The following is a 49,427-nucleotide window of genomic DNA, read 5'->3' as shown; positions in this document are numbered from 1 at the left end:
CATATACAGCGACTGACACACCGCTTTCGCGAGCAAGCCCGCTCCCACACAAGCACCACATTGAGCGACTAGCCGCGTTCGCGGGGAATCAGGCTCTGCAACTGCAACGCCAGGAAGTTGGCATCGAAGCCGAACGTATCCGGGTCTTTCAAACCGTTGGTTTTCTTCCACAGCCAGTCGTTTTTCCCCGGCAGCAATACCAGGGAAATGCTGCCGTAGCGGGCGGCGGTCAAGCCCATCACCGACAGCGAAATCAAACCGCCGGCGCCCATCACATCCGGCACGAACTCCACCGGTTTGCCGGCGATATGGATGGTCAGTTTCTCGGTCTTGAAGGTGGAGGTCTCCACCGGCACGCTGGGGCCGGAAGCCACGTACGCCTCGCGCTGCACTTCCAGCAAACCGACCGTCTTCACAGGCGCAAGCCACTGCTCGATCTGGCCGAACAACTCGCCGATCTTCTGCGCCCAATGGGCCGACTGCACTTCGAACTGCTGTTTCTTGTGGGCTTCGCTGTCGGCGTAATGACGCAGCATCTCGCCCAGTTGTTGTACATCGTCCATTGCCGTGTTCCTTGGGTGACCCATGTTGCGAGCCTTGATCATGGCAGATGCCGCACACCGGCGTATGACTAAAGCGCAGCGCGCGGGTAATGTGGTGCCCTCGCCCGTCCAATTCAGGAGCATCGCATGCGCACCATCGGCCTTATCGGCGGCATGAGCTGGGAGTCCAGCGCCGAGTATTACCGCATCATCAACCAGAACGTGCGCGACCAGCTCGGGCCGCTGCGCTCGGCACAACTGTTGATGTACAGCGTCGACTTCGGCCCGGTGGAGCAGGCCCAGCACGCCGGGCGCTGGGACGATGCGGCGCTGATCCTCGAAGACGCCGCCCGCCGCCTGCAAGCCGGGGGCGCCGAGTGCATCGTGCTGTGTACCAACACCATGCACCTGGTAGCGCCGCGGATTGAAGCGGCGGTGTCGATACCGTTTCTGCATATTGCAGACGCTGCCGGCGCGGCGGCCGTGGAAGCTGGCACCCTGAGCGTTGGCCTGCTGGGTACCGCGTTTACCATGGAGCAGGAGTTTCTCAAGTCACGCCTGGCGGCGCAGGGGCTGACCGTGCTGGTGCCGGACGCTGAAGAGCGCCAGGCCGTGCACCGGATCATTTACGAAGAGTTGTGCGTCGGGGTGATCAGCGACGCATCGCGCGAGGTGTACCAGCGGGTGATCGAGTCTTTGGCCGCCCGTGGCGCCCAGGCCATCATCCTCGGCTGTACGGAAATCAGCCTGTTGATCAAGCCGCAGCACAGCGACCTGCCCTTGCTGGACACCACCGAGCTGCATGCGCAGGCTGCGGTGGCGTTTGCGTTGCAGGACGACTAGGCCGGCTTGCGGATGCGCGCCATGGTCAGCGTGTCGACGAATGCGCCGTCACGCACGGCGTAGTCGCGCAGCAGGCCTTCGGTCTCGAAGCCGAACTTGTGGTACAGCCGGTGGGCGGCTTCGTTGTCGGCGTACACCGTGAGTTCCACCCGGTGCAGGTTCATCCAGTTATCCGCCACCTCCAGCGCCGCGCTCAGCAGCCGGGAGCCCACGCCCTTGCCCTGCCAGGCGGTGGCGACGCCCATGCCGAATGAACCGACGTGGCTTTGGCGCACGCGCAAATACTGTTCCAAACCCAGCTGGCCGATCACTTCACCGGCATGCAGCGCCACCAGCTGTAGCCGCCGCTCGTTGTCCTGCACCAGGCGTTTGCGCCAGGCCTCGACTGACTGGAAAGGCATTTGCAGCACCTGACGGCAGACAGCCGGGTCGTTGTAGAGCGCAGCGACGCCTTCAAGGTGGGCCTCGGTGAAGCGCGTGATAACGATCTTGGGTTCAGGTGTGTGCATGGTGTTTCGTCCTTTGAAAAACACGTGGCCGACCAGTGTAGGCGGCAAAGCCTCAGAATGGCGAGCCCTGCACTGCACTCATCGGGAATGCGAAGCCACCAATTTCCAGACCCGCGCGATGTCCGAGGCGCGCTCGCGCAACAGGCGCGGTGCCTCGCTGCAGGCCTGCTCCAGGGTAGTCGGGCCGGACGGCAAGGCGAACGCGGCATCCACGCCGTGGGCGTACATTTGCTCGTAGCCATCCCCCAATGTGCCGGCGATCACGATCACCGGCACGTTGTGCTGCCTGGCGATTCGCGCCACGCCAAACGGGGTCTTGCCGCGCAGGGTCTGGGCGTCGAACCTGCCTTCGCCGGTGATCACCAGGTCGGCGCCACGCACGGCTTGCTCAAGCCCAACAAGCTCTGCGACCACTTCAACACCCGCGCGAAACTGCGCGCCAAGGAACGCCTTGGCGGCGAAACCCAAGCCACCGGCGGCGCCGCTGCCGGGTTCGTCACGTACATCCTTGGGCAATACCTTGGCGCAGTGATCGGCGAAATGGCCGAGGGCCGCATCCAGTTGTTCGACTTGCTGGGGATTGGCGCCCTTTTGCGGGCCGAAAATCGCCGAGGCCCCGTGAGGACCGCATAAAGGGTTGTTCACGTCGGCGGCGATTTCGAAGCGCACTTCGTTCAGGCGGGGGTCCAGTTGTTCAAGGCTGATGCGCGACAGCTTGCCCAGCGCCAGGCCGCCAAGGGGCAGCGCTGCTCCCTCGGCATCAAACAACTGCACACCCAGGGCTAGCATCGCCCCGGCGCCGCCGTCGTTGGTGGCGCTGCCGCCAATGGCCAGGATGATGCGCTGGGCGCCGGCATCCAGGGCGGCGCGGATCAGTTCGCCGGTGCCGAAGGTGCTGCTGGAACACGCATCTCGCTGACCCGGTGGCACGAGTTGCAGGCCGCTGGCTTCGGCCATTTCGATGATTGCGGTGTGGCTCTCGGCCAACCAGCCCCAATGCGCGTCGACACTGCCGCCCAATGGCCCTTGCACACGGCTGGTGCGCAGCTCGCCCTGGCAGGCGGCGAGTACCGATTCCACCGTGCCCTCACCACCGTCCGCCATTGGGCACTTGATCAGCTCGGCGTCGGGCCACACGCTGGCCAACCCCTCGGCAATGGCATTCGCCACGCCCTCAGCACTCAGGCTGTCCTTGAACGAGTCGGGGGCGATGATGATTTTCATGGGCTTTCTCCGGTTTTTATAACGCCCATGCTGCCAGTTGGCACCGGCAATAACGCCGGTCCATTGCACAAGAGTGGCTGGGGTTTGTTGTTCATTTGGACAAAGCTTGCGGCAATAGCTGCACGCCCAGGTACAACGCGAGCATGCCGTCGAGGGTCAGCGGGTCGACGCCGCTCAGCTCGGCGATGCGTTCCATGCGGTAGCGCAGGCTGTTGCGGTGGATCCCCAGGGCATCGGCGCACGCCTGGCTTTGGCCGTCGTGGTCGCACCAACTGCGCAGGGTCGCCAGCAACTGGCCGTTGCTGTCCTTGGCCAGTACCTTGCGCAGCGGGTTGAGCAGTTCGTCGAGGGCGTCGTCGTTGCGGTGGCGCCAGAGCATGACCGGCAGGCGGTAGCGATTGAGGGTCAGCAACCGCGATTCGGGCAGCACATCACGGCCATAGGCGAGCAGGTCGCCGACCCGCCGGTAACAACGGCGCAGGCCGGCCAGCCCGTCCGCTTGCCCGCCGACGGCGACCCGCAGGATGTTCCAGCCCAGGCCGTCGAGCTTTTCCAGCAGGCGCGGGTTATCGACTTGCACCGACGCAGGCCGGCACCACAGCAGGGAAAACTGCGCGGAGCTGACGCACCAGCTGTCGGGGTAGCGCGAGGTCAGCCAGGCGCTCAAGGCCTCGGCCGACTGGCCGCTGCCCAGCTCGAACAGGTACGGCGTGCGCGCCAGCTGCGGCTTGAGGCCCAGTTGCTGGGCTTCATCCACCAGGCGCGGTGAATCACCGGTCTCGGCCAGCAGCAGTGCCAGCAGATCATCGCAGCGCTGGCGCCGCCATTGCTGCTCGGCTTGCTGGTGACGCTGGCTGACCAGCATTTCGGCGGTCATGCGCACCAGTTCGGCATAGGTGCGCAGCAATTCCGGCTCACCGGTAATGCCCAGCACGCCGATCAGGCGCTGGTCGTGCAGCAGCGGCAGGTTGATCCCGGGTTGCACGCCCTTGAGGTGCTTGGCGGTCTGGCCGTCGATCTCCACCACCCGCCCGTTGGCCAGCACCAACTGCGCGCCTTCGTGGCGGGTGTTGATCCGCTCGGGTTCGCCGCTGCCCAGTATCAGGCCCTGGCTGTCCATGACGTTGACGTTATAGGGCAGGATCGCCATCGTGCGATTGACGATATCCTGCGCCAGGTCATGATCCAGCTCGAACATGGGGCTAAATTCCTGAAAAAAACCGGTTGTTCATAGGCACAGCGCAAACCATGCTTCACTGTGCGCGAGCACAAAGACAGCACCCCTTGAGGTGGCCGAGACTCGTTGGGCGATCAACGTTACCCTCGCATCGCGAAAAATCATAATAAAGAGAGACTGCCATGTCACAGAGCGCCGCTGTTACCCAGGCCACCGATGACGATAAAAACGCCGTATACAAGCGCATCACCCTGCGCCTGATCCCCTTCATTTTCATCTGCTACCTGTTCAACTACCTCGACCGCGTCAACGTCGGCTTTGCCAAGTTGCAGATGCTCGACGACCTGAAATTCAGCGAGACCGTGTACGGCCTCGGTGCCGGGATCTTCTTTATCGGCTACGTGCTGTGCGGCGTGCCGAGCAACCTGGCGTTGACCAAATTCGGTCCACGGCTCTGGATTGCGCTGATGATGATCGTCTGGGGCGCCCTGTCCACCTGCCTGTTGTTCGTTACCACACCGACGCACTTCTACGGCTTGCGCCTGCTGACCGGCGCCGCTGAAGCCGGGTTCTTCCCGGGCGTGGTGCTGTACCTCTCGCAGTGGTTCCCGACCTTCCGCCGTGGGCGGATCATGGCGCTGTTCATGTCGGCGATTCCGGTATCCGGCCTGCTCGGCAGCCCGTTCTCCGGCTGGATCCTCAACCACTTCGCCGCCGGCCAGGGCGGGCTTGCGGGCTGGCAGTGGATGTTCCTGCTGCAAGGCGTGCCGACGGTGATCCTCGGCGCCCTCGCCTACTTCCTGCTCAGCGACAGCTTTGCCAACGCCAAGTGGCTCACGCCCCATGAGCGCGCGGTGCTGGAAGCCGACCAGGCGACCGACCTGGCCAACAAGCCGAAGACCACCAGCGACTCGCTGCTGGAAGTGTTCAAGAACCCGGCGATCTGGGCGTTCGGCCTGATCTACTTCTGCATCCAGAGCGGTGTGTACGCCATCAACTTCTGGCTGCCATCGATCATCAAGAACATGGGCTTCAGCGATAACCTGGTGATTGGCTGGTTGAGTGCGATCCCGTACCTGCTGGCGGCGGTGTTCATGCTGCTGGTGGGCCGCTCTGCCGACTTGCGCAAGGAGCGTCGCTGGCACCTGGTGGTGCCGATGCTGATGGGCGCGATCGGGCTGGTGATTGCGGTGAACTTTGCAACCACGCCGGCCATTGCGATCCTCGGCCTGACCATCGCCACCATGGGTGCCCTCACCGGCCTGCCGATGTTCTGGCCGGTGCCAACCGCGATGCTCAGCGCAGGTGCGGCAGCGGGTGGTCTGGCGTTGATCAACTCCATGGGCCAGATGGCGGGGTTCCTCAGCCCGTATATCGTCGGGTTTGTGAAAGATGCCACCGGGTCTACGGACCTGGCGCTGTACCTGCTGGCGGCGGTGATCGTCGCGGGCAGTGTGTTGGCGTTGCGCATGACGCGCACACTCAAGGCTTGAATCAGCGCTGACCGGTGCCGCGATATCGAGGGCGGCGCCGGTCATCTATCTGCTCATATAAAGGCGTGTTTTTATAGGCAAACAACTGCCTGACAGCCGTATTAACCTCTACGCCCATTCCAGGTAACAAATAGGCTACAACCTTTACCCAGCCTTTACTTTCGTACTCCATCATCCCGTCCGAAACCGCTGTCTGAAGCATATGCCCGGGGATATTATCAAGACCGGTTCGGTGCATACGTAGAGGACTTATCATGATCAGTCGACTCTCAAAAATGAAAGTAGCCATGTTGCTCATTGCCACCCTCGCCATCGCAGGGCAAGCAGAAGCCCGTGGAGGATATGGCTATGGCTGGGGTCACGGTTATGGGTACGGGCATGGCGGTGGTTGGGGCTGGGGTGGCCCGGCTTTACTGGGTGCGGTTGTCGGCGGTCTCGTAGTGGGTTCGGTGGTCGCCAACTCCCAGCCTCCGGTCTATGTGCAGCAGCAACCGGTTTACGTGCAACCGCAGCCGGTGTACATCCAACAGCCGCCACCGGTCTATTACCAGGCGCCGCCTCCAGGCTATTACTACCCGCCACAACCGGTTCCGGTGCCACGTTATTAAGCACGGCCCTATTACTGATAATGCAGGTCCCGCCTGAAAGCGGGACCTTTTTTATTCAGCTGCCTTTAGAGTAATCCGCCGCCGTCGACATCAATCACGCTACCGGTGATAAACCCGTTCTCCATCGCCAACACATACCCGGCAGCCACTTCTTCGGCCTGCCCCACGCGCCCCACCGGCAACGCCCCGCCCGCCTTGGCAAACATTGCCAGTCGCTGCTCATCGGACAACCCGGCATACGCCTCGGTGTCGATCACCCCCGGGCTGACCACATTGACCCGCCGTGGCGCCAGTTCCTTGGCCAGTTGCTTGCCCAGCGCTTCGGTCGCCGCATTGATGCCGGTCTTGATGAATTGCCCCGCAACCGTTTTGCGCCCCAACTGCCCCGACGTCAGGGTGATGCTGCCGCGCTCGGCGAGAAATGGCAGCGCCGACTGGATCGCCCGCAGCGAACCCCAGAGCTTCACGTTGAAGTTGTCTTGCGCCAGGTTCAGGTCGGTCTCGATCAGGGCCTTGGCCTGCACCGCAGGCCCTGCGGTGTAGACCAGATGGTCAAACGGCCCCACGGTTTCGAACAAGCGCTGTAATGAGGCTGCGTCGGTCACGTCCACCTGCTCGCTGCGCACCCCGTTCTCCACGGTTGAAGACAAGCGCCGCCCGGCCAGCACCACATGGGCACCGCGTGCCACGGCCTGCTTGGCCACCTCGGCACCGATGCCGCTGCTGCCGCCAATGACGATGATGGTTTTGCCGTTGAGGGGAGATGTCATGGGGAAATACCTGGCTGAGAAAATGAGCTTTCATCTTCCCAGCTTGGCAATCGTTGAAAAATCCCGGTAAAACGACAAGATCTTTAAAGGATTTTTACAAATGAGCTCAATCCTCGACCTTGAAGTGTTCGTGCGCACCGCCGACACCGGCAGCCTGTCGGCAGCCGCCCGCAGCCTCAGCCTGACCCCGGCCGCAGCGAGCATTGCCCTCAAGCGCCTGGAAACCCGCCTGGGCATCCGGCTGCTGGCGCGTTCCACCCGCAGCATGCGCCTGACCGAAGAAGGCCGGCGCTACCTCGACAGTGTGCGCGTGGCCCTGGAGGCGCTGTCGGAAGGCGAACAGGCGGTCAAGCAGCAAGGCCAGAGCCTGAGCGGGTTACTGCAATTGGCCGCGCCCTCGGATTTCGGGCGCAATGTGCTGCTGGGCTGGCTGGATGAGTTCAAGCTCGAACACCCGAACGTGCGCCTTCAGTTGCTGCTCAACGACAGCAATGCCGACCTGTTCCGCGAAACCGTCGACATCGCCCTGCGTTTCGGCGTACCACGGGACTCCAGCCTGGTCGCGTTGCCGGTGGTGCCCGACCACACGCGGGTGGCGTGCGCCAGCCCCGACTACCTCGCGCGCCACGGTACGCCACGCCTCCCCCAGGACCTGGCACAACACAGCACGCTGCGCTATATGCGCCAGGGTCGGGCGAACAACACCTGGTACTTTCGCCAGGGCGAGGTGCTGCAGGAAGTCGAGGTCGGCGGCGACTACCTCAGTGATGACGGCGAGATCGTGCGGCGCTGGGCATTGGCCGGGCACGGCATCGCCTATAAAGCGCGGCTGGATGTAGCCCGCGATATCAAGGCCGGGCGCCTGGTGCCGTTGCTCACCGATTGGCAAGGCGAACCGACCCCGTTCAATCTGATGTGCCCCCATCGGTTGCAGGTGTCGGAGCGGGTCAAGGTACTGCACCGCTTCCTGCAACTGCGCTGCGCCGAACTATTACCGCAATAACCATCGCGGGGCTTGTTCCAGAGCCTTGCTCTCTGGTATTGGATAGGGCCTGTCTCCCCCTTTTGAGGTGTTCACGATGATTTACCGCACACTGGGCCAGTCCGGGTTGAAGGTCAGCGCACTGACCCTGGGCAGCATGATGTTTGGCGAGCAGACCAACACCGAGGACTCGCTGCGCATCATCGACAAGGCCTGGGATCAAGGCATCAACTTTATCGACACCGCCGACGTCTACACCGGAGGGCGCTCCGAGGAAATCGTCGGCGAAGCCATCGCCCGCCAGCGCCAGGATTGGGTGCTGGCCTCGAAGGTCGGCATCGGCCCGGCGGATGGCCTGCCGAACCGCAGCGGCCTGAGTCGCAAGCGGATTTTCAATGCGCTGGAAGCCAGCCTGACGCGCCTCGACACCGATTACCTGGACATCTATTACCTGCACCGCGAAGACCACAACACGCCACTGGAAGTCACGATTTCAGCGATTGGCGACTTGATCCGCGAGGGCAAGATCCGCCACTGGGGCTTGTCCAACTACCGCGGCTGGCGGATCGCCGAAGTGATCCGCGTGGCCGAGCGCCTCGGGGTGGACAAACCGATCATCAGCCAGCCGCTGTACAACATCGTCAACCGTCAGGCCGAGGTGGAGCAGATCACCGCCGCCGCCGCGTATGGCCTGGGCGTGGTGCCTTACAGCCCGCTGGCCCGTGGCGTGCTCAGCGGCAAATATGCGCCGGACGTAACGCCTGAAGCCGGCAGCCGTGCCGGGCGCCAGGACAAGCGCATCCTGGAAACCGAATGGCGCGTTGAATCCCTGCGCATCGCCCAGCAGATCCAGCAATACACCCAGGGCCGTGGCGTGGGGATTGTCGAGTTCGCGATTGCCTGGGTCCTGAACAACTCGGCGGTCAGTTCGGCGATTGTCGGGCCGCGCACCGAGGCGCAGTGGGATGCCTACACCGGCGCGCTGGAGGTGAAGATCACGGCGGAGGACGAAGCATTCATCGACTCGCTGGTCACGCCAGGGCATGCGTCGACGCCAGGGTTCAATGATGTGAGCCACTTTGTGTCGGGGCGAGTTGCCCGGCCATAAGTCCCTTTTATGGGGGGAACTGAGAAATCCTCCCATAAACCGCTCCAAAACAGAGCAAACATCTCACCTCAAAAGCACTATATTCCCTCCCTGAAATCCCCCCTTCTTTTGTATCAATCGGCTTTCGTGAGGACAGTGTGTCTAAAGGTGTTGTGTTATCGGTCTTGGCCTCGGTGTTGTTTGCCGTGATGTATTACTTCACGTCGCTGCTTACGCCCTTGAGCGGCCTGGAGATCTTCGGCTGGCGCATGTTGTTGACGGTGCCCTGCATGACCGTGTTCATGATTGTCAGCGGCGAGTGGCGACGGGTGTGGGAACTGGTTCGGCTGGTTGCGGCCAAACCCGCGCTGATCGGCGGGGTCGTGGTGTCTTCGGCCCTGCTGGGGGTGCAGTTGTGGCTGTTCATGTGGGCGCCGCTCAACGGTCGCAGCCTGGATGTATCGCTGGGCTATTTCCTGCTGCCATTGACGATGGTGCTGACCGGTCGGCTGGTGTATGGCGAACAATTGTCACGCCTGCAAAAGATTGCGGTGTTCTTCGCCGGTGCTGGTGTGCTGAACGAGTTGTATCAGGTGGGCGGATTCTCCTGGGCAACCCTGGTAGTGATCATCGGCTACCCGGTTTACTTCGTACTGCGCAAACGCCTGAAGACCGACCACCTCGGCGGGCTGTGGCTCGATATGGCGCTGATGTTGCCGGTGGCATTGTGGTTCGTGCAAAGCGGCGAACAGGGTTTTGCCGTGCTCGACGCCCACAAGGGTTTGTACGCCTTGATCCCGATGCTGGGCTTGATCAGTGCCTCGGCGCTGGTGTGCTACATCGTCGCCAGCCGCTTGTTGGCCTTCAGCCTGTTCGGGCTGCTCAGCTATGTAGAACCGGTGCTGCTGCTCGGCGTGGCCTTGTTGTTGGGCGAAAGCATCAAGGCGGGGGAATGGCTGACGTATCTTCCGATCTGGCTCGCGGTGATGGTGCTGGTGTTTGAAGGCTTCAAGCATTTGGTGCGTCAGCAGAAGGCCTGACAGCGCTTTTTTTTGCTGCCATTTCGAGCATTACAGCCGTTTGTGACAACCCACCTCGGATGGCCCCGTAATACGGAATCCTGCCTTGGATTTCGTCGCCTATTTGGGTCAGTGCGGCGTCCATTTGCGCCTTTTCAACGCCAAACAGCTTACCGAGCCGGTTGCCATGGTTGAGTTCAAGCAAGGTGCCGGTGACGGGGTTCTTGACGATTTTTTCGATGGACTGCGCCACATCCGCAGGCACGCCCAGTGCGATCAAGGCCGTCCCAATGCCTGAACCCGGGTTCTTCAGTTGGCGGATGAACTCGTCGAACAGCCCCCATAAATCGTTGGCACCTACATTATCCAGGCTGACACTGACGACCGTTTTCAAGTATTGCTCTCGCGAGACAGGCGACAGCGGCTGGTCATTGTTCAGGCCGTTTTTCACAAAGTAGAAGTTGCCCTTGTTACCTCCTCCATGGAAGTTGCCGTAGGCATCGTACTGATAGAGTACGGTTTCTCCGTCCGGACGTGTGCCTGCGAAAGTCACCCGGCCATCACGGGTCTCAACTTTCAGGTAGGTCCCCGTCAGCCCGTTGACCGGTACCGGCGGCACGCTTGGGTGCTTGTCCAGGCGATTGAAAATATCGCCCTTTTCGTAGCCAAAAGGCCCGACCACGGCATTGATATCGCCTGCGGCGAAGCGCGTCATCGTGTCTTTTACCCGCTTTGTCTGATCGGCAGGCGCATTGCGGGAAAAATGCCCGGCAAATACATCCAACTTGTCAGGGTCGGTGGCGACCTCTTTGAGCCAGGCGTTCATTTCTCCAAGGTTATTGAATTCGAAGAACGAATTGCCCTCCACGTCAGGAATGTACAACAGGATATTCGTTCCGGTTTCAGAGGCGGGTACGCGTTTGACCACCAGAATGTCGCTCGACTGGATCCCGTCCACCGCGAACGTGCAGACCTGCGCGCCGACGGTTGATGAGGTACCCGGGGCCAATACGGCATTGGCCAGTTCGACGCCTGCGGCGGTCAGCTCGCCCTGCGCACTGCTCCATTCCACGTTCGAGGAAAACGTCACGCGGGCGACAGTGGCAGGACTTAATGGGGAGGGAACAGTTGGGGCCAAGGGACTGATGGCGGGTACGTCGTTGACGGCTGCTGCCTGATTCAAACCTGGAGGTGGACTACCGGTGTGCGTAATGACTGTCATACATGAACCTCAACTGGGCATATGACACTGAGTAACGCTGGCAGTGAATTCCGTTCCTGGCCGCTAGCAACCGCCTATGTCCCGATGTTTCTGCCGGGCAACAAAAAGCCCGGCCAGGTGCAATCCCGGTCGGGCTTTTTTGTGTATCGCCCAGGCGATCAGTCAGCGGTCAACACACCACGACGCACTTGGTCGCGCTCGATGGATTCGAACAGCGCCTTGAAGTTGCCTTCACCAAAGCCGTCGTCACCCTTACGCTGGATGAACTCGAAGAACACCGGGCCCATCAGGGTTTCCGAGAAGATCTGCAGCAGCAGGCGCTTGTCCCCCGCCACTGACGAGCCGTCCAGCAGGATGCCCCGTGCCTGCAGTTGATCCACCGGCTCGCCGTGGTTCGGCAGGCGGCCTTCGAGCATCTCGTAGTAGGTGTCTGGCGGCGCGGTCATGAAGCGCATGCCGATCTTCTTCAACGCATCCCAGGTCTTGACCAGGTCATCGGTGAGGAAGGCAACGTGCTGGATGCCCTCGCCGTTGAACTGCATCAGGAACTCTTCGATCTGCCCGGCACCCTTGGACGATTCTTCGTTCAGCGGGATGCGGATCATGCCGTCCGGGGCGCTCATGGCCTTGGAGGTCAGGCCGGTGTATTCGCCCTTGATGTCGAAATAGCGCGCCTCACGGAAATTGAACAGCTTCTCGTAGAAGTTCGCCCAGTAGGCCATGCGGCCGCGGTACACGTTGTGGGTCAAGTGGTCGATGACCTTGAGGCCCGCGCCCACCGGGTTGCGCTCGACACCTTCGAGGTACACGAAGTCGATGTCATAGATCGAGCTGCCTTCACCAAAGCGGTCGATCAGGTACAGCGGCGCGCCGCCAATGCCCTTGATCGCCGGCAGGTTCAGCTCCATCGGGCCGGTTTCGATATGGATAGGCTGGGCGCCCAGTTCCAGGGCCCGGTTGTAGGCCTGTTGCGAGTCCTTGACGCGAAACGCCATGCCGCACACCGACGGGCCGTGCTCGGCCGCAAAGTAGGAGGCGATGCTGTTGGGTTCGTTGTTGAGGATCAGGTTGATCTCGCCCTGCCGGTACAGGTGTACGTTCTTGGAACGGTGGGTCGCGACCTTGGTGAAGCCCATGATCTCGAAGATCGGCTCCAGGGTGCCCGGGGTTGGCGATGCGAATTCGATGAACTCAAAGCCCATCAGGCCCATTGGGTTTTCGTACAGGTCTGCCATTTTCGGTGCCTCATCATCATTCTTGTAATTAACAAATGTTTATTTGCGAGCAAGGATGAGGTCAGCGGGTGGCGCACAGGAGATACCCCGCACGCTGCGGGCGAGGAAGTCACCAAAGATGAGGGGGGACCCGAGTAGCTTCATGGTTACATCAGTCTCTGACGGGCGAGGCTTGCGTTAGCGCAAGTCCTTATTCTTGTATGCGTAAATCGATTCTACACAGCGTAAACAGATTTGTCCGTACTCTTATCAAATCCCCATTGCCCTGGCCCGCGCAAGGGGTTTGTTGCACAGATAGATGCCCAGCAGGATGACCGCCCCACCCAGCAGCATCGGCACGGTCAGTTGCTCGCCAAGCAGCAATGCGCCGCAGATCACTGCCGTCAGCGGATTGAGGGCGATAAATACACCCGCACGGGTGGCGCCGATGCGGCGCAGGCCATCGTAGTAGCCGATGTAGGCCAGTGCCGAGCCCAGCACGCCCAGGTACAGCAAACTCATCAGTTGGGGCAGATCAATCCGGCCCAATGCGGCCACCGTTAGTCGGCCCGTCACCAGCGTGGTGATCGTCAGCATCAGCGTGCCCAGCAGGATCGACCAGGTCACGGTTTGCAACGGCCCCAGGCGCTGGTTGAGACCCCGGGAAAACAGCGAGTACACGCCCCACCCCACCACGCAGCCGAAAATCAGCAGGTCACCGACCCACGCATCTGCCGTGCCCTGCAGCAACTGCGGGTTGCGACTGACGATCACCAGCCCTGCGCCACCCAGGCACAGCGCGATCCCCACCAGCTTGAAGCAGCCCAGGCGTTCCTTGAACAGCAGCCACGAGGCCAGGCCAATCACTGCCGGGTTCAGCGCCACGATCAACGACGCCCGGGACGCATTGATGTAATGCAGGCCGTAGAAAAAACACAGGTTGTAGAAAAAGATCCCGAAAAAGCCCAGCACCATCAATTGCACCCATTGCGCGGTGGTCGGACGCACCAGGCGAATACGCGCGGCGCCCAGGAAGGCCAGCAGCGCCAGGCTGGCCAGTGCAAAGCGCACGGTCGCCGCCAACAGTGGGTCCAGGCCTGCCGCCAGATAGCGCCCGGCAACGAAGGTGCCGCCCCAGATCATGGTCACGGCCGCCAGCTTCAGATACGTCAGACGGTCAGGGCTCGGGTTCATCAGATTTCTACTCACAAGACACGGGATTGGCTTATTGTTGGGCTAATCCCCGATCATCGTAAAATGAGTAAATACTCATGACCCTTACCCAACTGGAAATCTTTTCCCTGGTGGCCGAACTTCAAGGTTTCACCAGCGCCGCCAATCGCCTGGGCATCAGCCAATCGGCGGTGTCCCATGCGATCAAATCCCTGGAGCAGGAACTGGGTGTGGAGTTGATCCGACGTCATCAGTCCCAGGTCGAACTCAGCGATATCGGCCAACAACTGCTGTTGCGCGCCCGGGCCATGCTCGGGTTGGCCAACACGCTGCAACAGGAAGCCGCCGATGCCCGCGGGATGAAGCGCGGCACGCTGCGCATCGGCTCGTTCGGGCCGACCTCATCGATTCGCCTGTTGCCCGCGATCCTGCAGCATTTTCGCGAGCAGCATCCGGGCATCGAGGTGCATGTCGACGAAGGCCCCGATCGCCAGGTGACGCAGTGGCTGGAAGAGCGGCGCGTCGACGTTGGGTTTGTGGTGCTGCCTGAAGAGCGCTTCGATACGTTCCCGTTGATTGAGGACCAACTGGTCGCGCTGCTGCCCTTGGGGCATCACTTGGGCCCGCAGCCAAGTGTCAGCCTGAAAGCACTGTGTGGTGAACCTTTTATCCTGACCCAGGCCGGTTCGGCCGAACTGGTCTCAAGGCTGTTCGTCGGTGCAGGGTTGCAGCCGGATGTGCGTTACCGCTGCTCACAGCTGCTCAGCACCCTGGACACCGTGCGCCGGGGCGACGGCGTGACCATTGTTGCCGAGTTGTCGCTGCCTGAATCCACGCAGGCGGATTACCTGATCAAACCGCTCAAGCCTGCCGTCAAACGCCAGGTGGGGCTGGCGGTACTGGACCGTCGGCAGTCCTCGCCGGCAACCCTGGCATTTATTCAACTGGCCACACGGTTGAAGCTTTATTGAACATGCACAGACGCCTGCCGCCATCTATCATGGCCAATACCGATACGCTTTGTTGGAAGGCCACCGAGGTTGTCCCGACCGCATTTGAGCGTCCTATTGCCCTCTCCCGCTACAGGCTGCGCAAATGCCACTGACCGTCAAAGGCCCCCGAAAGGCCTCCACTCGCCACCTGATCACCCTGCTCAGTGGCGCGCTGCCCGTTTTGCTGGGTGTGCTTATCCTGTATTGGCAAGCCGGGCGCACCCTCGAGCACAGCACCGCGCAAACCGCCCAGGAGGCCGTGCGCCAGTTTGACCTGATGCTCGACAACACCGCCCTCGCCGCCCAGGACCTGCTGCCACTGGCCGGCCATGAATGTGATAACCCGACTCAACTGAAGCTGCGGGAACAGGTCACCCGCCGGCCGTTCGTGCGCGCCACCACCTTGTCCTGGCAGCGCAACATCTATTGCAGCTCGTTGTTTGGTGGCAACTACCAGTCACCGGTCAACCCTGAGGACTACGTCGGCGGTCGTCTCTGGCTGATGAAAGGCAACCCGGTGACACCCGACACCGCATTGCTTGTTTATCGCCTCACCGAGGGAGACCGGGGGGCCTTTGCCTCCATCGATGGCTACCACCTGACAAACGCCTTGCGCCTGATCAGCCGATATACCGACCTGGTGTTGCAGGTGGGGCCTAACTGGCTGGCGGCGGATGGCAAGGTGCACAGCACAACGCTGCCGACATTTTCCGTCGCGCCTCATCATCTCGACTCCACACGGTATACCTACAGCGTGGAAGCCGGGATGCCGGAGGGTGAAACCTGGCGCTACATGCAGGCGCGGTATCCTGCACTGTTCGTTCTGGTGGTGTTTTTCGGCGTGCTGGCAGGCATCCTCGCCCACTGGCTGCAAAAGCGCTCATCGGCACCGACCCTGGAACTGCAACGGGCCCTGGGCGCCAATGAATTTGTGCCCTATTACCAGCCAGTGGTGCGTGGCGACAACATCCGGCAGTGGGCCGGCTGTGAAGTGCTGATGCGCTGGAATCATCCCAGGGAAGGCCTGGTGCGCCCGGACCTGTTCATTCCCCTGGCCGAACATTCGGGCCTGATCGTACCGATGACCCGCGCCCTGATGCGCCAGACCGCCGCACAGTTGGCGCCCCACACCGCGCAGTTTGCCGACAATTTCCACGTGGGCATCAACATTACCGCTCGCCATTGTCACGACCTGGAGCTGGTGGAGGACTGCCGGGAATTCCTCGCTGCCTTCCCGCCGGGCAAGGTGATCCTGGTCCTGGAGTTGACCGAGCGCGAGTTGATCGAACCCACGGATATCACCCGCCAGCTGTTCCAGGCGCTGCATGAAATGGGGGTAATGATCGCGATCGACGACTTTGGCACCGGCCACTCCAGCCTCGGTTATTTGCGCAACTTCAATGTCGATTACTTGAAGATAGATCAAAGCTTCGTGGCAATGATCGGTGTTGATGCACTCTCGCGGCATATACTCGACAGCATCATTGAACTGTCTGCCAAGCTGGACCTGGGCATCGTTGCCGAAGGCGTCGAAACACAAGAACAATGCGACTATCTGGCGGCCCAAGGCGTTGATTTCTTGCAGGGCTACCTGTTTGGCAAGCCTGTACCTTGCGACGAGTTCATTAGATTCCTGAACAGCCATTGAATAGCCAGCCACTTCAACGGAAATATTGTTATTTATACAAAAGACATGATTTACTCATGACTGATTAACTACTACAATTTTTCCTGCCTGTGCTGAATTGGCAGGAAGGCCACTTTCATTGAGTCGCCTTAAGGCTCTTGGCTTATCGCTTTGTTTGCAGTAGATATCAGCCAAATACACTATTGGAGTATAGATTTTGTCCAGACTCGCCGAATTTCGCGCAGCAGAAAAAGCCCTTCAAGAGCAGCTTGCCCAGCTGGAATCCCTGAAGAACGATGCTGGTTTGAAGAAAGAAATCGAATTCGAAGAAAAGCTGCAAGGGCTGATGAAGACCTACGGCAAAAGCCTGCGCGACATCATCTCCATCCTGGATCCTAACCCGGGCAAGTCCGGCGCTTCCGTCGCTGCCGCACCCAAACAGCGCCGTGCCCGCGTCGTCAAGGTTTACCACAACCCGCACACGGGTGAACTGATCGAAACCAAGGGCGGCAACCATCGCGGCCTGAAGGCGTGGAAAGAACAGTACGGCGCAGCCACAGTAGACTCCTGGCTTCGCGGCTAATGCTTTGCGGCTAGTACAAACGCACTAAGAAAAGCCCTGCACATGCAGGGCTTTTTTGTTTACAGGCATCGATAGTGAAACAAATCAGGACGCTGGCACTTTCAAAAACGAACTTTAAAAAACATTTCACTTTGTTCAAATCGACTTATTTGTCCCGATGCCTACAACGCTCAAAGTTTAAGGCTGTCACGCACCGAACTGACTTCATCCTTGCTTGATTCGTAAGCGTCGGCCTGGCCTGCGTATGAAAAAACATAGGCCTTATCGGTATCGACAGCCCCCACCAACGTTTGCGACAGCACATGCCGACCGTTCTCGGTGATTACACAGGTAGTTTCCAATGCCTCAAGCCGGCTCAATGTTGTGGGGTGCATCTTGGTGCACACACTTTGATAACCACCCTGGGCAAAGTCCTTCTGGATGGATTTGCGCATTTCCAGCAGCACACCTTGCAGGTTGACCGTATGCCCCGCTTCGATTGGCGTGCCCGTCAACTCCATGACCATCAAGGTCGCGCCATTCTCATCATTCTTTATGGCCCGCTGGCGGGACACCGCCGACGGTTGTGCCGGGGCCTGGTCGTCGGGCGCCACTTCCTCTACCTGCCAGCCGCTGGGCCAATGAATTTCCGGGTCAGCCGCCCATGCAGCGGTGCTGCCCAGCAACAGGCCCAGGGTACTCAACAACGGTGCGCGAAATCCGGTCATTACGAAAAACACTCAAGGTTCAAGCGACAAAGTTTGGGCCCCTGCACCCGCTGGCCGCAAGGGTTGCGTGACCTTTTTCATTTGGCGCAACCGGCAGGGCTGCGTATCATGGACCGGCTGCACGGATGCCAGCCGCAAGCCAAGGGATGCTCCAACCGGAGCCACGTTTGCCCCATTTTTCTCTGGAGGGCCCATGAGCCTGCACGAACTGAACACTTTCCCGGGCGTCACCGCCCAGCCTGACGCCGCCACCACGAACTTCGTATTCAACCACACCATGCTGCGGGTCAAGGACATCACCAAGTCGCTGGATTTCTACACCCGCGTACTGGGTTTTTCCCTGGTTGAAAAACGTGACTTCCCGGAAGCCGAATTCAGCCTGTACTTCCTGGCCCTGGTCGACAAGGCCCAGATCCCGGCCGACGCTGCCGCCCGCACCCAGTGGATGAAGTCGATCCCGGGCATCCTCGAACTGACCCACAACCACGGCACCGAAAACGACGCGGACTTTGCCTACCACAACGGCAACACCGACCCGCGTGGCTTTGGCCATATCTGCATCTCGGTGCCGGACATCGTTGCTGCCTGCGCGCGCTTTGAAGAACTGGGCTGCGACTTCCAGAAGCGCCTGAGTGACGGCCGCATGAAAAGCCTGGCCTTCGTGAAAGACCCGGATGCGTACTGGGTTGAAATCATTCAGCCAACGCCGCTGTAAGGTTCCGCCGGCAATAAAAAACCCCATGATCACTCATGGGGTTTTTCATTTCCGGGCCGGAATTTACGCCGGGGCGGAAGTGCGGATCAGGTGATCGAAAGCACTCAGGGAAGCCTTGGCGCCCTCGCCTACTGCAATCACGATCTGCTTGTACGGCACAGTCGTTACGTCGCCGGCGGCAAAAACGCCTGGCAGCGAAGTCTCACCACGTGCATCGACGATGATCTCGCCACGTGGAGTCAACTCCACAGTGCCTTTAAGCCAGTCGGTGTTGGGCAGCAAACCGATCTGTACAAAGATGCCTTCCAGGTCGATAGTCTTGAATTCGCCACTGTCGCGATCCTTGTAGGCCAGGCCGGTAACTTTCTGGCCATCACCCTTGACCTCACTGGTCAGCGCGCTGGTAATCACGTCAACGTTCGGCAGGCTGTACAGCTTGCGCTGCAACACGGCGTCGGCGCGCAACTTGCTGTCAAACTCAAGCAAGGTCACGTGGCTGACGATACCGGCCAGGTCGATGGCTGCTTCAACGCCGGAGTTACCGCCGCCGATCACCGCCACGCGCTTGCCCTTGAACAGCGGGCCGTCGCAGTGCGGGCAGAAGCACACGCCTTTGGCCTTGTATTCCTGCTCACCCGGTACACCCATTTCGCGCCAGCGGGCACCGGTGGCCAGGATCACGGTCTTGGACTTGAGGGTCGCACCGCTTTCGAAACGGATTTCGTGCAGCTCACCGTTGTTTTTCGCCGGGATCAGCGCAGTAGCACGCTGCAGGTTCATGATGTCCACGTCGTACTGACGCACGTGGGCCTCCAGGGCGCTGGCGAGTTTCGGCCCTTCGGTTTCCTGTACCGAGATAAAGTTCTCGATCGACATGGTGTCCAGCACCTGCCCGCCGAAGCGCTCGGCTGCAACACCGGTACGGATGCCTTTACGTGCAGCGTAGATAGCCGCTGCCGAACCCGCTGGGCCACCGCCGACGACAAGTACGTCGAACGCATCTTTGGCGCTGATTTTCTCGGCGGCTTTTTCGATACCGCTGGTGTCGAGCTTGGCGAGGATTTCTTCCAGGCCCATGCGGCCCTGGCCGAAGTTCACACCATTCAAGTAAACGCTGGGCACGGCCATGATCTGACGATCATCGACTTCAGCCTGGAACAGCGCACCGTCGATGGCGACGTGGCGGATGTTCGGGTTCAGTACTGCCATCAGGTTCAGCGCCTGGACCACGTCCGGGCAGTTCTGGCACGACAGCGAGAAGTAAGTCTCGAAGCTGAACTCGCCTTTAAGGGCGCGAATCTGTTCAATCACTTCGACACTGGCCTTCGAGGGGTGGCCGCCGACTTGCAGCAGCGCCAACACCAGCGAAGTGAATTCATGGCCCATTGGGATGCCGGCAAAACGCAGGCTGATATCGGCACCCGGGCGGTTGATGGAGAACGATGGCTTGCGCGCATCATTGCCATCGCTTTTCAGGGTAATCAGCGTCGAAAGGCTGGCTACATCCTGCAAGAGGGCAAGCATTTCCTGGGATTTCGCACCGTCATCGAGGGAGGCGACGATCTCGATCGGCTGGGTGACCCGTTCCAGGTATGACTTCAACTGAGCTTTAAGATTGGCGTCCAACATACGGGCGATTTCCTATTAATTCGGTTTATTGCAGACAAAAAAACGCCCGAGCGAATCTCGCCCGGGCGTTTCGAGGGCGGATGCAGCTTACTTAGGTGCGGTAACCCGCCCTTGGCATTTCACAGACTTAGATCTTGCCGACCAGGTCCAGGGACGGAGCCAGGGTGGCCTCGCCTTCTTTCCACTTGGCTGGGCAGACTTCGCCCGGGTGAGCAGCAACGTACTGGGCCGCCTTGATTTTGCGCAGCAGCTCGGAAGCGTCACGGCCAACGCCGCCATCGTTCAGTTCAACGATTTTGATCTGGCCTTCAGGGTTGATCACGAAGGTGCCACGGTCTGCCAGGCCAGCTTCTTCGATTAGCACGTCGAAGTTGCGGGAGATGGTCAGGGTCGGGTCGCCGATCATGGTGTACTGGATTTTGCCGATGGCTGGCGAGGTGTTGTGCCAGGCAGCGTGGGCAAAGTGGGTGTCGGTGGAAACGCTGTAGATTTCGACGCCCAGTTTCTGGAATTCGGCGTAGTTGTCAGCCAGGTCTTCCAGTTCGGTTGGGCAGACGAAGGTGAAGTCGGCTGGGTAGAAGAACACGACAGACCATTTGCCTTTCAGGTCAGCATCAGTCACGTCTACGAAGTTGCCGTTTTTGTAGGCGGTAGCTTTGAACGGTTTTACTTGGCTGTTGATGATAGGCATCGTTGACTCTCCGTCAGGTTTGTAGAAGGGCTTAGTAAGTTGATGAGGTGAATCCTACCCACTCTCCCGGCCGATGGCTCATTGGCAAACCTGATGCTGACGATTGGTTTTCACTATCAAGAGACTGTATTAATAGAAGAAACCTTGAATCACTCGAGGGATGCCCGGGTCATGCCGAGAAAGGGCGTCGCTTCAACATAGCGCATGGCCGATTTCATGTCTTTCCAGCCGACGTAAGTCATCAACGACTTCAAGTCCCAGCCACTGCGATGAGCCCAGGTAGCGAAGCCCCGGCGCAGGGAGTGGCTGGTGTACTGATCGGCCGCAATCCCGGCACGCTCCAGCGCCTGGCGCAACAGCGGGATCACGCTGTTGGCGTGCAAGCCCTCCTCGCCCAGGTTGCCCCAGCGATCAATGCCGCGAAACACCGGGCCGCGCACCAGCGCTGAAGCGCTGAGCCATTCGCTATAGGCCTGCACCGGGCACAGCCGCAACAGCGCCGGCGTCTGGTAAGTGCGGCCGATATTTTCCCGATCACTTTTGCTGCGCGGTAGATACAGGGTGATGCCCGAACCGGGCACCGCCTGCACGTGCTCGATATTCAACCGGCATAACTCATCGCTGCGAAAGCCACGCCAGAAACCCAGCAGGATCAACGCTGCGTCACGCTTGGTCCGCAGCCATCGGGGATGGTCTTCTGCGGCTCGGGCGTCGTGGCCTTCCTGTTCGAGGAACTGGATGACCTGCTCCAGGTGCTGCAGTTGCAATGGCTCTGCCTGCTTTTCCTGAGCCGGGTGCAGGGCACGAATGCCTTTCAGGACTTTGCGCACCACTGGCGCCTTGGTCGGATCAGGAAACCCCTGGCTGGTGTGCCACTGGGCCAGCGCCGATAAACGCAGCTTCAACGTGTTGACCGACAGCACGCCCGCATGCGCCACCAGATAGCGCGCCACGCTGTCACTGGTCGCCGGCAGGAATCCACCCCAATTCACCTCGAAATGCTCGATTGCCGCTCGATAGCTGCGGCGGGTGTTATCGCGGGTGGCCGCATTCAGATAACGGTCCAGCTCACTCATGCCTGTACTGCCATTGGCTGTTGTCCATTTCAAAACCTGTATCACACGGGATAATACGCCAATATCCCATCTGATAAATCATCAATTTCGGCTTTAAAACAATCGTGATATAGTACGTATATACATACTACGTACCACAGTACCAAATCGACGGAGACTCCATGGCTCGCGGCGGCATCAATAAAGCAGTAGTTCAAACGGCACGCCTGGCGATCCTTGCCCGTGGCGAAAACCCGAGCATCGATGCAGTACGCATCGAGATGGGCAATACCGGCTCGAAAACCACGATTCATCGCTATCTGAAGGAGCTGGAAGAAAGCGAAACCCGCCAGACCATCACCGAAGCGCCCATTGACGACGAATTGGGTGAACTGGTGGCGCGACTGGCCCAGCGCTTGAAGGAGAAGGCCCAGGAGCCTATCGACCTGGCCCTGGCGCAGTTCCAGCAACAGAAAACCGCCCTCCTCGCCCAGGTTGAGGAGCTGGAAGCGGCCCACTCCCAGCTCAAGCAGCAGTTCGATATCCAGTCCGCCGCCCTGGCCGATGAAAGCGCGGCCTTGCAAAGCACTCGCTCCAGCCTGCAAACCGAGCAAACCCGCAACGCCGGGCTAAGCCAGGCGTGCAGCGATTACGAGTTGCGGATCAACGACAAGGACGAGCAGATTCGCTCACTGGAAGAAAAGCACCTGCATGCCCGGGACGCCCTGGAGCATTACCGCAATGCGATCAAGGACCAGCGTGAGCAGGAACAGCGTCGCCATGAAGGCCAGTTGCAGCAGGTCCAGGCAGAGCTGCGCCAGGCCCAGCAGAGCGCGATGGTGCGCCAGGATGAAATCACTCAGTTGCACCGCGATAACGAGCGCCTGCTGATCGAGCATCGGGTGACCGTGAAGGAATTGAGCGCACTGCAGGAACAGGCTCGCCAGGACCGCGAACAGCAGCGTCAATTGAGCGAGCAAGTGAGTGTGATCGACAGCGAGCGTACCCTGTTGCAGGAGCGCTTGCGGGTTGCCCAACTGGAGAATCAGGCGCGCCAGGAAGCGCTGGCCGAGCATCAGAAGACCAACAAAACCCTGGAACTGGACCTGGTCAAGGCCCAGGCCAGTATTGATGCGCTGCGCCTGGCAGCCGTCGTTGCGACGGTGCCGGAAGCAACTACCGAGGGCTGATTACTGCGCCACTGGCGTGCGCATGGTGACGAACTCTTCCGCCGCCGTTGGGTGCACGCCGATGGTTTCATCGAAATGCTGCTTGGTCGCGCCCGCCTTGAGCGCGATCGCCAGGCCCTGCACGATCTCGCCAGCGTCGGGGCCGACCATGTGGCAACCCAGGACCTTGTCGGTCTCGGCGTCGACCACCAGCTTCATCAAGGTCTTTTCCTGGCAGTCGGTCAGGGTCAGTTTCATCGGCCGGAAGCGGCTTTCGAACACCTGCACCTTGTGCCCGTCTTCACGGGCCTGCTCTTCGCTGAGGCCCACGGTGCCGATATTCGGCAGGCTGAACACCGCCGTCGGGATCATCGCGTAGTCCACCGGACGATATTGCTCAGGCTTGAACAAGCGACGTGCCACGGCCATGCCTTCAGCCAGGGCCACTGGCGTCAGTTGCACGCGGCCGATCACATCACCAATCGCCAGGATCGACGGTTCGGCGGTCTGGTACAGCTCATCCACTTCGACAAAGCCGCGCTTGTCCAACTTGACGCCGGTGTTTTCCAGCCCCAGGTTATCGAGCATCGGGCGTCGGCCAGTGGCGTAGAACACGCAATCGGCTTCCAGCACGCGGCCATCTTTCAAGGTGGCCTTGAGGCTGCCATCGGCCTGTTTATCGATACGCTCGATGTCGGCGTTGAACTGCAGGTCCAGGCCACGCTTGGTCAGCTCCTCCTTCAAGTGCGTACGCACCGAGCCGTCAAAACCGCGCAGGAACAGGTCGCCGCGATACAGCAGCGAAGTCTGTGCGCCCAGGCCATGGAAAATCCCGGCGAACTCGACGGCGATATAGCCACCGCCGACTACCAGCACACGCTTGGGCAGCTCCTTGAGGAAAAACGCCTCATTGGAGCCAATGGCGTGCTCGCGCCCCGGGATGTCCGGGATCTGCGGCCAGCCACCGGTGGCCACCAGAATGTGCTTGGCAGTAAAACGCTCGCCGTTGATTTCTACCTGGTGCGGGTCCACCAGCCGCGCATGCCCTTCGTGCAGGGTCACGCCGCTGTTGACCAGCAGGTTGCGGTAGATGCCATTGAGACGGTTGATTTCACGATCCTTGTTGGCGATCAGGGTCGCCCAATCGAAATTCGCTTCACCCAGGGACCAGCCAAAACCGCTGGCCTGCTCGAAGTCTTCGGCGAAATGCGCGCCGTATACCAACAGTTTCTTCGGTACGCAGCCCACATTCACGCAGGTACCGCCCAGGTAGCGGCTTTCAGCCACCGCCACTTTGGCGCCAAAACCCGCAGCGAATCGTGCAGCGCGCACACCGCCGGAACCGGCACCAATTACATAAAGGTCAAAATCGTAGGCCATTTCACTCTCCTCGGCAGGACAACAGCATACCTGCTGCCGCGCCAGAGGTCAGCGCCTTACCAGCGATACGTCGCGCTGGCCTGCAACGAACGGGTTGCACCCCAGTAGCAAAGGAAACCGTTGCTGCAGTAGGCCAGGTATTCCTTGTTGAACAGGTTGCTGGCGTTGAGGGCCAGGCGCCAGTTCTGCACGTCATAGTGCGCCGCGGCATCAAACAGCGTGCGCGATGACACCTCCAGCGTGTTGTCGGCGCTGCCGTAGCTCGGCCCGAAGTAGCGCGCACCCGCCGCGAAACCGACGCCCTGCAGCGGGCCGTCGTGGAAGGTGTAGTCCGCCCACAGCGAGGCACTCTTGCCCGGGATGCCGGTCGGGTGTTCGCCCTGGTCGCCGTCATTGGATTTGAGGATGCGCTGGTCCATCCAGGTGTAAAAACCGATCAGGCTGAGGTTCGAGGTGACCTCGGCATGGGCTTCCAGCTCGATGCCGCGGGAGCGGATTTCGCCTTTCTGGGTGGCAAAATTGGGGTCGACATCGTCGGTGGTCAGGACGTTTTGCTGACGCAGGTCGAACACTGCCGCGCTGTACAGGCTGCGGGAGCCCACAGGCTGGTATTTAACGCCGGCTTCGTACTGCTTGCCGGTGGTCGGCACAAATGTCGCGCCCAGCCGGTCAGTGCCCAGTTGCGGCTGGAACGATTCGCTGTAGCTGACATACGGCGCAACGCCGTTATCAAACACGTAGCTCAGGCCCGAACGCCAGGTGAGTTTCTCGTCGTGCTGGCGCGTGTTGCTCAGGTTGGCGCCGGTCAACGCGCTGTCCTGATTGTCGTAGGTACGCGCCCAGTCTTGCCGCACACCGATCAGCCAGCGCCAATGGTCGAAGCTGAGCTGGTCCTGCAGGTACACGCCAAACTGGCTCTGGGTGGTGTATTGGTTGATGGACACCGGCACCCTCGGCAAGGCGCTGAAGTCGGGGTTGTAGATATTGATCGCACTCGGGAAATACTGACCGCCCCGGTTGATGGTCTGCAACAGCCGCTGGAAGTCCGCCCCCATCAGCACAGTGTGCTTGACCGGGCCGGTGCTGAAGTCGGACTGCAACTGGTTATCAAGGGCGAACTGGCCAAGGTGCTCATGATTGACGTTGGCCCACAGCGGCGCGGTGGCAAGGTTGGCGTCCAGCGGCCCGGTGAGGGAAGTCTGGTAGTAGTCGACGTCATCATGCATATAGCGCAGGTGCTGGCGAAAGCTCCAGGTGTCGTTGAACCGGTGGCTGAACGCGTAGCCCAGGGAAAACTGATTGCGCTTGAAGCGATCGCGGTCCGGGTCGCCCAGGTAATCATCGGGGCGCAAGCGCCCATTCGGGTTGTGCAGCGCGGTGCCATACGCGGGTACCGGGTTGAACAGCCCACCTTCCGGGTCGTATTGATAGTTGGCCAGCAGGGTCAGGCTGGTGTCGTCGTCGATGTTCCAGGTGATGGCCGGCGCGATGGCGATGCGCTGGTCCTTGATGTGATCGGTCTGGGTATCGGCCATGCGGCCCAGCCCGGTCAGCCGATAGGTCACATCGCCCTGCTCGTCCAGGCGCCCGCCAAAATCGAAGCCGGCCTGATAGCGGTTGTCATTGCCCACGCTCATTTGCAACACGTGCAGTGGCTCATCCGTCGGCCGCTTGCTCTGCATGTCCACCAGGCCGCCCGGCCCGCTCTGGCCGTACAGCACGGAAGCTGGCCCGCGCAGCACGTCGATGCGCTCCAGAAACCAAGGGTCGACCCGAGGCGTAGCGAACCAGGTCGTGCGATTGAGCTTGAGCCCGTCGAGGTAGGAGTCGGCATCGAAGCCGCGAATGCTCAACTGGTCAAACCGCAGGTCGTTATCCTGGGAGTAAACCCCTGGTGTGTAGCGCAATGCCTGGTCGACGGTTTGCGCCGCCTGGTCATCCATCTGCTGGCGGCTGACCACCGAGATCGATTGCGGCGTCTCCACGATCGGCGCGCCGGTTTTGGTGCCCACGGTGGTGTTGCGCGCCACATAGCCTGGCACCACGCCGTCTGCCGGCTCGGCCTCGGCGGCTGTCACCGCGGTGTCCTTCAACACGATGGGCGCGTCATCGGCCCACACAACAGGAGCAAGCGCCAACACCACCAGCGCCAGCCTGGAAAGGTAAAACGGAGGAGAAGACAACGCACCGGACATGACGATTCCTTGAAAAGTCTTTTTGTTAATCGTTCTTATTTAATATTGAATCGCGTTAAAGATCCGGTCATTCTTCTACGCGCACGGGTCAATTAATGACCGTTCCAACCTACATCTCAGGAATCATTCTTGATTGGACAACATCTGGCGTAAACGCTTTGGGGCGCCCGCTCGCAGCACCAGCGAGGAATTGCGGGTTCGGGCCCATGACTATGTCGATGGCGCACGGGAGATTTGGCACAGCCATGAATATGGCCAACTGGTGCACGCCACCCAAGGCGTGATCCGGGTGTTGACCCGCATGGGCGCCTGGACCGTCCCGCCGGCATACGGCTTTTGGATTGCGCCGGGTGTCGACCATGAATTGCACATGGTCGGTAAGGTTGCGATGCGCGCACTGTACGTGGAAAGCGATCAATTACCCACGGCGTGGCAATCCTGCCGATTGATCAGGGTAGAGCCGCTGCTGCGGGAGCTGATTCTGGGCATGCTCGCACCCGACGCCCACACTGCCCTGCTCACGCCATTGCTGCTGCACCAGTTGATATCCGCGACTGAAACCGAAGGCTGCAGCCTGCCATTGCCCCGGGACAAACGCGTGCTCAGTGTGTGTGAAATGCTTCTGGAAGACCCGGCGAACCCGGCCACCCTGGAAGACTGGAGTGAATCCATCGGCGCCAGCGTGCGCACCCTGCGCCGGCGGTTTCGGGATGAAACCGGGCTGAGCTTCAACCAATGGCGCCAGCAGCTACGGATTGCCGAAGCCGTTTGCCAGTTAGCCCAGGGCCGACCATTGGGGGCTATTGCACGGGACATGGGCTATGCCAACGGCAATGCGTTTGGTGCAATGTTCAAGCGGGTACTGGGCGAAGCCCCCAGCCGCTATTTGGGCAAGGCATAAAAAAACCTGCGGTCTTTCGACTCGCAGGCTTTTTCAACGGGCTGGCAACGATGAATCAGTAAGCCTTGCCAGTCTTGTAGAAGTGCTCGTAGCAGAAGTTGGTCGCTTCGATGTAGCCTTCAGCGCCACCGCAGTCAAAACGACGACCCTTGAACTTGTAGGCAATCACGCAACCGTCTTTTGCCTGCTTCAGCAGGGCGTCGGTGATCTGGATCTCGCCACCCTTGCCTGGCTCGGTTTCTTCGATCAGCTTGAAGATATCAGGGGTCAGGATGTAGCGGCCGATGATCGCCAGGTTCGACGGAGCATCTTCCGGCGCTGGCTTTTCAACCATGTCGCGTACGCGGATCAGGCCATCACCGATATCGTCGCCGGCAATCACGCCGTACTTGTTGGTTTCCTGAGGATCGACCTCTTGAACCGCGACGATGGTGCAACGGTACTTCTGGTACAGCTTGACCATCTGGGTCAGGACGCCGTCGCCTTCCAGGTTTACACACAGGTCATCGGCCAGTACCACGGCGAACGGTTCGTCACCGATCAGCGGACGACCGGTCAGGATCGCGTGCCCCAGGCCTTTCATTTGGGTCTGGCGGGTGTAGGAGAACGAGCACTCGTCGAGCAGCTTACGGATGCCGACCAGGTATTTTTCCTTGTCGGTGCCCTTGATCTGGTTTTCCAGCTCGTAGCTGATGTCGAAGTGGTCTTCCAGGGCGCGTTTGCCACGGCCGGTCACGATCGAGATTTCGTTCAGGCCGGCATCCAGTGCTTCTTCCACGCCATACTGGATCAGTGGCTTGTTCACCACCGGCAGCATTTCTTTGGGCATGGCCTTGGTCGCTGGCAGGAAGCGAGTGCCGTAACCGGCTGCTGGGAACAAGCATTTCTTGATCATATGAGTCCTTACAAAGGGCTGTGCGTACGAAATTCGGCGCAGTCTAATCAGGCCGCAGTCACCTTACAATGGGTCCTGCTGGCGTTGCGATGTCAACATAGAGAAAAAATGTCGGCGTAAGTTCCGCCGGCATTCAATCAAGTACCTTCGCCGCTGTTAGAAATCGTCGGCTTGTGCCCGTCATTCAAAGGGCTCCAACCTTTTTAGCACGCTTTATGGCGATCGGCACTGACCTGCAACAACTTGCGCCGCCCCACGCCGTTTGGCGCTATCATTACGCCCTTGAACCAGACAACGAGATTGATAGATGTCAGAACCAAAAGGCGTGAACGGCTACCTGATCACCAAGCGAGCGGACGGCTGGCACTTGATCAACTTCCATGGCGACAGCGTTGCCGGCGCATTCGCGACCGAAGCTCAAGCCTGTGCCGTGGCCGAAGTGTTTGTGGATGAGGCCGGCCACGCGTCGAGCAAGCGTCCGAAAACCAAGTAACACCGCGGTAACGCCAATCAAGCCTCGTTTGACGGGGCTTTTTTGTGTTTGTCTGTACGTTGATGGCGGTTCGCTATAATCTCGCCTGTAACGCCCCACGACAGTGTCAGCGCTCCCCTCCAACACCCTGATGACGACTCCTACATGAACAAGATCCTGGCACTGATTGCGGTACTGGCGCTTACCGGTGGCTGCACCACCACTTCCGACACGGTCCTGAAGAACGGCGAACAAGGACTGGCCATCGACTGCTCCGGCGAAGCCAACTCCTGGGCCAGCTGTTATGAAAAGGCTGATGCGTCCTGCGCGGGCACCGGCTACCGGATTGTCGGCACCGAAGGCACACCGGCCCTGAAAGAAAGCGACAAGACCCTGGGCAAGGATGTCGGCAACTACAAGACCCGCAGCGTGACGGTGGTCTGCAAATAATTACATGTGAATTTCGGCGAACTTGATGCCCAGGCCGCGAATGGTCTCGATCAAGTCGTCCAGGCGGGAGAAGGATTCGACTTCATCCTGGTCATCCACCAGGAAGTAGCTGCGACCGCCGCTCTTCTTGAAGAACACGATCCACTCGCCCGTATCCGCGGGATTTTGAATCACATGGGTCGCAGAAATATGCCCCCCTGCATGCTGTTCCCTGACTTGCTCACGTTTCATGACTGAGTTTCCGAAAAGACAATGCCGCTGATTCAGCGGCATTTTTTATGGGTTATCGACAGTTTAACGGATGCCTTGGCCAATCAGTACGCCATCGACCGTCTGCCCGTAAAGATTGACGCCGTCATTGGCGTGGAACTTCACCCGGGTTTTCTCCACGGAGCCGTCCACGAGGCGCGGGTCCTGAGGACGCTCGTGACGGTTGACGTAGGCCGCCACGTCCCAGGCTTGCTGGTCGGTCAGGCTGCCGCCCTGGCCCAGGGGCATGTTGTGCTTGATGAAGGACGCTGCCGTATTGATTCGATGCATCCCGGCGCCCCAGTTGTAGGAGTCTTTACCCCAGAGCGGCGGCATCACGTAGTTGTCGCCCACTTTCTGGCCCTGGCCTTCGGCGCCATGGCACACCGCGCACTGGCCCTTGTAGACCTCTGCGCCCTGGGCCAGGTCGTAACCCTTGGCGGGTGCCGGCACGTCCGGGTAGCCACGGCCCGGCAGTTCGACGCCCAAGGGAGCCTTGCTCGCCAGCCAGTAGGCATATACCGACAGCGCGGTAATCTCCGGGCTGTCTGCAGCCGGTGGCGTGCCGCCATTCATGCTGAACTGGAAACAGCCCTGCAAACGCTCGGCGAAGGTGTTGACCTTGTCGTTCTTTTTCCGATACGCCGGGTACATCGGGTAGGCACCCCACAGCGGCGCCGAATTGGCCAGGCGACCCTGGTCCAGGTGGCAATTGCTGCAATTGAGGCCATTACCGACAAATTGCGGCGCCAGGCGCTTGGTGTCGACAAACAGCGCGTAGCCCTGTTTCACCAGCTTGCCGTAGGCGTTGTCCGGCAGCTCGCTTTCTTTGGGCGGCTGGAACTGCACGGCAGCCCCATGAGCGCCGGCTGGCTGCAACTGTGACTGGTCTTCCATGGCAATAGGGGCGGCATGGACGGGTACGCCGATCAGGCTTCCCAGCAGCGGAGCAAACAAGAAGCGCTTCATGGCTTGGCCTCCTGGCCGCTCAACGAGGCAAAATAGGTGGCCACGGCCTGCACTTCTTCAGCGCTGAGGGATTTGGCGATATGGCCCATCAGATCATTCGGATCGTTATGGCGCGTGCCGCTGCGCCAGGCGTTCAACTGCGCCGCGAGGTAGGCCGCAGATTGTCCGGCCAGGGGTGGAAACCCGTCGCCGACGCCCACGCCGGCCGGGCCATGACAGCTGACACAGGCCGGAATCTGGCGCTCCCACGCACCTTGCAGGGCAATCTTTTGCGCAGCGTCAGTAGGCATCTCGCTGCGGTGCACCGGCACAGGTGCGGGCGCAGGCATTGCCGCCAGCTGCCGGGTTACAGCGCTGACTTCCTCTTCCGTGAGGGCGTTGGCCAGTGGCTGCATCACCGGGCTGTTCCGGGCGCCACTTTTAAAATCGTGCAGTTGCTTACGCAAATACCCCGCCGATAAACCGGCCAAACGCGGAAAACCCGCGGCTGCCAGCCCCAGGCCATCAGCCCCGTGGCAGGCCACGCACGGCGCAGCTCCCGGCTGCGAGCCGCCCTGCATATAAACGTTTTTCCCCTCCAGCGCGTGGGCATTGCCCAACATCAGCAACAACGCGCTACCCATCAGAACTCGTTCCAGAGACATCATCACGACTCCATTTTTATAGTTATATGCTTAGGCGAATTAGGCATAAGCCTACAAATGGTAGGGCAATGGCCCGGTCGCGACAACACTCATCCGCGAGCAAAAGGACGGTGTACTGAACCTCGCGCACAAAAAAGCCCGACGCTGCGGCAGCAGGGTCGGGCTTCTTGATCGGATTCGAGGTGGGCGGCTACAGACTCAGCCGGAAATGCACGCTTCCCCCGCAGCCTTCACGTCACCTGGACGAATAGGCACATTGGACATGCTCTCGTAGAGCTTGATACTGCTCCCGCTGGAGCGCTCTTCAATTTCAAAAATGGCCGACGGGTCGGCAGAAAACTTCTGCGGTACGATAACTTGAACACCATCCTTGTGAGGCTCGATCTGCGAAGGCCTGCGGGTTTTAGACAATTTCTGGACAACGCACGCCGCGTATTCCTGTGGTTTTTTCCCGGAGATCACTGCCAGCGTTGGTGGGGTCTGCTTGATATCCGCCACCGAAGCACATCCACCCAACGCCAGGGCCAGAACCAACACACTCCACTTCATATAAAAACCTCCGATAAAGACCCTACGACAGCGAAGAAGGTATTTTTCTCCCGCCCACGTAGGATTTATCCCTGATAACTCGGTAAATAACTGTTTTAAATTGTCGAAGTCGTCGACGACGGTCCGATAATAAACGTGCTGGGGCTGATAAACTCCATCTTAACCTACGTATCGTTCTGATTTTTCAGAAAAAGCCCTTCTGGAGACACCTTATGAAATTCATCCACCAGCGTGAGCACCTCAATGAAGGAGATATTGTCGTCATTGAATGCTCGCAAACCTGCAACATCCGCCTGATGAGCGATGCCAACTTTCGCAGCTTCAAGAACGGCGGCCGCCATACTTACCACGGCGGCGCGTTCGACAAGTTCCCGGCAAAAATCACTGCGCCCAGCACCGGGTTCTGGAACATCACCCTGGACGTCGTGACCCGCCGCGCCATCAGCGTGACCAAAAAGCCGACGTTGTCCCACAAGATCCGCATTGTGCGCCGCACCAATTCGAAACTGAGCTGACAGGAATGCCCGTGACTACCACCAAATATGTGATCAAGTACAAACTCAACGGTGAGCGCCGCTTCGAGTTCGCCCAACTGCAAGCAGGCAGCGTGGAGGAAGCCAAGGAAGCCCTGGCGAAAATCCACGATGCCAGCGATGAGATTACCGACATCAATGTGAGCAAGGCGCTGTAATTCGAGCGCAAGCATCGGAGTGTTCTGACGCTGACGACTTTCTAGACTGGCAGCCCTAATGCGCTGCCACAGGAACTTGTCGATGCCTTCCACTCCACTGCATGAACGCCTGGCCAAGCTGGACTGGGCCGCCATCGAGCAAGCCCTCGATGAACAGGGTAACGCACTGATTCCGGCCCTGCTGGATCAGCAGGAATGCGCTGAACTGAGCGGCCACTACCCCCGACCCGAACTGTTTCGCTCCCATGTGATGATGGCCAGGCACGGCTTTGGCCGGGGCGAATACAAATATTTCCGCTACCCGCTGCCAGCGCCGATCCGCGCGCTGCGTGAACAGCTGTATGGGTTCCTGGCGCCCCAGGCCAATCGCTGGAACGAACAGATGAACCTGCCGATCACCTATCCGGCGCACCATGCCGACTTCATTGCCCGCTGCCACGCTGCCGGGCAGCAACGCCCTACCCCGTTATTGCTGCAATACGGTCCAGGCGACTACAACTGCCTGCATCAGGATCTGTACGGGGAACATGTGTTTCCCCTACAAGTTGCCATCCTGTTGTCGCAGCCGGGAGAGGACTTTCGTGGCGGGGAGTTGGTGCTGACGGAGCAGCGGCCAAGAATGCAATCCCGGGCTCAGGTTGTCCCTCTCAACCAGGGTGACGCGGTAATCTTCGCGGTCAATCAGCGACCCATGCCGAGTGTGAGGGGGTTTCATCGGGTGACCTTGCGCCACGGGGTCAGTGTTCTGCACAGTGGTACCCGGCATACCTTGGGAGTGATTTTTCACGATGCGCAGTAAGACCCTTCCCGGATCAACCGCCGATTTGTTCGCCGATGAGGCGCTGCAACAGCCCCCGGGGCGCGAGCAAATCGGTGAACAATCCTACGTCCTCAGAGGCTATGCCCTGCCCTGGGTCGAGCGTTTGCTACCGGAGCTGCGACGGGTATTGGCTCAATCGCCCTTCCGGCAAATGGTCACGCCCGGTGGTTTTACCATGTCGGCGGCGTTAAGCAGTTGCGGTGAATTGGGCTGGACGACCGACTCCACCGGTTATCGCTACTCCCCGATTGACCCGAATAACCAACAACCCTGGCCAGCCCTGCCGGCCGCATTGCGCGAACTGGCCGTGACGGCGGCAGCAGATGCAGGTTTCGACGATTTCGAGCCGGATGCCTGCCTGATCAACCGCTATGTGCCAGGCGCGAAAATGTCCCTGCACCAGGACAAGAACGAGCGGCGCTATGCCGCCCCGGTGGTCTCGGTGTCATTGGGTTTACCGGCGATCTTCCTGTTCGGCGGCCATGAGCGCAGCGACAAGACGCAAAAAGTCTCGCTGTTCCATGGCGACGTAGTGGTATGGGGCGGCGTGGACCGCCTGCGCTTTCACGGCGTGATGCCGATCAAGCCCGGCACGCATCCGGTCATGGGGCCGCAGCGCATCAACCTGACGTTTCGCACGGCCGGATGAATTTGACCGCAAGCATCGGAGTGATGGGAATGCCCCACGGGACTAACCTGGCATTCTTCAACCAGGAGCCACCACCATGACCGCGCGCCACGCCACCGAACAAGACCCGCGCTGGGCCGCGATTGTCGCCCGTGACGCCAAGGCCGACTTGACCTTCGTCTATGGTGTGAAAACCACCGGTGTGTACTGCCGCCCCAGCAGTTCCGCGCGGCGCCCGCGCCCGGAGAACGTCGAGTTCTTCGACACCCCGCAACAGGCTGAAGCGGCGGGCTACCGGCCCAACAAGCGCGCGTCGGGGGACCAGACCCAGGTGGCCGCACGCCATGCGCAACTGGTGGCAGCGGCCTGTCGGCACATCGAACAGGCCGAAACCCTGCCGCCCCTTGAAGATCTGGCCGCCCTCGCCGGCTTGAGCCCGTTCCATTTTCATCGGGTGTTCAAGGCGGTGACCGGCCTGACGCCCAAGCGCTACGGCAGCGCTCATCGCTCGCGCAAGGTACGGGACGGCCTCAAGGGCCAGCACTCGGTGACCGATGCGCTGTACGACGCCGGCTTCAATTCCAACAGCCGCTTTTATGAGGCTGCCGACCAATTGCTCGGCATGAAGCCCCGCGACTACAAAGCCGGCGGCACCAACACGGATATTCGCTTTGCCGTTGGCCAATGCTCATTGGGCGCCATTCTGGTGGCCCAGAGCAATCGCGGTGTGTGCGCGATCCTGCTGGGGGATGACCCGGACAAACTGGTGCGCGACCTGCAGGACCAGTTTCCCCGCGCCAATCTGCTGGGTGCCGATCACGACTTCGAACAATTGATCGCCCAAGTGGTGGGCTTTATCGAAGCGCCGGCCCTGGGCCTGGACCTGCCCCTGGATTTGCGCGGCACTGCGTTTCAGGAACGCGTGTGGCAAGCCTTGCGGGAAATCCCGGTGGGGTGCACCGCCAGCTACGCCGAGATCGCCCAGCGCATCGGCGCGCCGACCGCCTATCGCGCCGTGGCCCAGGCGTGTGGTGCCAACAGCCTGGCGGTGGCGATTCCCTGCCATCGCGTGGTGCGCGCCGACGGCAATCTGTCGGGCTACCGCTGGGGTGTCGAGCGCAAGCGGCAGTTGCTGGAGCGCGAAAGCCCGGCAGAATCCTGAGGACGTCTACACCAGTTTGCGCTTGCGAAACTCGGCCACCTTATGCCGATTGCCACACAGCGCCATGCTGCACCAGCGGCGCTTGTGGCCCTTGGTGCGGTCGTAGAACCACAGCACGCACTCGGGATGTTCGCAGGTGCGGACCAGGCCGAAATCCCCTTCCACCAGTAACGTCGCGGCGGCTTCGGCAATCGGCGCCAGGAACTGCTCGGCAGTCTGCACCTTGCGCTGGCGCTCCAGCCGCAACTCGCCAGGCGCCGGCCAAGCCAGTTGCGGGTGACTGACCGCCTTGCGCAGGAACGCATTCAGCGCGGCGGGATCGCCCTGCTGGCCGGCCTTGCGCTGTTCCAGTAACACGCGGATCACTTCCCGCAATCCCCGCGCCGCGCCCAGCAGTGCCCCCTCCTCAAATACCGGTACTGCGCCCTCCTCGGCCCAGCCAAGCCGCACCAGCCAGCGCTCGACATCGGCATCGCCTTGCCAGAATTCAAAGGGCACACCGTCGACATTCGCCCGGGTATTGAGCATGTCCAGCACGGGATGATCAGCCAGGACGTAGGGTTCCAATGGGGATGGGGTGATGGCGGGCATGGCGAATCCTCTTCAAGTCCGCGCCATCGTAACCGCTGATTTTGCTTTTGAATAGTTACTAAATTTGCTAATCAGTAACCCAATAAATTAATTTGACAGGTTACATTTTCAAGCGCAGCCTGCAAAACGAGTAACCCGACAAATCAATTTAACCAGTTACGCAGAGGACTCCGATCATGTCGATTTCAGCCCCGGTTGTTCGCTATCAGCACGTTGATGCCGATGGTGTGCGCATTTTCTACCGTGAAGCCGGCGACCTCTCCGCGCCGGTGTTGTTGCTGCTGCATGGCTTTCCCAGTTCGTCCCATATGTACCGTGACCTGATCCCGCTGCTTGCCACCCGTTACCGGATCATCGCCCCGGACTTGCCAGGCTTCGGCTTCACTGAAGTCCCCGCCGAACGCAATTACCACTACAGCTTCGATAACCTGGCGATCACCGTTGGCCACTTCGTCGAGGCCCTGAACCTCAGTCGCTATGCCCTCTATGTGTTCGACTACGGCGCACCGGTGGGCCTGCGCCTCGCCGTGGCCCACCCGGAACGGGTCAGCGCGCTGATATCGCAAAACGGCAATGCTTACCTGGAAGGTTTGGGTGACGCCTGGGATCCGATCCGGGCCTACTGGGCCGAGCCGAGCCAGGCCAATCGCGAGGTGATCCGCAACGCGGTCATCAGCCTGGAAGGCACGCGTTATCAGTACCTGCATGGCGTGTCGCAACCGGAGCTGGTGGCGCCGGAGTCCTACATGCTCGACGTGCTCCTGATGCAGCGTCCAGGCAATGACGAGATCCAGTTGGACCTGTTCCTCGACTACCGCAACAACCTGACGGTGTACCCGGCGTTCCAGGCGTTTTTCAAGGCCACGCAAGTGCCGGCGCTGGTGATCTGGGGCCAGAACGATCCCTTCTTCATCCCGCCGGGCGCCCATGCCTACAAAGGCGACAACCCCAACGCCGTGGTGGAATTACTCGACACCGGCCACTTCGCCCTGGAAACCCACGCCGCGCACATTGCCCAACGGATTCATGAAGTACTGGGTGACGCCATCAACTGATAACCGCCCATGAAACACTGGATTCGTCCAGTGAATAATACAGACTGGCCTGGTGCTGCCTGGCCCTGCTAAAACGACGGAACAGCATTCCACCGTTGGAGAAGCGTCCCATGAGCACCTGGCCAGACACCCGAATTCTTGACCTGCTGGGCATCGAGTTACCGATCATTCAGGCGCCCATGGCCAATGCCACGAGCACGGCCATGGTGATTGCGGCCAATCAGGCCGGCGCCCTCGGTTCAATGCCGGCGGCGGCGCTCAGCATCGAGCAACTGCGCGAAGCACTCACCACGATTCGCCAGGCCAGTTCGCGGCCGCTGAACGTAAATTTCTTCTGCCATCAGCCACCGACGCCGGATGCTCACCGCGACCTTCAGTGGAAGAACCTGCTGGAAACCTACTACCGTGAGCTGGGCGCCGATTTTGACGCGCCGACGCCCGTCTCCAACCGCGCACCGTTCAACAACGCCGCCTGTGAAGTGGTGGAAGAATTCCGCCCGGAAGTGGTGAGCTTTCACTTCGGCCTGCCGGAAAAATCCCTGCTGGACCGGGTCAAGGCCACCGGGGCGAAAGTGCTGTCGTCGGCTACCACCGTCGAAGAAGCCATCTGGCTGGAACAGCACGGCTGCGATGCAATCATCGCCATGGGCAACGAAGCCGGTGGCCATCGCGGGATGTTCCTCAGCGACGACCTGAATAGCCAGATCGGCACCATGGCGCTGGTGCCACAGGTTGTCGATGCCGTGCGCGTGCCGGTGATTGCGGCCGGCGGCATCGGGGATGCCAGGGGCATTGTCGCGGCCTTCGCCCTTGGCGCGTCAGCGGTGCAGATTGGCACCGCGTACCTGTTTACCCCCGAGGCCACCGTCTCGAAGTCACACCACCACGCCTTGCGCACTGCCCAGGCCAGTGAAACCGCGCTGACCAACCTGTTCACCGGGCGCCCGGCGCGGGGCATCATCAACCGCGTAATGCGTGAGTTGGGCGCGATCAACCCCACGGCGCCGGCGTTCCCGCTGTCCGGCGGTGCGTTGATGCCGCTCAAGGCCAAGGACGAAGCCGGCTTCAGCAACTTGTGGTCGGGCCAGGCGCTGCGCCTCGGCAAAGACATCTCCAGCTATGACCTGACGCTCGAACTGGCCGCGCAAACCCTGGAAAAACTCGGCCGACGCTGAACCTGAACTCCCGGGACAACTTTGCGCTGTACCGGCAGTGGCCAACCGCTATATATTCCCATACATAGCGGTAGTCCCCTTCTGCCTATAACAAGCCGCAAACCCCAAGGAGCTTCTTGATGATGATTCGCGCCTCACGCCTGGCCCCCACGGCCCTCGCTACCCTGATCGCCGCGTTTGGCTTCTCCTCGGCGAGTGCCGATGAAGTACAGGTGGCCGTGGCTGCCAACTTCACCGCACCGATCCAGGCGATTGCCGCCGACTTTGAAAAAGACACCGGCCATAAACTGGTCGCTGCCTACGGCGCTACCGGCCAGTTCTACACCCAGATCAAGAACGGCGCGCCGTTTGAAGTGTTCCTCAGCGCCGACGACACCACCCCGCAGAAGCTCGAAGCCGAAGGCGACACCGTCAAGGGCTCGCGCTTCACCTACGCGGTCGGCACCCTGGCACTGTGGTCGGCCAAGGAAGGCTACGTCGATGGCAAGGGCGAAGTGCTGAAGAAAAACCAGTTCCAGCACCTGTCCATCGCCAACCCGAAAGCCGCGCCTTATGGCCTGGCCGCCACCCAGGTGCTGGCGAAGGAAGGCCTGACCGAGAAGGTCAAGGACAAGCTCGTTGAAGGCCAGAACATCACCCAGGCCTATCAGTTCGTCTCCACCGGCAACGCCGAACTGGGTTTTGTAGCGCTGTCGCAGATCTACAAGGACGGCAAAGTCACCAGCGGTTCGGCCTGGATCGTGCCGTCGTCGATGCATGACCCGATCAAGCAGGACGCGGTAATCCTCAACAAGGGCAAGGACAGCGCCGCCGCCAAGGCCCTGGTTGAATACCTGAAAGGTCCGAAAGCCGCCGCGGTGATCAAGTCCTACGGTTACGAGCTGTAAATGCCGCTGTCGAGTGCCGATTTTTCCGCGATCTGGTTGACCCTGAAACTGGCGTCGCTGACCACGGTCATCCTGCTGATCATCGGCACTCCGATAGCCCTGTGGCTGTCGCGCACCCGCTCGTGGTGGCGCGGCCCCATTGGCGCGGTGGTGGCCTTGCCGTTGGTGTTGCCACCCACGGTGATCGGCTTCTACCTGCTGCTGACCATGGGCCCCAACGGCTACTTCGGCCAGTTCACCCAATGGCTGGGCCTGGGCACCCTGACCTTCAGCTTCGCCGGGCTGGTGATTGGCTCGGTGATCTATTCGATGCCGTTCGTGGTGCAGCCGTTGCAAAACGCCTTCTCCGCCATTGGCACTCGCCCGCTGGAAGTGGCCGCGACCTTGCGGGCCAATCCCTGGGACACCTTTTTCACGGTGATCCTGCCCCTGGCGCGCCCGGGGTTTATCACCGCGTCGATTCTCGGTTTTGCCCACACCGTCGGCGAGTTCGGCGTGGTACTGATGATCGGCGGCAATATTCCCAACAAGACCCGGGTCGTCTCGGTGCAGATCTACGACCACGTCGAAGCCATGGAATATGCCCAGGCCCACTGGCTGGCCGGGTCCATGGTGGTGTTTTCTTTCCTGGTGTTGCTGGCGCTCTACTCCAGCCGTAAAACCAAGGCGGGCTGGAGCTGATGTCGATGATCGAGGTACGCCTGCAACTGAAGTATTCCGGGTTTGCCCTGGACGTCGACCTGCACCTGCCCGGTCGTGGGGTGACGGCGCTGTACGGCCATTCCGGCTCCGGCAAGACCACCTGCCTGCGTTGCATCGCCGGGCTGGAGCGGGCTGAGGAGGGTTTCGTGCAGATCAACGACGAGGTCTGGCAAGACAGCCGCAAAGGACTGTTCGTGCCACCCCACAAACGCGCCCTGGGCTACGTGTTTCAAGAAGCCAGCCTGTTCCCGCATTTGTCGGTACTGGCCAACCTGGAGTTCGGCCTCAAGCGCATCCCGCGCCAGCAACGCCGGGTGGAGATGAGCCACGCCACCGAACTATTGGGCATCGGCCACCTGCTGGAGCGCCATCCGCAGCACCTTTCCGGCGGTGAGCGCCAGCGCATCGGCATCGCCCGCGCCCTGCTCACCAGCCCGAGCCTGTTGCTGATGGATGAACCGTTGGCCGCGCTGGACAGCAAACGCAAAAGCGAGATCCTGCCGTATCTCGAACGCCTGCATGACGAACTGGAGATTCCGGTGCTGTACGTCAGCCATGCCCAGGACGAAGTGGCGCGCCTGGCTGATCACATCGTGTTGCTCAGCGACGGCAAGGCCCTGGCCAGCGGTCCCATCGGCGAAACCCTGGCCCGGCTGGACCTGCCCATGGCCCTGGGCGACGACGCCGGTGTGGTGATCAACGGCACCGTCAGCGCCTACGACGCGCATTACCAGTTGCTCACCCTGCAATTGCCCGCGAGCCAATTGCAGATGCGCGTGGCCCATGCACCATTGGCGCTGGGCAAACAGTTGCGTTTCAAGATCCAGGCGCGGGACGTCAGCTTGAGCCTGCAGGCCGAGGAACACAGCAGCATCCTCAATCGCCTGCCGGTGACGGTGACCCAGGAAATCCCGGCGGACAACGCAGCCCACGTGCTGGTAAGCCTGGACGCCGCCGGCACGCCGCTGCTGGCGCGCATCACCCGTTACTCGCGGGACCAGTTGCAGCTGCATCCCGGCCAGACGCTGTGGGCGCAAATCAAGGCGGTGGCGGTACTGGCCTGACTGCCCGACAGCTGCTATGGGGGAGCAAACTTGTTGGCACGACCGTAAAACCCTGCGGTCAATCAGAAATACCTGCCAAGGAATTTGCGCCATGCCCGATCCTGCGTTGCTTGCCGACCTGCCCCGCGACCTGCATTACGTCGACGATACCCAGCCCGGGATCTCCCGCAAAAAGCTGCGGGGCAAATTCCAATACTTCAAGGCCGACGGCACACGCATAACCGATGCCGACGAAATCAAACGCATCAACGCACTGGCAGTGCCGCCGGCCTATACCGATGTGTGGATCTGCGCCGACCCGCGCGGCCATCTGCAGGCCACCGGGCGGGATGCCCGGGGGCGCAAGCAGTACCGCTACCACCCGCGCTGGCGCGAGGTGCGCGACACCGACAAATACTCCCGGCTGCAACAGTTCGGCAGCGCGCTGCCCAAGTTGCGCAAACAGTTGGAAGCACAGATCGAGGCGCCAGGGTTCAATCGGGAAAAGGTCCTGGCCACGGTGGTGCTGCTGCTCGACGCCACCCTGATCCGCGTCGGCAATACCCAATATGCCCGCGACAACCGCTCCTACGGCCTGACCACCCTGCGCACCCGCCATGTGGATATCAAGGGCAGTGAGATCCTGTTCCAGTTTCGCGGCAAGAGCGGCATCGAGCACCAGATCAGCGTCAAGGACCGGCGCCTGGCCACGGTGATCAAGCGTTGCCTGGAGTTGCCGGGGCAGAACCTGTTCCAGTACCTGGACGAGAACGGCGAGCGCCATACCGTCAGTTCCACCGATGTGAATGCCTACCTGCACACCCTGACCGGCGCGGATTTTACCGCCAAGGACTACCGCACCTGGGCCGGCAGCGCCCTGGCGCTGGCAGTGCTGCGCGAGCTTGAGTGGCAGCCGGAATCCGACGCCAAGAAACATGTGGTGGAGATGGTCAAGAACGTTGCCAAGCAACTGGGCAACACCCCGGCGGTGTGTCGCAAGTGCTACATCCACCCGGCGGTGCTGGAGCATTTCAGCCTGGGCGAACTGGCGAAACTGCCCAAGCCCCGAGTGCGCAAAGGCTTGAAGGCCGAGGAAGTCGGGCTGGCGATGTTTCTGGAGCAACTGGCCGAACGCCTGTAAGTGCGCCAAGTCATTGCAGCGGAGCACGAAGCGCCCTACGGTAGTGGCCGGATAATCTCACCGAGGAACCCGGCCCCATGCTGCCTTCATCCCTGAAGCCGTACACCAACGCCGCCTTGCTGCATCGCCACAAATGGCGCGGGCGTGTCGGGTTGCTGCTGGTGGCGAGCCTTTCCGTGCTGGCGGGCATGACCGATGCGATTGGTTTCATGGCCAGCGGGGATTTTGTGTCGTTCATGAGCGGCAACACCACGCGCCTCGCCGTGGCGATCAGCGAAGGCGACCTGGGCCTTACCGCGCGCCTGACACTGCTGGTGGCGACGTTTATCGCCGGGAATGCGCTGGGCGTGATGGTCAGCCGCGTCAGCCGGCGCCACGCCCTGCCCCTGTTGCTGTGCATCGCCACCCTGCTGTGCGGGGCTGCGGCCTGGCCGTTCGCCGATCAATTGCCGGCGTTGCTGGCAGCGATCATCGCCATGGGCATGCTGAATGCCGCCGTCGAAGAAGTGAACGGGTTGCCCGTGGGGCTTACCTATGTCACCGGGGCGCTGTCACGCTTTGGTCGCGGGCTGGGCCGCTGGATGCTCGGTGAACGCCGCAACGGCTGGCGCGTGCAACTGATCCCGTGGGCCGGGATGTTTGTGGGTGCGGTGATCGGTGCGTTGCTGGAGCACCACATGGGGATTCGTGCGCTGCTGGTCAGCGGGGTGCTGTCGGCGCTGTTGGGGCTGGTGTCGCTGAAGATTCCGCGGCGCTGGCACCTGGGGTACATGCCCCGCTAGAAAACAGTTGCCCTCCCGACGCTCCGGCCTCGACATCCCTGTACCGGTAAAGAGCCGTCACGCCGGGTGAGCGGGAAAATACTAAAACAATGCCTGCGGGACTGTCCGCAGGGCATTTCTGAACTTTTCTAACGTAATGGATTACAGGCAGGTCGCCAGTGCCGCCAGGCGGCGTTTGGCCGGATAGTCATCCTGGGCCGCGTAATAGTTGACGGAGGCGCCGGCGCCGGCACTGCGCACGTCGACAAAATAGTCACCTGCCGTGGTGTAGATGGTGAAGCCACCAGCCTGTGCAGGCTCCATGAAACCACCGGCATCCACCCCGAACACCGCTTCATCCTGCCAGCCGAACTGGATGCACTGGGCAACCACCAGCGGAGCCTTGTCCGAGGCCAGGGTTTTGTAGGGCGCGCCGGTACGCGCCTCTTTCATCTTCGAGCCCGCGCAACCGGCCAGCGATGCCAGGACCAAAGCGCCAATTACCACCATCCGCATACCGAAGCTTCCTTGGAAAAAACGCGACTGTACCATTAGCAGGCGACACCGAAGGATTATTGCGTCACCCTGCCGCCTACTTACGAACCCGCTTTTACCCGGAAACCCCATGACACCCAATGCCGAGCGCTACAACCCCTCCACCGACTACGCCGACAAGCTGATCAGCCGCATCGGCCAGACGCCTTCGTGGATCGCCAAACGCATCGGCGTGACCGACAAGCGCATCCGCTACATCCTTGACGGCGAGCGCACCGTGAAGGGCGAAAGCACCCCGATCCAGATGACCTACACCGAGCAATTTGCCCTGGAATGCCTGGCGGCCGAGGCGAAAGCCAACAAGAAAGCCGCCGCCCCGGTTATCGAATAGCTGACAGATTCATGAACTTTGTTTCACTGTGAAGGAAGACCTCGCCGCCTATAGTCGGCAGGCTCATTTTTAAGAAGTCTCCCTTCCAGCCTGCCCTCCCGCAGGCTTTTTTTTGCCTTGGTTTTGCTCCCCCCCGTAGCAGGAGTTTGCTGGTCAGAGCAGCCAGCGGAACAGATAGAACAGCGCCATGCTCAGCAACACGGTGATCAGTACGCTGCGGGTCCAGAACATCAACGCCACGGCGCTGATTCCGGCCAGCAGGTAGGGGTTGCCCACACTCAGGTTGAGCTTGTGATCAGCCAGGAAAATGATCGGGCCGCAGATGGCGGTGAGCATCCCCGGTACGGCAAACCCGAGAAACTCCCGCGCCCCGCGATTGAGGCGCACCGGCAGGCGCGGCTCGAGAAACAGGTAGCGGTTGAGAAACACGATCAGGCCCATGCCAAAAATCATCACGAAGATCATTGCTGCCCTACTCCCAGCCGCTTGCAGGCAAACCCTGCGCTCATCCCCAACACACCGGACACCACCACCGCCGATTCCCAGTGCAGGTAGCTCAGCCAAACCGAGCACAGCAACGACACGGCTACGCAGACGATGGTCGGCACGTCGCGCACTACCGGGGTGATCAGGGCGATAAAGGTCGCTGCGATCGAGAATTCCAGGCCCAGTTGATCCAGCCCGGGAATGCTTTTGCCGAGCACGATGCCGGCGAAGGTAAAGACGTTCCAGATGATATAGAACGTCAGGCCGACGCCCAGGGCGTACCAGCGATTGAAGGTCTGGCGGTCGTACTGGCTGACCAGGGCGAAGAATTCGTCGGTCAGCAAAAAGCCCAGGCTCATGCGCCACCGTGGTTTGAGCGGCGACAGCGTGGGACGCATGTGCATGCCGTAGAGCAAATGCTGGGAGGTCAGCAGCAAGGTGGTCAGCAGGATCGAAATCAGGCTGGCGCCGCTCTTGACCATACCGATGGCCACCAATTGTGCGGCACCGGCAAACACGATGGTCGACAGCCCCTGGGCTTCCAGCGGCGTGAATTGGGCATCAATTGCAGTCGAACCGGCCAGCAATCCCCACGGCGCACACGCCAGGGACAATGGAATGATCGCAATCGCGCCACGGGAAAAGGCATTCAGAGGCAGAGCGTTAGGCATACACAACAAGCTCATCGACAGTCAGTCGACAAGCATGCCAGCGGTATCAGGGATTGTCTTGAACGATCGTGCTCAAGCCAGTTTGACCGACACCCGCTCCACCGCGTCCCGGGCTTCGCGCAGTTCGTGGGCGTCCTGGTTGAGCCGGTGGATGGTATTGAGCAGGCGCTGGCGCAGCACTTCATCGCTGAGCTTTTCGACGGCGCGCATCAGGTCAAACGCCGCGGTTTCGTTATTGTCCGCGACGGAATCCAGGGTCTTGCGCAGGTTGCGAGTGGCACGGGTCACACGTTTTCTTCCTTCATCACCAATGGGCAGGCACTTTAGGACATTTGTGTTTCAGTTTAATTTCAACCACTTGTCATCGATTGTCGGGCACTTGACGCAGGTCAATCGAAACAAGGTTTGACTAATATATATGGAAATCCGTATATTCGTATTTCCATATGTATCAAGGCACTGACCATGTCAGATCTTTTCTCCCCGCCCAACGTCTTCAAATGCCTGGCCGACGCCACCCGCGCCAGGCTGACGTTGTTGATCCTGCGTGAAGGCGAACTTTGCGTGTGCGAATTGATCCATGCTCTGGACGACAGCCAGCCGAAAATCTCCCGCCACCTGGCGCAACTGCGCAGTTGCGGGTTGCTGCTGGACCGTCGCCAGGGCCAGTGGATTTATTACCGCCTCAACCCGGCCTTGCCGGAGTGGGTGACGGCAGTGCTCGACACCACCCTGCAAGCCAACCAAGCCTGGTTAAAAACAGACGCCCAGCGTCTGGAAACCATGGGTGACCGACCACAACGGGCCAGCGCCTGCTGCTGATCCTGCGGAGAGCTTTTCATGCTTGTAGCCGTTGCTATCTTTCTGTTCACCATCATTTTGGTCATCTGGCAGCCCAAGGGCCTGGGCGTGGGCTGGAGCGCCACGATGGGTGCGATCCTGGCCCTGGCGTGCGGGGTTATCAGCCTGGCCGACATCCCGGTGGTGTGGCACATCATCTGGAACGCCACCGGGACCTTTGTCGCGCTGATCGTCATCAGCCTGCTGCTGGATGAGGCGGGCTTCTTTGCCTGGGCTGCCTTGCATGTGGCGCGCTGGGGCCGTGGGCGTGGTCGGCGACTGTTCGCGTACATGGTGCTGCTGGGCGCGCTGGTATCGGCTTTGTTCGCCAACGACGGCGCGGCGCTGATCCTCACGCCCATCGTGATGTCGATGCTGCTGGCGTTGCGCTTTTCCCCGGCAGCCACCCTGGCGTTCGTCATGGGCGCCGGGTTTATCGCCGACACCGCGAGCCTGCCGCTGGTAGTCTCCAACCTGGTGAACATCGTCTCGGCCGACTACTTCAAGATCGGCTTCAACGAATACGCCGCAGTGATGGTGCCGGTGAACCTGGTGAGCGTCGCCGCGACCCTCGCCGTATTGCTGTGGTTTTTCCGCCGGGACATTCCGCAAACCTACGACCCGGCAGACCTCGACGACCCTGCCAGTGCGATCCACGACCGCGCCACCTTCCGCGCCGGCTGGTGGGTGCTGGGCATCCTGCTGGTGGGCTGCTTTGCCCTGGAACCGCTGGGCATTCCCATCAGCGCAATTTCTGCCGCCTGCGCCATATTACTGCTGGTGATCGCCGCCAAGGGCCACAAAATCTCCACCCGCAAGGTGCTGAAGGAAGCGCCCTGGCAGATCGTGATTTTCTCCCTGGGCATGTACCTGGTGGTCTACGGCCTGCGTAACGCCGGGCTGACCGACTACCTCGCGACCTGGCTCGACACCTTCGCAAGCTATGGCGTATGGGGCGCGGCCTTGGGCACCGGTGTACTCACCGCGCTGCTGTCTTCGGCGATGAACAACCTGCCAACCGTGCTGATCGGCGCGCTCTCCATCGAGGCCAGCCACGCCGTGGGCGTGGTCAAGGACGCGATGATCTACGCCAACGTGATCGGCAGCGACCTCGGCCCCAAAATCACCCCTATCGGCAGCCTGGCGACCTTGCTCTGGCTGCACATCCTGGCACGCAAAGGCATCACCATCACCTGGGGTTACTACTTCAAGGTCGGGATCGTGCTGACCCTGCCGGTACTGTTGATCACCCTCGCCGCCCTGGCCTTGCGCCTGAGTTTCTGACGGAGTTCGCTTGATGAAAGTCCTGTTCATGTGCACCGCCAACAGCTGCCGCAGCATTCTTTCGGAAGCCTTGTTCAACCATCTGGCGCCGGACGGTTTCCAGGCCATCAGCTCCGGGAGTTTCCCCAAGGGCCAGGTGCTGCCACGCAGCCTGACCACGCTGAAGGCCGCCGGCATCAGCACCGAAGGCTTGTACAGCAAGGGCAACGACGCCTTTGAAGGCAGCCCGCCGGACATCGTCGTCACCGTGTGCGACAAGGCTGCTGGAGAAGCTTGCCCAGTGTATTTCGGCCCGGCCATGAAGGCACATTGGGGGTTGGAGGACCCGTCGGATGTTCAAGGCGATGAAGCCCAGGTCGACGCCGCGTTCCGCGCCACCCTGGAAATCATTGAACGGCGCTGCCGGGCTTTTTTCGAGATTCCGTTCGCCAGCCTGAGTCCCGTTGAACTCAAGGCCGAGCTCGATCGCATCGCCACGCTATAACCGGAGAGCCTGATGAGCACCCTGCCCAACCTGCACCAAAACCTGTCCACGCCTCAACAATTTGAACGACCGCCACGCATCCTGCTGCTCTATGGTTCCACTCGCCCGCGCTCGTTCAGCCGTCTACTGGTGGAAGAAGCGGCGCGACTGTTGCGACACTTTGGCGCCGAGACGCGCATCTTCAATCCATTGGGTTTACCGCTGCCGGACGATGCTCCCAACGACCACCCCAAGGTCCAGGAACTGCTGGAACTGATGCAGTGGTCTGAAGGCCAGGTCTGGTGTTCGCCGGAGCGCCACGGCTCGATGTCGGCGGTGTTCAAGGCGCAACTCGACTGGGTGCCACTGGCGCTCGGCGCAGTGCGGCCAACCCAGGGCAAAACCCTGGCAGTGATGCAGGTCTGCGGTGGCTCGCAGTCCTTCAACACCGTGAACCAGCTCCGGGTGCTGGGGCGCTGGATGCGCATGTTCACGATCCCCAATCAATCGTCGGTGCCCAAGGCCTTTATGGAGTTCGACGATCAGGACCGCATGAAGCCGTCGGCACTCTACGACCGCGTGGTGGATGTGATGGAAGAGCTGGTGAGGTTCACCCTGCTGCTGCGTGATCACCCGGACCTGGTGGACCGTTATTCGGAGCGCAAGGAGAGTAGCGAGGCGCTGTCGAAACGGGTCAATCAACGGTCGATCTGAAGCCCTTTTCCGGCGTATGCTCGCGGGCAACGGTCACAGCGAGCCCCCTCAATGAGTTCCATGCAGCACGCCTGGCTGGGCAACTACGAAGTCAGCAGCACCGCCTGCACCGGCCTGACATTTGCCCGCCACAGCCATGATGAATGCGTGATCGGCGTCAACCTGCTCGGCGAGGAACAGGTGTGGCTGGATCGTCGCACCTTCGAGGCCGGCCCCGGCAGCATCACCCTGTACAACCCGGGGCAGATTCAAGGCGGCGGCGCGGCCGAAGGGCAGCCGTGGCGGTTTGTCAGCTTGTATGCGACTGCCGAGCAATTGGCGGCTGATCTGGGCCTGGCGCACCTGGAGTTCGACCGTTCGCTGTGCTTCCAGCCGGCGTTGGCGATGAAACTCGCCGGGGCGATTGAAGGTGCGTTGAGTGTCGATCCGCTGGCCCGGGAGCTGAGTGAGGAAGCCCTGGTGGTGCTGCTCGGCGAAGTCGTCGGTTGCAGCGGCGTCCGCTTGCCTGGCAGCACTGCGGTGGGACGCGGGTTGGTGATCAAGGCCCAGGAATTGCTGGCTGAAAACCTGCACCAGGCGGTGGCACTCGAGACCCTTGGTGACGAGTTGGGCCTGTCGAAATTCCATCTGCTGCGGGCTTTTCAGAAAGAAACCGGGCTGAGTCCACGCCAGTGGGCGATGCAACTGCGTACCCGGCGCGCCAAGGGGCTGTTGCGCTCAGGCGTTGCGGCGTCGCAGGTTGCCCATGCCTTGGGGTTTGCTGACCAGAGCCATCTGAATCGGCATTTCCGGGCGGCCTACGGGATCACACCGGGGCGCTATCAACGCGTGCTCAAGGGCTGAAAAGCGCAATCTGGTTCAAGACGACTTACACACCCTTCCCTAAAATGCCGGCCATCACTTGAAGGAAGGCAGGCATGTTGACGATCTTTTTTTCGGCGCTGGTGTTTGGGTTTGTGTTTTGCCTGTCGCCGGGGGCGGTGCTGGCGGAGACGCTGCGCCGTGGGCTGCTGCATGGGTTTACCCCTGCGCTGTTGGTGCAGATCGGTTCGCTGGTGGGCGATGCCGTGTGGGCGGTGATCGGGCTTACGGGCATGGCGTTGTTGATCCAGCATGAGTCGGTGCGGGTGCCGCTGACGGCCGTTTGTGGGCTGTATCTGGCCTGGCTCGGGATTCGCAGCCTGATGGATGCCTGGCACTTGCCAGAGGCCGGGAGTGCGCCGGCCAGGTCCGGGCAGAATGCGCTGGTGGTGGGGGCGGCGATTTCCCTGGCCAATCCGAAGAACATTGTCTATTGGGGGGCGCTGGGGAGTGCGTTGTCGGGGATAGTCGGAGCGGCGCCTAGCCATGGGCAGACGTTGATGTTTTTTGCGGGGTTTATGCTGGCTTCGGTGTTGTCGTGCTTTTTGATTGCGGGGTTGGTCAACTTGCTGCGGCGGAATGCTTCGCCCATGTGGCAGAGGGTTAGCTATGGGGCTTGTGGGGTGGTGCTGCTGTATTTGGCGATTTTGGCGTTGCGGGGGATTTGAGGGGGCATATCCGTTATTTGGGTAACGGCGGCCTATGGTTCCGCTCTTACAGCGGCTCACTTTGGAAAAGCCGGAATGCCGGCCCAGCCCAAAGTAGGCAAAGGGCTCCGCAATACCTGCGTTCGGCCTCGGGCTTATTGGGGCAGTCAGATCAAGATCAAAA

Annotated in this window: 58 protein-coding genes; 33 read left to right on the top strand and 25 right to left on the bottom strand. The window is 60.7% G+C overall.

Annotated features, from left to right (window positions below; all coding sequences use genetic code 11):
* Positions 1–68 precede the first annotated feature (68 nt).
* A complete protein-coding gene (locus tag ACW9I6_RS09490; protein ID WP_003212554.1) occupies positions 69–563 on the bottom strand; it encodes a hypothetical protein in 495 nt (164 codons plus the stop codon).
* 126 nt (positions 564–689) lie between these two features.
* Between ACW9I6_RS09490 and ACW9I6_RS09485 the strand changes: the two genes are divergently transcribed.
* Complete coding sequence (locus tag ACW9I6_RS09485; protein ID WP_003212555.1) at positions 690–1,385, top strand: aspartate/glutamate racemase family protein; 696 nt, start codon at positions 690–692, stop codon at positions 1,383–1,385.
* Here the strand turns inward: ACW9I6_RS09485 and ACW9I6_RS09480 are convergent.
* The 3 genes from ACW9I6_RS09480 to ACW9I6_RS09470 all read right to left on the bottom strand — a co-directional run bounded on the left by ACW9I6_RS09480 (position 1,382) and on the right by ACW9I6_RS09470 (position 4,316).
* Complete coding sequence (locus ACW9I6_RS09480; RefSeq protein ID WP_457339219.1) at positions 1,382–1,894, bottom strand: GNAT family N-acetyltransferase; 513 nt, start codon at positions 1,892–1,894, stop codon at positions 1,382–1,384. The two genes, ACW9I6_RS09485 and ACW9I6_RS09480, sit on opposite strands and share 4 nt — an antisense overlap.
* A gap of 78 nt (positions 1,895–1,972) precedes the next feature.
* Positions 1,973–3,118 (bottom strand): glycerate kinase, encoded by a 1,146-nt coding sequence (locus ACW9I6_RS09475; protein ID WP_457339218.1) that lies wholly within the window; start codon positions 3,116–3,118, stop codon positions 1,973–1,975.
* A 91-nt stretch (positions 3,119–3,209) separates the two neighbouring features.
* Entirely contained in the window at positions 3,210–4,316 is a 1,107-nt protein-coding gene (locus tag ACW9I6_RS09470; protein ID WP_003212558.1) for a sugar diacid recognition domain-containing protein, read from the bottom strand.
* 161 nt (positions 4,317–4,477) lie between these two features.
* Here ACW9I6_RS09470 and ACW9I6_RS09465 point away from each other — a divergent pair, with 161 nt between their 5' ends.
* Positions 4,478–5,788 (top strand): MFS transporter, encoded by a 1,311-nt coding sequence (locus tag ACW9I6_RS09465; protein WP_457339217.1) that lies wholly within the window; start codon positions 4,478–4,480, stop codon positions 5,786–5,788.
* 1 nt (position 5,789) lies between these two features.
* Here the strand turns inward: ACW9I6_RS09465 and ACW9I6_RS09460 are convergent, their stop codons facing one another.
* Complete coding sequence (locus tag ACW9I6_RS09460) at positions 5,790–6,077, bottom strand: hypothetical protein (protein ID WP_087693889.1); 288 nt, start codon at positions 6,075–6,077, stop codon at positions 5,790–5,792.
* Here ACW9I6_RS09460 and ACW9I6_RS09455 point away from each other — a divergent pair.
* On the top strand, positions 6,043–6,396 hold the full coding sequence (locus tag ACW9I6_RS09455; protein ID WP_023658819.1) for a hypothetical protein: 354 nt from the start codon (positions 6,043–6,045) through the stop codon (positions 6,394–6,396). The two genes, ACW9I6_RS09460 and ACW9I6_RS09455, sit on opposite strands and share 35 nt — an antisense overlap.
* Positions 6,397–6,461: 65 nt before the next feature.
* Here ACW9I6_RS09455 and ACW9I6_RS09450 read toward each other — a convergent pair whose 3' ends face one another.
* Entirely contained in the window at positions 6,462–7,166 is a 705-nt protein-coding gene (locus ACW9I6_RS09450) for an SDR family oxidoreductase (RefSeq protein WP_008432542.1), read from the bottom strand.
* Between the two features lie 100 nt (positions 7,167–7,266).
* On the opposite strand from ACW9I6_RS09450, the gene ACW9I6_RS09445 reads away from it, so the two are divergent.
* The 3 genes from ACW9I6_RS09445 (at position 7,267) to rarD (ending at position 10,275) form a co-directional block, all read left to right on the top strand.
* Complete coding sequence (locus tag ACW9I6_RS09445) at positions 7,267–8,169, top strand: LysR family transcriptional regulator (RefSeq protein ID WP_008432540.1); 903 nt, start codon at positions 7,267–7,269, stop codon at positions 8,167–8,169.
* Positions 8,170–8,245: 76 nt separating this feature from the next.
* The gene (locus tag ACW9I6_RS09440) at positions 8,246–9,256 is read left to right on the top strand and encodes an aldo/keto reductase (RefSeq protein ID WP_008432538.1); all 1,011 of its coding nucleotides are present in this window, start codon (positions 8,246–8,248) and stop codon (positions 9,254–9,256) included.
* 137 nt (positions 9,257–9,393) lie between these two features.
* Complete coding sequence (gene rarD, locus ACW9I6_RS09435) at positions 9,394–10,275, top strand: EamA family transporter RarD (protein ID WP_177123024.1); 882 nt, start codon at positions 9,394–9,396, stop codon at positions 10,273–10,275.
* On the opposite strand, the gene ACW9I6_RS09430 is transcribed toward rarD, so the two are convergent.
* From ACW9I6_RS09430 to ACW9I6_RS09420, 3 genes are all read right to left on the bottom strand, one after another.
* Positions 10,244–11,476 carry a dermonecrotic toxin domain-containing protein gene (locus ACW9I6_RS09430; RefSeq protein WP_457339216.1) on the bottom strand — a complete coding sequence of 411 codons (1,233 nt, stop codon included), beginning with the start codon at positions 11,474–11,476 and terminating at the stop codon, positions 10,244–10,246. The genes rarD and ACW9I6_RS09430 overlap by 32 nt on opposite strands.
* 158 nt (positions 11,477–11,634) lie before the next feature.
* Positions 11,635–12,711, bottom strand: coding sequence for a 4-hydroxyphenylpyruvate dioxygenase (gene hppD, locus ACW9I6_RS09425; protein ID WP_003212566.1), 1,077 nt, complete (start codon positions 12,709–12,711; stop codon positions 11,635–11,637).
* A 249-nt stretch (positions 12,712–12,960) separates the two neighbouring features.
* Positions 12,961–13,884 (bottom strand): DMT family transporter, encoded by a 924-nt coding sequence (locus ACW9I6_RS09420; RefSeq protein ID WP_307517991.1) that lies wholly within the window; start codon positions 13,882–13,884, stop codon positions 12,961–12,963.
* A 77-nt stretch (positions 13,885–13,961) separates the two neighbouring features.
* Between ACW9I6_RS09420 and ACW9I6_RS09415 the strand changes: the two genes are divergently transcribed.
* The 3 genes from ACW9I6_RS09415 to ACW9I6_RS09405 all read left to right on the top strand — a co-directional run bounded on the left by ACW9I6_RS09415 (position 13,962) and on the right by ACW9I6_RS09405 (position 17,065).
* Positions 13,962–14,834, top strand: coding sequence for a LysR family transcriptional regulator (locus ACW9I6_RS09415; RefSeq protein WP_457339215.1), 873 nt, complete (start codon positions 13,962–13,964; stop codon positions 14,832–14,834).
* A gap of 124 nt (positions 14,835–14,958) precedes the next feature.
* A complete protein-coding gene (locus tag ACW9I6_RS09410) occupies positions 14,959–16,503 on the top strand; it encodes an EAL domain-containing protein (protein WP_457339214.1) in 1,545 nt (514 codons plus the stop codon).
* A gap of 196 nt (positions 16,504–16,699) precedes the next feature.
* Positions 16,700–17,065, top strand: a complete 366-nt coding sequence (locus ACW9I6_RS09405) for a histone-like nucleoid-structuring protein, MvaT/MvaU family (protein WP_003212570.1) — start codon at positions 16,700–16,702, stop codon at positions 17,063–17,065.
* Positions 17,066–17,235: 170 nt separating this feature from the next.
* Here the strand turns inward: ACW9I6_RS09405 and ACW9I6_RS09400 are convergent, their stop codons facing one another.
* A complete protein-coding gene (locus tag ACW9I6_RS09400; protein WP_008432526.1) occupies positions 17,236–17,772 on the bottom strand; it encodes a DUF4946 domain-containing protein in 537 nt (178 codons plus the stop codon).
* Between the two features lie 193 nt (positions 17,773–17,965).
* Here ACW9I6_RS09400 and gloA point away from each other — a divergent pair, with 193 nt between their 5' ends.
* On the top strand, positions 17,966–18,487 hold the full coding sequence (gene gloA, locus ACW9I6_RS09395) for a lactoylglutathione lyase (RefSeq protein ID WP_008432524.1): 522 nt from the start codon (positions 17,966–17,968) through the stop codon (positions 18,485–18,487).
* Between the two features lie 63 nt (positions 18,488–18,550).
* Here gloA and ahpF read toward each other — a convergent pair whose 3' ends face one another.
* The 3 genes from ahpF to ACW9I6_RS09380 all read right to left on the bottom strand — a co-directional run bounded on the left by ahpF (position 18,551) and on the right by ACW9I6_RS09380 (position 21,883).
* Complete coding sequence (ahpF, locus tag ACW9I6_RS09390) at positions 18,551–20,116, bottom strand: alkyl hydroperoxide reductase subunit F (protein ID WP_003212573.1); 1,566 nt, start codon at positions 20,114–20,116, stop codon at positions 18,551–18,553.
* A 127-nt stretch (positions 20,117–20,243) separates the two neighbouring features.
* Entirely contained in the window at positions 20,244–20,807 is a 564-nt protein-coding gene (gene ahpC, locus ACW9I6_RS09385; protein ID WP_003173835.1) for an alkyl hydroperoxide reductase subunit C, read from the bottom strand.
* 149 nt (positions 20,808–20,956) lie between these two features.
* Positions 20,957–21,883: a site-specific integrase gene (locus ACW9I6_RS09380; RefSeq protein ID WP_177027859.1), complete on the bottom strand. Its 927-nt coding sequence runs from the start codon at positions 21,881–21,883 to the stop codon at positions 20,957–20,959.
* Between the two features lie 161 nt (positions 21,884–22,044).
* Between ACW9I6_RS09380 and ACW9I6_RS09375 the strand changes: the two genes are divergently transcribed.
* On the top strand, positions 22,045–23,052 hold the full coding sequence (locus ACW9I6_RS09375; protein ID WP_457339213.1) for a DNA-binding protein: 1,008 nt from the start codon (positions 22,045–22,047) through the stop codon (positions 23,050–23,052).
* Here the strand turns inward: ACW9I6_RS09375 and gorA are convergent, their stop codons facing one another.
* Positions 23,053–24,411, bottom strand: coding sequence for a glutathione-disulfide reductase (gorA, locus tag ACW9I6_RS09370; RefSeq protein WP_102369015.1), 1,359 nt, complete (start codon positions 24,409–24,411; stop codon positions 23,053–23,055). It lies immediately after the preceding gene.
* A gap of 56 nt (positions 24,412–24,467) precedes the next feature.
* On the bottom strand, positions 24,468–26,606 hold the full coding sequence (locus ACW9I6_RS09365) for a TonB-dependent siderophore receptor (protein WP_134326572.1): 2,139 nt from the start codon (positions 26,604–26,606) through the stop codon (positions 24,468–24,470).
* 133 nt (positions 26,607–26,739) lie between these two features.
* Between ACW9I6_RS09365 and ACW9I6_RS09360 the strand changes: the two genes are divergently transcribed.
* Complete coding sequence (locus tag ACW9I6_RS09360; RefSeq protein WP_457339212.1) at positions 26,740–27,507, top strand: AraC family transcriptional regulator; 768 nt, start codon at positions 26,740–26,742, stop codon at positions 27,505–27,507.
* Positions 27,508–27,562: 55 nt separating this feature from the next.
* Here ACW9I6_RS09360 and galU read toward each other — a convergent pair whose 3' ends face one another.
* Complete coding sequence (galU, locus tag ACW9I6_RS09355) at positions 27,563–28,402, bottom strand: UTP--glucose-1-phosphate uridylyltransferase GalU (RefSeq protein WP_003212579.1); 840 nt, start codon at positions 28,400–28,402, stop codon at positions 27,563–27,565.
* Positions 28,403–28,709: 307 nt separating this feature from the next.
* Here galU and ACW9I6_RS09350 point away from each other — a divergent pair, with 307 nt between their 5' ends.
* Together ACW9I6_RS09350 and ACW9I6_RS09345 are read left to right on the top strand one after the other, a co-directional pair.
* Positions 28,710–28,895, top strand: a complete 186-nt coding sequence (locus tag ACW9I6_RS09350) for a hypothetical protein (RefSeq protein WP_003212580.1) — start codon at positions 28,710–28,712, stop codon at positions 28,893–28,895.
* Between the two features lie 144 nt (positions 28,896–29,039).
* The gene (locus ACW9I6_RS09345; RefSeq protein ID WP_003212581.1) at positions 29,040–29,324 is read left to right on the top strand and encodes a hypothetical protein; all 285 of its coding nucleotides are present in this window, start codon (positions 29,040–29,042) and stop codon (positions 29,322–29,324) included.
* Here the strand turns inward: ACW9I6_RS09345 and ACW9I6_RS09340 are convergent, their stop codons facing one another.
* The 4 genes from ACW9I6_RS09340 to ACW9I6_RS09325 all read right to left on the bottom strand — a co-directional run bounded on the left by ACW9I6_RS09340 (position 29,325) and on the right by ACW9I6_RS09325 (position 31,735).
* Positions 29,325–29,555, bottom strand: a complete 231-nt coding sequence (locus ACW9I6_RS09340) for a hypothetical protein (protein WP_003212582.1) — start codon at positions 29,553–29,555, stop codon at positions 29,325–29,327. It lies immediately after the preceding gene.
* A gap of 63 nt (positions 29,556–29,618) precedes the next feature.
* The gene (locus tag ACW9I6_RS09335; protein WP_003212583.1) at positions 29,619–30,542 is read right to left on the bottom strand and encodes a c-type cytochrome; all 924 of its coding nucleotides are present in this window, start codon (positions 30,540–30,542) and stop codon (positions 29,619–29,621) included.
* Complete coding sequence (locus ACW9I6_RS09330; RefSeq protein WP_256344302.1) at positions 30,539–31,189, bottom strand: c-type cytochrome; 651 nt, start codon at positions 31,187–31,189, stop codon at positions 30,539–30,541. The genes ACW9I6_RS09335 and ACW9I6_RS09330 overlap by 4 nt, the downstream gene beginning before the upstream one ends.
* Positions 31,190–31,384: 195 nt before the next feature.
* Entirely contained in the window at positions 31,385–31,735 is a 351-nt protein-coding gene (locus ACW9I6_RS09325) for a hypothetical protein (protein WP_003212585.1), read from the bottom strand.
* 212 nt (positions 31,736–31,947) lie between these two features.
* On the opposite strand from ACW9I6_RS09325, the gene ACW9I6_RS09320 reads away from it, so the two are divergent.
* From ACW9I6_RS09320 to ada, 5 genes are all read left to right on the top strand, one after another.
* On the top strand, positions 31,948–32,250 hold the full coding sequence (locus ACW9I6_RS09320; RefSeq protein ID WP_003212586.1) for a DUF1883 domain-containing protein: 303 nt from the start codon (positions 31,948–31,950) through the stop codon (positions 32,248–32,250).
* A gap of 11 nt (positions 32,251–32,261) precedes the next feature.
* Positions 32,262–32,426 carry a hypothetical protein gene (locus ACW9I6_RS09315; RefSeq protein ID WP_166742130.1) on the top strand — a complete coding sequence of 55 codons (165 nt, stop codon included), beginning with the start codon at positions 32,262–32,264 and terminating at the stop codon, positions 32,424–32,426.
* Between the two features lie 82 nt (positions 32,427–32,508).
* Positions 32,509–33,225: a 2OG-Fe(II) oxygenase gene (locus tag ACW9I6_RS09310; protein WP_177067370.1), complete on the top strand. Its 717-nt coding sequence runs from the start codon at positions 32,509–32,511 to the stop codon at positions 33,223–33,225.
* On the top strand, positions 33,215–33,895 hold the full coding sequence (gene alkB / locus ACW9I6_RS09305) for a DNA oxidative demethylase AlkB (RefSeq protein WP_457339211.1): 681 nt from the start codon (positions 33,215–33,217) through the stop codon (positions 33,893–33,895). The genes ACW9I6_RS09310 and alkB overlap by 11 nt, the downstream gene beginning before the upstream one ends.
* Before the next feature lie 76 nt (positions 33,896–33,971).
* Positions 33,972–35,036 (top strand): bifunctional DNA-binding transcriptional regulator/O6-methylguanine-DNA methyltransferase Ada, encoded by a 1,065-nt coding sequence (gene ada / locus ACW9I6_RS09300; protein ID WP_301051030.1) that lies wholly within the window; start codon positions 33,972–33,974, stop codon positions 35,034–35,036.
* A 6-nt stretch (positions 35,037–35,042) separates the two neighbouring features.
* On the opposite strand, the gene ACW9I6_RS09295 is transcribed toward ada, so the two are convergent.
* Entirely contained in the window at positions 35,043–35,627 is a 585-nt protein-coding gene (locus ACW9I6_RS09295; protein ID WP_177067371.1) for a CGNR zinc finger domain-containing protein, read from the bottom strand.
* A 176-nt stretch (positions 35,628–35,803) separates the two neighbouring features.
* Between ACW9I6_RS09295 and ACW9I6_RS09290 the strand changes: the two genes are divergently transcribed.
* The 7 genes from ACW9I6_RS09290 to ACW9I6_RS09260 all read left to right on the top strand — a co-directional run bounded on the left by ACW9I6_RS09290 (position 35,804) and on the right by ACW9I6_RS09260 (position 42,412).
* On the top strand, positions 35,804–36,682 hold the full coding sequence (locus tag ACW9I6_RS09290) for an alpha/beta fold hydrolase (protein WP_457339210.1): 879 nt from the start codon (positions 35,804–35,806) through the stop codon (positions 36,680–36,682).
* 110 nt (positions 36,683–36,792) lie between these two features.
* Positions 36,793–37,857, top strand: coding sequence for an NAD(P)H-dependent flavin oxidoreductase (locus ACW9I6_RS09285; protein WP_008432497.1), 1,065 nt, complete (start codon positions 36,793–36,795; stop codon positions 37,855–37,857).
* 119 nt (positions 37,858–37,976) lie between these two features.
* Complete coding sequence (gene modA, locus ACW9I6_RS09280; protein ID WP_256346348.1) at positions 37,977–38,744, top strand: molybdate ABC transporter substrate-binding protein; 768 nt, start codon at positions 37,977–37,979, stop codon at positions 38,742–38,744.
* Positions 38,745–39,425: a molybdate ABC transporter permease subunit gene (gene modB, locus ACW9I6_RS09275; RefSeq protein ID WP_003212595.1), complete on the top strand. Its 681-nt coding sequence runs from the start codon at positions 38,745–38,747 to the stop codon at positions 39,423–39,425. It begins immediately after the preceding gene.
* Complete coding sequence (gene modC / locus ACW9I6_RS09270) at positions 39,425–40,510, top strand: molybdenum ABC transporter ATP-binding protein (protein WP_177020089.1); 1,086 nt, start codon at positions 39,425–39,427, stop codon at positions 40,508–40,510. The genes modB and modC overlap by 1 nt, the downstream gene beginning before the upstream one ends.
* Positions 40,511–40,601: 91 nt before the next feature.
* Positions 40,602–41,630 carry a DNA topoisomerase IB gene (locus ACW9I6_RS09265; protein WP_008432490.1) on the top strand — a complete coding sequence of 343 codons (1,029 nt, stop codon included), beginning with the start codon at positions 40,602–40,604 and terminating at the stop codon, positions 41,628–41,630.
* Positions 41,631–41,707: 77 nt separating this feature from the next.
* Positions 41,708–42,412: a YoaK family protein gene (locus ACW9I6_RS09260; RefSeq protein ID WP_087693906.1), complete on the top strand. Its 705-nt coding sequence runs from the start codon at positions 41,708–41,710 to the stop codon at positions 42,410–42,412.
* A gap of 141 nt (positions 42,413–42,553) precedes the next feature.
* Here ACW9I6_RS09260 and ACW9I6_RS09255 read toward each other — a convergent pair whose 3' ends face one another.
* Positions 42,554–42,907, bottom strand: coding sequence for a hypothetical protein (locus tag ACW9I6_RS09255; RefSeq protein WP_087693907.1), 354 nt, complete (start codon positions 42,905–42,907; stop codon positions 42,554–42,556).
* Positions 42,908–43,016: 109 nt separating this feature from the next.
* Between ACW9I6_RS09255 and ACW9I6_RS09250 the strand changes: the two genes are divergently transcribed.
* A complete protein-coding gene (locus tag ACW9I6_RS09250; protein ID WP_003212600.1) occupies positions 43,017–43,277 on the top strand; it encodes a hypothetical protein in 261 nt (86 codons plus the stop codon).
* Between the two features lie 153 nt (positions 43,278–43,430).
* Here ACW9I6_RS09250 and ACW9I6_RS09245 read toward each other — a convergent pair whose 3' ends face one another.
* From ACW9I6_RS09245 to ACW9I6_RS09235, 3 genes are all read right to left on the bottom strand, one after another.
* On the bottom strand, positions 43,431–43,742 hold the full coding sequence (locus ACW9I6_RS09245; protein ID WP_008432487.1) for an AzlD domain-containing protein: 312 nt from the start codon (positions 43,740–43,742) through the stop codon (positions 43,431–43,433).
* Positions 43,739–44,434 (bottom strand): AzlC family ABC transporter permease, encoded by a 696-nt coding sequence (locus ACW9I6_RS09240; RefSeq protein ID WP_003212602.1) that lies wholly within the window; start codon positions 44,432–44,434, stop codon positions 43,739–43,741. Before ACW9I6_RS09240 ends, ACW9I6_RS09245 begins: the two co-directional genes overlap by 4 nt.
* Before the next feature lie 72 nt (positions 44,435–44,506).
* Positions 44,507–44,722 (bottom strand): hypothetical protein, encoded by a 216-nt coding sequence (locus ACW9I6_RS09235; RefSeq protein WP_003212603.1) that lies wholly within the window; start codon positions 44,720–44,722, stop codon positions 44,507–44,509.
* A gap of 177 nt (positions 44,723–44,899) precedes the next feature.
* Between ACW9I6_RS09235 and ACW9I6_RS09230 the strand changes: the two genes are divergently transcribed.
* From ACW9I6_RS09230 to ACW9I6_RS09205, 6 genes are all read left to right on the top strand, one after another.
* Positions 44,900–45,256 carry a metalloregulator ArsR/SmtB family transcription factor gene (locus tag ACW9I6_RS09230; protein ID WP_003212604.1) on the top strand — a complete coding sequence of 119 codons (357 nt, stop codon included), beginning with the start codon at positions 44,900–44,902 and terminating at the stop codon, positions 45,254–45,256.
* Between the two features lie 18 nt (positions 45,257–45,274).
* Positions 45,275–46,558 (top strand): arsenic transporter, encoded by a 1,284-nt coding sequence (locus tag ACW9I6_RS09225; protein WP_003212605.1) that lies wholly within the window; start codon positions 45,275–45,277, stop codon positions 46,556–46,558.
* Between the two features lie 13 nt (positions 46,559–46,571).
* Positions 46,572–47,042: an arsenate reductase ArsC gene (locus ACW9I6_RS09220; protein ID WP_457339209.1), complete on the top strand. Its 471-nt coding sequence runs from the start codon at positions 46,572–46,574 to the stop codon at positions 47,040–47,042.
* Positions 47,043–47,054: 12 nt separating this feature from the next.
* Positions 47,055–47,735, top strand: coding sequence for an arsenical resistance protein ArsH (arsH, locus tag ACW9I6_RS09215; RefSeq protein ID WP_457339208.1), 681 nt, complete (start codon positions 47,055–47,057; stop codon positions 47,733–47,735).
* Between the two features lie 51 nt (positions 47,736–47,786).
* The gene (locus ACW9I6_RS09210) at positions 47,787–48,578 is read left to right on the top strand and encodes an AraC family transcriptional regulator (RefSeq protein WP_023658815.1); all 792 of its coding nucleotides are present in this window, start codon (positions 47,787–47,789) and stop codon (positions 48,576–48,578) included.
* Between the two features lie 74 nt (positions 48,579–48,652).
* Entirely contained in the window at positions 48,653–49,264 is a 612-nt protein-coding gene (locus ACW9I6_RS09205) for a LysE family transporter (RefSeq protein ID WP_177054236.1), read from the top strand.
* The last annotated feature ends 163 nt before the right edge of the window (positions 49,265–49,427 follow it).

This window comes from Pseudomonas sp. SDO5522_S412, assembly GCF_054071215.1.
The sequence above is the reverse complement of the archived record's forward strand: the minus strand, read 5'-3'. Positions and strand labels throughout refer to the sequence as shown.

Coding starts and splice junctions, on each gene's coding strand:
- modB (WP_003212595.1), top strand. CDS start 38,745: ATGCCGCTGTCGAGTGCCGATTTTTCCGCGATCTGGTTGACCCTGAAA.
- ACW9I6_RS09210 (WP_023658815.1), top strand. CDS start 47,787: ATGAGTTCCATGCAGCACGCCTGGCTGGGCAACTACGAAGTCAGCAGC.
- ACW9I6_RS09415 (WP_457339215.1), top strand. CDS start 13,962: ATGACCCTTACCCAACTGGAAATCTTTTCCCTGGTGGCCGAACTTCAA.
- ACW9I6_RS09240 (WP_003212602.1), bottom strand. CDS start 44,434: ATGCCTAACGCTCTGCCTCTGAATGCCTTTTCCCGTGGCGCGATTGCG.
- modA (WP_256346348.1), top strand. CDS start 37,977: ATGATGATTCGCGCCTCACGCCTGGCCCCCACGGCCCTCGCTACCCTG.
- ACW9I6_RS09410 (WP_457339214.1), top strand. CDS start 14,959: ATGCCACTGACCGTCAAAGGCCCCCGAAAGGCCTCCACTCGCCACCTG.
- ACW9I6_RS09470 (WP_003212558.1), bottom strand. CDS start 4,316: ATGTTCGAGCTGGATCATGACCTGGCGCAGGATATCGTCAATCGCACG.
- ACW9I6_RS09485 (WP_003212555.1), top strand. CDS start 690: ATGCGCACCATCGGCCTTATCGGCGGCATGAGCTGGGAGTCCAGCGCC.
- ACW9I6_RS09475 (WP_457339218.1), bottom strand. CDS start 3,118: ATGAAAATCATCATCGCCCCCGACTCGTTCAAGGACAGCCTGAGTGCT.
- ACW9I6_RS09295 (WP_177067371.1), bottom strand. CDS start 35,627: ATGCCCGCCATCACCCCATCCCCATTGGAACCCTACGTCCTGGCTGAT.
- ACW9I6_RS09480 (WP_457339219.1), bottom strand. CDS start 1,894: ATGCACACACCTGAACCCAAGATCGTTATCACGCGCTTCACCGAGGCC.
- galU (WP_003212579.1), bottom strand. CDS start 28,402: ATGATCAAGAAATGCTTGTTCCCAGCAGCCGGTTACGGCACTCGCTTC.
- ACW9I6_RS09230 (WP_003212604.1), top strand. CDS start 44,900: ATGTCAGATCTTTTCTCCCCGCCCAACGTCTTCAAATGCCTGGCCGAC.
- ACW9I6_RS09330 (WP_256344302.1), bottom strand. CDS start 31,189: ATGATGTCTCTGGAACGAGTTCTGATGGGTAGCGCGTTGTTGCTGATG.
- ACW9I6_RS09255 (WP_087693907.1), bottom strand. CDS start 42,907: ATGCGGATGGTGGTAATTGGCGCTTTGGTCCTGGCATCGCTGGCCGGT.
- gorA (WP_102369015.1), bottom strand. CDS start 24,411: ATGGCCTACGATTTTGACCTTTATGTAATTGGTGCCGGTTCCGGCGGT.
- ACW9I6_RS09445 (WP_008432540.1), top strand. CDS start 7,267: ATGAGCTCAATCCTCGACCTTGAAGTGTTCGTGCGCACCGCCGACACC.
- hppD (WP_003212566.1), bottom strand. CDS start 12,711: ATGGCAGACCTGTACGAAAACCCAATGGGCCTGATGGGCTTTGAGTTC.
- ACW9I6_RS09365 (WP_134326572.1), bottom strand. CDS start 26,606: ATGTCCGGTGCGTTGTCTTCTCCTCCGTTTTACCTTTCCAGGCTGGCG.
- ahpF (WP_003212573.1), bottom strand. CDS start 20,116: ATGTTGGACGCCAATCTTAAAGCTCAGTTGAAGTCATACCTGGAACGG.
- gloA (WP_008432524.1), top strand. CDS start 17,966: ATGAGCCTGCACGAACTGAACACTTTCCCGGGCGTCACCGCCCAGCCT.
- ACW9I6_RS09380 (WP_177027859.1), bottom strand. CDS start 21,883: ATGAGTGAGCTGGACCGTTATCTGAATGCGGCCACCCGCGATAACACC.
- ACW9I6_RS09290 (WP_457339210.1), top strand. CDS start 35,804: ATGTCGATTTCAGCCCCGGTTGTTCGCTATCAGCACGTTGATGCCGAT.
- ACW9I6_RS09335 (WP_003212583.1), bottom strand. CDS start 30,542: ATGAAGCGCTTCTTGTTTGCTCCGCTGCTGGGAAGCCTGATCGGCGTA.
- ACW9I6_RS09440 (WP_008432538.1), top strand. CDS start 8,246: ATGATTTACCGCACACTGGGCCAGTCCGGGTTGAAGGTCAGCGCACTG.
- ahpC (WP_003173835.1), bottom strand. CDS start 20,807: ATGCCTATCATCAACAGCCAAGTAAAACCGTTCAAAGCTACCGCCTAC.
- ACW9I6_RS09350 (WP_003212580.1), top strand. CDS start 28,710: ATGTCAGAACCAAAAGGCGTGAACGGCTACCTGATCACCAAGCGAGCG.
- arsH (WP_457339208.1), top strand. CDS start 47,055: ATGAGCACCCTGCCCAACCTGCACCAAAACCTGTCCACGCCTCAACAA.
- ACW9I6_RS09450 (WP_008432542.1), bottom strand. CDS start 7,166: ATGACATCTCCCCTCAACGGCAAAACCATCATCGTCATTGGCGGCAGC.
- ACW9I6_RS09345 (WP_003212581.1), top strand. CDS start 29,040: ATGAACAAGATCCTGGCACTGATTGCGGTACTGGCGCTTACCGGTGGC.
- ACW9I6_RS09455 (WP_023658819.1), top strand. CDS start 6,043: ATGATCAGTCGACTCTCAAAAATGAAAGTAGCCATGTTGCTCATTGCC.
- ACW9I6_RS09340 (WP_003212582.1), bottom strand. CDS start 29,555: ATGAAACGTGAGCAAGTCAGGGAACAGCATGCAGGGGGGCATATTTCT.
- ACW9I6_RS09225 (WP_003212605.1), top strand. CDS start 45,275: ATGCTTGTAGCCGTTGCTATCTTTCTGTTCACCATCATTTTGGTCATC.
- ACW9I6_RS09250 (WP_003212600.1), top strand. CDS start 43,017: ATGACACCCAATGCCGAGCGCTACAACCCCTCCACCGACTACGCCGAC.
- ACW9I6_RS09220 (WP_457339209.1), top strand. CDS start 46,572: ATGAAAGTCCTGTTCATGTGCACCGCCAACAGCTGCCGCAGCATTCTT.
- modC (WP_177020089.1), top strand. CDS start 39,425: ATGTCGATGATCGAGGTACGCCTGCAACTGAAGTATTCCGGGTTTGCC.
- ACW9I6_RS09265 (WP_008432490.1), top strand. CDS start 40,602: ATGCCCGATCCTGCGTTGCTTGCCGACCTGCCCCGCGACCTGCATTAC.
- ACW9I6_RS09325 (WP_003212585.1), bottom strand. CDS start 31,735: ATGAAGTGGAGTGTGTTGGTTCTGGCCCTGGCGTTGGGTGGATGTGCT.
- ACW9I6_RS09260 (WP_087693906.1), top strand. CDS start 41,708: ATGCTGCCTTCATCCCTGAAGCCGTACACCAACGCCGCCTTGCTGCAT.
- ACW9I6_RS09245 (WP_008432487.1), bottom strand. CDS start 43,742: ATGATCTTCGTGATGATTTTTGGCATGGGCCTGATCGTGTTTCTCAAC.
- alkB (WP_457339211.1), top strand. CDS start 33,215: ATGCGCAGTAAGACCCTTCCCGGATCAACCGCCGATTTGTTCGCCGAT.
- ACW9I6_RS09375 (WP_457339213.1), top strand. CDS start 22,045: ATGGCTCGCGGCGGCATCAATAAAGCAGTAGTTCAAACGGCACGCCTG.
- ACW9I6_RS09460 (WP_087693889.1), bottom strand. CDS start 6,077: ATGGCTACTTTCATTTTTGAGAGTCGACTGATCATGATAAGTCCTCTA.
- ACW9I6_RS09310 (WP_177067370.1), top strand. CDS start 32,509: ATGCCTTCCACTCCACTGCATGAACGCCTGGCCAAGCTGGACTGGGCC.
- ACW9I6_RS09400 (WP_008432526.1), bottom strand. CDS start 17,772: ATGACCGGATTTCGCGCACCGTTGTTGAGTACCCTGGGCCTGTTGCTG.
- ACW9I6_RS09320 (WP_003212586.1), top strand. CDS start 31,948: ATGAAATTCATCCACCAGCGTGAGCACCTCAATGAAGGAGATATTGTC.
- ACW9I6_RS09430 (WP_457339216.1), bottom strand. CDS start 11,476: ATGACAGTCATTACGCACACCGGTAGTCCACCTCCAGGTTTGAATCAG.
- ACW9I6_RS09285 (WP_008432497.1), top strand. CDS start 36,793: ATGAGCACCTGGCCAGACACCCGAATTCTTGACCTGCTGGGCATCGAG.
- ACW9I6_RS09490 (WP_003212554.1), bottom strand. CDS start 563: ATGGACGATGTACAACAACTGGGCGAGATGCTGCGTCATTACGCCGAC.
- ACW9I6_RS09205 (WP_177054236.1), top strand. CDS start 48,653: ATGTTGACGATCTTTTTTTCGGCGCTGGTGTTTGGGTTTGTGTTTTGC.
- ACW9I6_RS09420 (WP_307517991.1), bottom strand. CDS start 13,884: ATGAACCCGAGCCCTGACCGTCTGACGTATCTGAAGCTGGCGGCCGTG.
- ACW9I6_RS09465 (WP_457339217.1), top strand. CDS start 4,478: ATGTCACAGAGCGCCGCTGTTACCCAGGCCACCGATGACGATAAAAAC.
- ada (WP_301051030.1), top strand. CDS start 33,972: ATGACCGCGCGCCACGCCACCGAACAAGACCCGCGCTGGGCCGCGATT.